We start from the raw sequence: 55741 nt of genomic DNA on the forward strand, positions 1-55741 counted from the left end.
GGGCCACGGACGGGCCGCGCTCCCCGGGCGGGCCCCGACCCCCCCCCCCCACCGCCCCGGGGCCGGGGGTTCTCCCCCGTGCCCGGGGCCGTTTTTCCTGCGGCTGCTTCTCGAACGGCTACCGGGCGCCCCAGGCCTGGTCGGTGGGGACGACCTCGCGGCCGAGCGGCATGAGGGAGATCGGGATCATCTTGAGGTTCGCCCAGCCGAACGGGATGCCGATGATCGACAGGAACAGCGGGATGCTGGTCACCAGGTGCGCGATCGCCAGCCACCAGCCCGCGAAGATCAGCCAGATGACGTTCCCGACGCAGGACGCCGCCCCGGCCCCCGGCTTCTCCACGGTCGTCCGCCCGAACGGCCACAGTATGAAGCCGGCAATTCGGAAGGACGCGACGCCGAACGGGATGGTCACGATCAGCACGCAGCAGATAATTCCGGCGACGGTATAGGCAATAGCCATCCAGATACCGCAGAAGATCAGCCAAATGACATTGAGGACGAACTCGATCACCTTCATGGCCGACACCTTCTCACGGCTGCTGCTCGGGGTTCCACGATTCAGCCATGCCCGCGCCCGGGCGCGTCTACGCCCTTAGGGGACGTTCCTCGGGGTTTGTTCCGGGGCCGGCGCGGGCGGACGTGCAGGGGCCGCACCCTGCGGAGGGTGCGGCGCCGGTGCGGCGGCTCGGATCAGGCCGGTGGCGTGCCGTCGGGCCAGACGCAGGGGGAGCTGACGGTCAGCTTGAGAAGGCGGCTCGAATCCGTGGCGCCGTCCAGGACGGCGAGGAAGTTGTCCTTGGGGTTCTTCAGCTTCACCCAGCCGGGATGGAAGTCGGGCGGGTCCTCGACCGGCTGAAAGCCTTGTCCCGTCAGGTAGACGCGGAAGGCGTCCGCGACCTCCGTCCTGCCGGACAGGGGGAGGTCCTCGAAGTCGTATCCCCGATGGGTCTGCGTCCTGCCGTGCGGGCCGATGTCGTTGGCGTCGCATTCCATGTCGAAGAAATCGCCCGAGCTCGCCGTCGGCTTGACCGGCAGCTTGGCCAGGGTGTCGGCGAGGTAGGTGTCGATCTGCTTCTTGGCCTGGTTCAGGGTGATCGTGGGCTTCGACCGCTCGTTCAAGGTCTGCACGCCGCAGCCGTTCAGGGCCAGTACGGTGACCGCGAGTGCAGCGGCGGCGGTGACCCGCTTGATCAGTGGGGCGTGCTCGGTGGTGCTCATGAGGCCCGCTTTCCGGCGATGATCTCCCCCATGGAGGTCAGGGTGGGCGAATTCTCGTTCCAGTAGTCCGAGTGCCCCGCCTTGGGGTCGGTGGGCAGGATCTGTGCGCCGAACTGGGGGACGGTGGTCTGTCGGCCGTGGATCAGGTGGTGGTCACCGTCGCCGAGGCCCCACGAGCTGGCGACGTTGTCGACGATGTTGTCCGTCATCCCGCCGGGGTCGGTGGCGGCGGCCCAGCCGATCGCGTCGGCCGGGCTCTGCGCCACGTACACGCGGGACGGGTCGATGTTCAGGTCCTTGGCGTTTTCGACGCCGCAGCCGGGGCTGGCGATGAGGACGACGTTGTCGACGGGAAGGCCCTTGTCCCGCATCGTGTAGCCCACGGTCGTCGTGCCGTAGCTGTGGGCGAGGACGGTGTTGTTCGACAGCTTCCCCTCGTGCGTGGCGTGCAGCCCGGTCTCGAAGGCGTGCAGCTTGTCCTCCGCGTTCTTCGCGTACTTGTCGTCCGCGGCCTCGGGGATGATCGTCTGCGGAGCGTCGTAGCCGACCCAGGTGATCGACGAGGTGGTCTTCGAGTTCTTGTTGGCGGTGTTGGCCGACTGGACCATCAGGTCGGAGCGGTTGATGTCGCTGCCGATGCTGCCGAGCCGGGCGCCGGTGCCGGGTACGTACGTGGAGACGTTGTCGGCGGTGTCGGGGTTGTTGGCCGCGATGATCGCGTGGCCCTTGCCGTTGGTGTCGAAGCCCAGCAGGAAGGTGGGCGGGTGTTCGGCGTTGACCGGGGTGTTCAGCCGGTTCTCGATGGCCGTCACGCCCTTCAGCTTGTCTTCGAGGTCGTCGCGTTTCTGTTTCCACGCCGTGTAGTCGGGGTTCTGGACGGGCCCGCCGTTGGTCTCGGCGACGGACAGGTAGTGCTTGGGCTCCGGGCCGAGGCCGTCGAGCTGGTGTTGGAGGTCCTGCTTGCCGCGCTGGAGGTTGATCCGGTTGGCCTGGTCCCGGGCGAGCGCGGGGACGCCGTCGAGGGCGCCGACCTGGTCGGGGTGGTTGAGGATCATCCGGTGCTGCTGTTCGTCGGTCAGCCCGTTCCACCAGCCCTTGACGCTGTTCGGGTCGGTGCCGGCGGCGGGGACCTGTTCGAGCGCGTTCGCGGCGGCCAGGTCGGTCTTCGCCGTGGCGGCGTCGAGCCCGGTGCCGTCGCTCGCGTTGCCGGCCAGGTGGGCGAGCCGGGCGCTGATCGTCTGGTCCGCGTGGTCGGCCTCGGCGAGCGCGGCCGTGATCCGGCTGCTGATCTGCCGGGCCTGCGACTCGGCGTCGGTGCCGGCGAAGGTGGCGGAGCCGGGGTCGTTGTCCCAGGTGATCCCGCCGTCGGCGGCGACGGTCAGCTTGTGGGTCCTGGCGTCGTCGAGGGCGTTGATCAGGTGCGCCTGGGCGGCGGCGAAGCCCTCGGCCGCGTCGTACAGGGCTCTGCTGACGAGGCCGATCTCCTGTTGGGCGGCTTGGAGTTCGTTCTCCAGGAGCTGGATCCGGGCTTGGGCGTGACCGGCGGCGTTCCCGGTCCACTGGGAGTGGTTCAGCCGGTCGACGACCTCGTGCTGCCAGTTCTCGACGTGCTGGCCGAAGGCGGTGGCCAGGGTGTCGAAGGCGGTCTTCGCGGTGGTGAGGTTGATGAGGTCGGCGTCGTGGAGGGTCTTGATGTCCATCGCTTACGCGGCCGCCTTCGCGTCGGCGGGCTTCACGGGGCCCGGGACGAAGGTCGTGTTGAAGGGGTCGGGTTCGTCGGGGACCGGTGCGGCCGGGTTCCGCATGCTCCCGTGGATGTCCTTCTCGACCTGGCGGTAGTAGGCGGCCGACGTGGCGAGCTTGGTGCCGACGTCGCCCATGTCGCCGCCGAGCTTGTCCAGCAGCGTCTTCCAGTTCGTGCCGCAGTTCTGGATGGCGGCGGCGGTGAGCCAGCCCTTCAGGCCTCCGGCGGCCTGGCTGCACGGGTCGGTGATCTTCGCGGTCTCGCCCGGTATGAGTCCGCCGATGTGCTGAGCGCTCTGCCCGCAGCCGTCCAGTTCGGCTGGGTTGACCTTGAACTCCAAGGCCAGATCAGGATCTGCCATGTCTTTCCCCCGTTGATGAGCCCCGGACCGGCGTGCCGCCCGGGTCCGTGTCGACAAACTGCTGACGGATGCTAACGGATCGATCTTCGGCGGCGGGGAGGGCGTGGGCCGGGCGACCTGCCCCGGCGCGGCCGGGGGCTGTGACTCGGGATACCCTGCGGGGGTAACTGGTGGCGGGATCGGTCGGGAGGTGGACGATGGCGGAGCCGCGGCCGGCCGTCCCCCGGGCCCTGCGCCTGCTGCTCCTCGCGGCGCTCCTGCTCGGCATCGTGGCGATGCACACGCTCGGCCATCCGACCGCCGGCGGGCACGGGGTGGAGCACGGGGCAGACCACGGGCCGGCGCGGCACGCCGTGAGCGCCGGTCACCCGGCGGGCGCCGAGGAGACGGTGCACACCGCAGCGGCCGACGGCATGGATCCGATGACGGTGTGTCTGGCCGTCCTCGCCGGCTGGACGTTGCTGCTCCTCATCGCCGGCCCCCTGCTGCGGTACAGCGGTGACGTCGCCGCCGAGGTGAGGGCCCGGCTGCTGCGGGCCGTTCGCGCGCTGCCGCCGCCCGGAGGCGGGCGGATCCTCCTCGCCCGGTTGTCGGTGCTGCGTCAGTAGGCGTGCGCCGGCCGCCCCGTGTCCGCGCTCCGGCGCGGGCGGGACGGCCGTCGCGACGTCCTGCTCACCCACACCCACCGCACGAGGTGCACTCCGTCATGCGCACACCCACCCGTCGTACCGTGCTCGGCGCGGCGCTCGCCGCCGCCGGCACCGGTCTGCTCGCCGCCTGTTCCGCCGATCCGATGAAGGGCATGGACCATGGGGGCGCCGCCGCCCCCACCACCCCGGGCGGCTTCGTCGCCCCCGGCGGCCCCGAGGTCGCCGCCGCCGAGGCGCGGCGGGGGCCCGGGCCGGAGCGCAAGGTCGCGCTCACCGCCACCGAGACGACGCTCGACCTGGGCGGCCGCACCGTCCGCAGCTGGGCGTACGGGGACCGCCTGCCCGGCCAGGAGGTGCGCGCCACGGTCGGCGAGACGCTCGCCGTCAGTCTCGCCAACCACCTGCCGCAGCCCACCTCGTTGCACTGGCACGGCCTCGCGCTGCGCAACGACATGGACGGCGTGCCCGGGCTCACCCAGGACGCGGTGCGGGCGGGCGCCGGCTTCGAGTACCGCTTCGCGCTCGCCCACCCGGGGACGTACTGGTTCCACCCGCACTCCGGTGTCCAGCAGGACCGCGGCCTGTACGCGCCGCTGATCGTCGAGGACCCGAGGGAGCCGCTGCGCTACGACAAGGAGTGGGTCGTCGTCCTGGACGACTGGGTGGACGGGGTCGACGGCAGCACCCCGGACGCCGTGCTCGCCGAACTCGCCCGGGGCATGGGCGGGATGGACCATGCGGGGATGGACCATGCGGGGATGGACCACTCGGCGATGGGCGGCCACGACATGGCGGCCATGGGTGGCACCCCGATTGCCGCGCCGAGCGCCGCCCCGCCCACCGCCGCCGACCCGTCCCGGATGCTGATGGGCGCCCGCAGCGCGCTGCTCGGCGGCGACGCGGGCGACGTCGGCTACCCGTTCCACCTGGTCAACGGCCGGCTCGCCACCGCGCCCGAGACCTTCACCGCCAAGCCCGGCGACCGGGTCCGGATCCGGCTGATCAACGCGGGCGGCGACACCGCCTACCGGGTCGCGCTGGGCGGCCACGAGCTGACCGTCACCCACACCGACGGCTTCCCGGTCGAGCCGGCCACCACCCAGGCGCTGCTGCTCGGCATGGGCGAGCGCTACGACGTGCTGGTGACCGTCCAGGACGGCGTGTTCCCGCTGACCGCGCTCGCCGAGGGCAAGAACGCCGCCGCACTCGCCCTGCTGCGCACCGGCGGCGGCGCCGCGCCGGACGCCTCGGTGCGCCCGGCGGAGCTGGACGGCAGGCTGCTCGGCGCGTCGCAGCTCAAGGCCGACCCGAGCGTGCGACTGCCCGCCAGGGCGCCGGACCGGACGGTGCGGCTGGAGCTCACCGGCGGCATGGCGAAGGCCGACTGGGCGTTCAACGGCCGCCGGTACGACCCGGCGCAGCGCTACCCGGTGGCGGCGGGGGAGCGGGTCCGGCTGGAGTTCCGCAACACCACGAGCATGTGGCACCCCGTCCACCTGCACGGCCACACCTTCGCGCTGCCCGGTGACGGGCCCCGCAAGGACACCGCGATCGTGCTGCCGGGCGCGACGCTCGCCGTCGACTTCGACGCCGACAATCCGGGCCTGTGGATGGTGCACTGCCACAACGTCTACCACGCGGAGACGGGCATGATGACCGTCCTCGGCTACCGGGCCTGACCTTCGCGGCACGCGGCGTCGGGGCGGGGGAGCGGCCCTGTCCCGGCGCCGCGCGGCCGGCCCGTCGGCGCCCGGCCGCGGGCGTGCTGCCACCGGGCGCACCACCCGCCGCGACCTGCGGAGCAATGACGTTTTCTTAACGCGGGGCGATGACGCGTCCTTAACGCCGGTCGCATAGCCTGTCGCACTGCCGTCGCCCGACGGCGCTTTTACGGGGTCTTTAACAAGAGGTGCAAGGTGGTTTCGTCGGGTTCGACGGAGGCGGCGACGGCGGAACCGTCGTCGGCGCGAATACGGTTGCGCGGCTGGCTGCTGGAGGGCGTGTCGGCGGACAAGCCGGCCACCGGGGAGGCCGGCCAGGACGGTTCGCAGGGCGGCGCGCAGGCGGGGGACTCCGGCGCGCACAAGGGCCAGCGCTGGTGGCGGGTGATGTGCCTGACCGGCCTGGACTACTTCTCCACGCTCGGCTACCAGCCGGGCATCGCCGCGCTGGCCGCGGGCGTGCTGTCGCCGATCGCGACGATCGTGCTGGTGATCGTCACCCTGCTGGGCGCGCTGCCGGTCTACCGGCGGGTCGCGCAGGAGAGCCCGCGCGGTGAGGGCTCGATCGCCATGCTGGAGCGGCTGTTGTCGTTCTGGAAGGGCAAGCTGTTCGTCCTGGCGCTGCTCGGCTTCGCGGCGACGGACTTCCTCATCACGATCACCCTGTCGGCCGCCGACGCGAGCGCGCACCTGGTGGAGAACCCGCACCTGACCAGCGTCCTCGGCGGCAAGCAGGTGCTGATCACGCTGATCCTGGTCGCGCTGCTCGGCGCGGTGTTCCTGAAGGGCTTCAGCGAGGCGATCGGCCTGGCGGTGGCCCTGGTCGCGGTCTATTTGGTGCTGAACGTGGTCGTGGTGGCCGTCGGCATCTGGAAGATCATCGAGGCGCCGCACGTGGTCACGGACTGGACCAGTGCGCTGACCGCCCAGCACGGCAACCCGGTGATCATGGTGGGCGTGGCGCTGGTGGTCTTCCCGAAGCTGGCGCTCGGCCTGTCCGGCTTCGAGACCGGCGTCGCCGTGATGCCGCACATCGAGGGGGACCCGGACGACACCGAGGAGAAGCCCACCGGCCGGATCCGCGGCACCCGCAAGCTGCTCACCACGGCCGCCGTGATCATGAGCTGCTTCCTGATCACCACCAGCTTCATCACCACCCTGCTGATCCCGGCCGACCAGTTCAAGCCCGGCGGCGACGCGAACGGCCGCGCCCTCGCCTACCTGGCCCACGAGTACCTGGGCGGCACCTTCGGCAGCGTCTACGACCTGTCCACGATCGCCATCCTCTGGTTCGCCGGCGCCTCCGCCATGGCGGGCATGCTCAACCTGCTGCCGCGCTACCTGCCCCGCTACGGCATGGCCCCGCACTGGGCCCGCGCGGTGCGGCCGATGGTGATCGTGCTGACCCTGATCGGCTTCCTGGTCACCTGGCTGTTCGACGCCAACGTGGACGCCCAGGGCGGCGCGTACGCGACCGGTGTGCTGGTGCTGATCAGTTCGGCGGCCATCGCCGTCACCATCGCCGCGTACAAGGCGAAGCAGCGGGGCTGGACCACCGCCTTCGCGATCATCGCGGCGATCTTCCTGTACACCACCGTGCTGAACTGCCTGGAGCGGCCGGACGGTCTGAAGATCGGTGCCTGCTTCATCGCCGGCATCATCCTGGTCTCGCTGCTCTCCCGGCTGCGCCGCGCCTTCGAGCTGCGCGTCACCGACGTGGTGCTGGACGACGTGGCGGAACGTTTCGTCAGGGACTACGCGCACCGCCCGCTGCGGCTGATCGCCAACGAGCCGACCCACCGCGACGTCGCCGAGTACCGCGACAAGATCCGCCAGATCCGCGCCGACAACGACATCCCCGGTGAGGACGACCTGGTCTTCGTCGAGGTGACCGTCCGGGACGCCTCCGACTTCGAGACCGAGCTGACCGTGCGCGGCGAGGTGCTGCACGGCCGCTACCGGGTGCTGACGCTGGAGAGCTCCAGCATCCCGAACGCGATCGCCGCGCTGGCCCTCACCATCCGGGACCGCACCGGGCAGCAGCCGCACCTCTACTTCGAGTGGACCGAGGGCAACCCCTTCGCCCAGTTCCTGCGGTTCTTCCTGTTCGGCCAGGGCGAGGTGGCCCCGGTCACCCGCGAGGTGCTGCGCGAGGCCGAACCCGACCGCAGCCGCCGCCCGCGCGTCCACGTCGGCTGACGCTCCGCCGCACAACGTCGTCGGCCCGCCCGGTCCTGTGCGACCGGGCGGGCCGACTGCTGTGCGGGAGCCGGGTTCAGGACGGCAGGCGCAGCACCGTGCCCGGCTGGATGAGGTCCGGGTCGTCGCCGATGGCGGCGCGGTTGAGCGCGTAGAGGGCGGGCCAGCCGCCGGGCACGCGCAGGCTTTCGGCGAGGTCGCCCAGGGTGTCGCCCTCGCGGACCGTCCACCCGCCGTCGCCGGCCTCGGCGCCGGCACTGTCGCTGTCAGCTGCGGGCGCGGGTGCGGGTGCGGGCGCGGGCGGCGGGGGAAGGGCGGCGCCCCGCTCGCGCTCGTGGTCGCGGGTGGCGCGGGCGCCGCAGGCGGGCCAGGGGGCGAGGCCGCGCCGCCCGGCGAGGTGCTGGGCCACCGCGATCTGTTCCTCGCGGCTGGCGAGGTCGGCGCGCGGGGCGTAGGCGAGGCCGCCGTTGTCGCGCCAGGTGGGGGTGTCGAACTGGAGGCCGCCGAAGTATCCGTTGCCGGTGTTGACGTGCCAGTCGCCGCTGCTCTCGCAGGCCGCCACGCTCTCCCAGTCGTACCTCCCTCCGTCGTACCCCCGGCCGGGGTCGGTGCCCGGGCCGCGGCCCGGGGGAGCGGCCTGGGCCGCGGGAGCGGTGAGGGCCACGGCGAGCGCGCACAGGGCGGCGGGGACGAGGCGGCGAAGACGAACGGTGGGAGGCATCGGCGGCTCTCAACTTCGGGAACAGGGCGCGCACCGCCCGGAGGCGGCGCACACCCACCGACGCACGCCGGGTGGGGCGCGCCACCGCCGACACGTCCGGCAAGTCACCCGCTCGGCCGCCCCGGACCACCCCGACGGCCCGCGGCCATCCGGCCCCGCCCGCCGTCCCGGAACCGTAAGGACCGGCGGCGCCGCGCGGACCCTAGAGTGGCCGGGACGCCTCCCCGAGGAAGGGTACGAACGATGACGATCGATCAGGGAACCGGTGCTCCGCGCGCCGAACTGGGCGTGATCGGCGGCTCAGGGCTCTACGCGCTGCTCGACGACGTGACCGAACTGCGCGTCGACACGCCGTACGGGCCGCCCAGCGACGCGCTGTTCCTGGGCGAGGTGGCCGGCCGCCGGGTCGCCTTCCTCCCCCGGCACGGGCGCGGCCACGGCCTGCCGCCACACCGGATCAACTACCGGGCCAACCTGTGGGCGCTGCACTCCCTGGGCGTGCGCCAGGTGCTCGGACCGTGCGCCGTCGGCGGGCTGCGCCCGGAGTACGGGCCCGGCACGCTGCTGGTGCCCGACCAGTTCGTCGACCGCACCTCCGGCCGGGTGCAGACCTACTACGACGGTCTGCCGCTGCCCGGCGGGGCGGTGCCCGAGGTGGTGCACGTCTCGATGGCCGACCCGTACTGCCCGGACGGGCGGCGCGCCGCCCTGGACGCCGCCCGGGGCGCGGCCTGGGAGCCGGTGGACGGCGGCACCCTGGTGGTGATCGAGGGCCCGCGCTTCTCCACCCGCGCCGAGTCCCGCTGGTTCACCGCGAACGGCTGGTCCGTGGTCGGCATGACCGGCCACCCGGAGGCCGTCCTCGCCCGCGAACTCGGCCTCTGCTACACCTCGTTGGCGCTGGTCACCGACCTCGACGCGGGCGTGGAGAGCGGCGAGGGCGTCACCCACGCCGAGGTGCTGGAGGTCTTCGCCGGAAACGTCGACCGGCTGCGCACGGTGCTGTTCAAGGCGCTGGAGAGCCTGCCCGCCGCCCGGGACTGCGTCTGCTCGCACGCCCTGGACGGGCTCACGACGGGTCTGCCGGGCGTCTGACCCGCGGGCGCCGCCGCCACCACCGGACGAGTGCGAACAGCAGCACCGGCCCGGCGGTGGCGGCCAGCACCAGCAGCCAGTTGCGCAGGTACGGCAGCGGCAGCAGGGAGGAGTTGCCGTGGTTCTCGCCGTCCCGCAGCACCGCCGGCAGCCCGATCGCGCTCACCGCCGCCGCGACGACCAGCCAGCCGCGCAGCGCCCAGTCGCGCGCCAGTCGCGCGCCGACCAGGCAGAGCAGCGGCACCCACAGCCCGTCGTGCAGCAGCACCCCGCCCACCGCCCAGACCGCTACGTCGAGCGGGTCGGTGATGTAGGAGTCGGTGAGCAGGCCCGACAGGCCGAAGCCGATCAGGGCGAGCCCGCCGAGCAGCAGTACCGCGCGCAGCCACCGGGGCATCAGATCACCTCCAGGCGCGCGACCCACTTGGTCTGCAGGACCCCTGGCCGGTTGGGCGCGATGATCCGCGCCGGGAAGCCGTGGTCCGCCGTCAGCACCTCGCCGTTGATCCGCAGGGCGAGCAGGGTGAGCGGGTCGACGGCGTACTCGGCGGGCATCCGCATCTCCCGGTACGGGCCGTCCGCCTCCAGCGAGGTGATCAGCAGGCCCGAGCCGGCCGGGGCGCCCGCCCGGACCAGCAGATCGGCCACCCGCACCCCGGTCCAGCGCGCCGAGAAGCTCCACCCCTCCACACAGGAGATCGGCAAGTGCACCTCGTACTGCGGAAGTTGGTTCAGCTCGGCGAGGGAGAGCCGGTACGGCTGCGGGCCGTCCACCCGGAGCCGCCAGTCGGCCGGCACGGTGACCGTCCCGGCCTGCGCGGCGGTCCGGTTGACCGGCAGCCCCTGCGGGCCCAGGTCGGGGCGGCGCGGGGCCAGCAGGACCAGCCGGCGCAGGAAGGGGACGGTCTGCCCGGCCGTGGTGAGCGTGACCACACCCACCGCGGCCGTCACGGCGGCGAGGAACGCCCGCCGCTGCGGCAGCCCGGCCGCCGAGCGGCGCCAGTGCAGCGCGATCAGCGGGCCCTTGGCCGCGAGGTGGACGAACAGGCCGCCGGCGGCCAGCCAGGCCAGCCAGAAGTGCGTCTGGCGGAACGGGAACGGCCACGGATACCACTGCAGGGTGTCGAACAGCCCGGTGAACAGCTCCAGCAGCATCGCCGCGACCAGCACGAAGATCCCCAGCCGTTCCAGCGCGTGTGCCACGCCGCGCACCGGCGGCCACGCGAACAGCTGCGGGTAGACCGTCCACAGCTTCGCCCCCAGCAACGGGACGGCCGCCAGGCCGCTGATCACGTGCAGCCCCTGGGTCACCCGGTAGCCGTTCACCGGGCGGCTCAGCAGATACGGCGTCAGCCAGCCGGGCGGGTCCTGGAGGGCGTGGCTGACCAGCCCGGTCAGAAAGCACACCAGCAGCGCGGCGCCCAGCCAGCGGCCGAGCACCACGGCGGTGCGCGGCTCGTGCAGCGCCGAGCGGAATCGCGGAAGGAGGTTCGGAGTCACCCGTCCATGGAACAGCCGGGCCCCGGTTTCGCGGCGGCACGACGTGCTTACGGAATCCGAACGGCGCCACGCCGCTGCGGTCGCGCGCCGCCGCCCGGTGGCAGGGTGGGCGCGTGCCCACCCGCCCCCGGCCCACTCGCCTCCCGCTCACCTGCCCCCGGCCCGCCCGCGTGCTGCCCTGTCTGCTCGCGCCGGCCGCCCTGACCGCCCTGACCGCCGCGCTCGCCCTCACCGTCACCGGCGGCGGCACGCTCGGCCACCGCGCACCGCTGTACGCCTGGTACACCGTCGACGCCGCCCTGTACGCGCTCGCCCTGCTGGCGCTGCGCCGGGTGGGCGGCCGTCAGGTCGTGCCCCTGGTCCTGGCCGGGAGCGTCGCCGTCGCCGCCGTCGGCCTGCTCGCCCCGCCGCGCACCAGCGACGACGCCTACCGCTACGTCTGGGACGGCCGCGTCCAGGCCGCCGGCACCTCCCCGTACGCGCACACCCCGGACGACCCGGCGCTCGCCCGGCTGCGCACCCCCGACCTGTGGCCGGTCGGCGGCGCCTGCGACGGCTGGGACGAGCGGCGCACCGCCGCCGGCGACTGCACCCGCATCAACCGGCCCGCCGTGCACACCATCTACCCGCCGGTCGCGGAGGCCTGGTTCCTCGCCCTGCACCCCTTCGGGGGAGGGGTGCGCGGGATGCAGGCCGCCGGCGCCCTGCTCGCGGTGGCGACCACGGGGGCGCTGCTCGTGATCGGGCGGGGCAGCCGGCGGGCCGCGCTGTGGGGGTGGTGCCCCGGCGTGACGGTGTGGTCGGTCAACGACGCGCACGTGGACACCCTCGGGGCGCTGCTGCTGGTCGTGGGCCTCGGGTACGCGGCCCGGCGGAAGGCGACGCGGGCCGGCGCGCTGCTCGGCGCGGCGGTGGCGGTCAAGCTGATCCCCGCACTGGCCCTGCCGGGCGCGCTGGCCCGCCGGCGCCCGCGCGAGAGCGCCCTGCTGCTGGGCGCCTCGCTCGGCGCGTTCGCCCTGGCCTACCTGCCCTACCTCGCCGCCTCCGGCACCGGTGTGCTCGGCTACCTGCCCGGCTACCTGAAGGAGGAGGGGTACGAGCAGGGGCACCTCGACCGCTTCGGCCTGCTCGCCCTCCTCCTGCCGGACGCCCTGCTGCCGTGGGCCGCCGGGGCGGTCCTGGCCACCGTCGCCCTGTGGGTGCTCCGGCGCGGCGACCCCGCCCGCCCCTGGGACGGCGCCCTGTTCGTCACCGGCACCGCCCTGCTCCTCGCCGCGCCCGCCTACCCCTGGTACGGCCTGCTGGTGGTGGCCCTGGTGGGCCTCAGCGGCCGCGGGGAGTGGCTCGCCGTCCCCGCCGCCGGGCAGTACCTCTATCTGACGGGCGGGGTCGAGGCCCAACGGGCCGCCTACGGTGCCGCGTTGGCGTGCGTCGCGGTCGGCACCCTGGTGCGCGGGAGAGCGACCGCCGTCCTCAGCGGGGCTCCAGGCCCTGCAGCATCTCCGGCAGGTCCCGGCTGTGCAGCACCCCGAGGGACTTCGTCGCGCGGGTGAGGGCGACGTAGAGGTCGTTCACGCCGTGGGCGTGCGCCGCGAGGATCTCGGCGGGCTCCACGACCAGGACGGCGTCGAACTCAAGTCCCTTGGACTGGGCGGCCGTCAGCAGGACGGCCGGCGAATCCAGCGACGCCGGGCCATCGTTGACGCAGACGCCTTCCAACTCGGCGATCCCGTCGAGCAGTTCGGTCGGGGCGTCAGGCGCGTGGATGACCGCCAGCCGGCCGCCGTCCAGCGCCGCGAGCTCCCGCTCGACGGCGCCGCGCAGCGCCGCCGCCCGGCCGTCCGCGGGGATCCGCAGACTCCACGGGCGGGTTCCGCCGCTGCGCACCGCGGTGGGGGCGGCGAGCGAGGGGTCGAGCGCCCGCAGGACGCCTTCGGTGACCTGCATGATCTCGGCCGGGGTGCGGTAGTTGATGGTGAGTTCCACCGTGCGCCAGCGCCCCGCCGTGTACGTGTCGAGGGCCTGGCCCCAGGAGCTCAGCCCGGCCGGCGCGCCGGTCTGCGCCAGGTCGCCGACGATCGTCATGGAACGGCCGGGGCAGCGGCGGGCCAGCATCCGCCAGGCCATCGGGGACAGCTCCTGGGCCTCGTCCACGATCACGTGCCCGTAGCCCCAGGTCCGGTCCTCGGCCGCGCGCTCGGCCAGCGGCCGGAGCGACTCCTCGCCGCGGTACTGGCGGGCCAGCATCTTCGCGTCCATCTCGACCAGGCCCACGCCGAAGTCGTCGAGGACGATCTTCGCGAACTCCAGCTCCGCCGCCTCGGCGGCGGCCTCGGCCCGGCGGGCGACGGCGGCGCCCGGAAGCGGGCCGAGCAGTTCGGCGGCCTCGTCGAGCAGCGGCACGTCGTCGGTGGTCCAGGCGGTCCAGGTGCTCCGGGTGGTCGCGGCGGTCACGGGCTCCTCGGCGGCCTCCTCGGCCTCCTCGGCGGCGGACTCCCGGTCCGGGCCCGGCAGTTCGCGCAGCAGTGCGGCGCGTTCGGCCTCGGTGAAGTCCGGCATCGCGCTCGCCAGCAGCTCCGGGGAGCCGAACAGGCTCGTGAGCACCTGCTCCGGGTTCAGCAGCGGCCACAGCTTCTGGGCCACGGCCTGGAACTCGGGCTCGTCGACGAGCGCGTCGGCGAGGTCCGCCACGGCGTCCAGGTCCATCTTCCCGCCCTGGTCCCGGGCGATCCGCAGGGCCAGCTCCGAGGAGAGCCGCTCCACCAGGTCGGCCCGGGCCGCGTTGTGCGGCCTGCCGCTCCGGTGCGCGGCGGCATGGGCCCGCTCGCAGAGCGCCCGGCCGATCCGGAGCTCCTGGTGGTAGGGCGAGGTCTTGCCCACGGTGATGGTCCACGACTCCTCCGGCAGCTGCCGCAGGCCCTCCAGCGCGGCGGCGAGGACCTGGGCCATCCGGGCGTCGCCCTTGACGGCGGCCGCCTCGGGCGTCTCGGCGCCGGTCCCCGTCACCCCCGGGTAGAGCGTGCCGATGCTGCTCAGCACGACCTCGCTCTCGCCGAGCGCGGGAAGCACCTGGTCGATGTAGCGCAGGAACGTCGTGTTCGGCCCGATGACCAGCACACCGTGCTTGGCCAGCCGGTCGCGGTGGGTGTAGAGCAGGTACGCGGCGCGGTGCAGGGCGACGACGGTCTTGCCGGTGCCCGGGCCGCCCTGCACGACCAGGACGCCGCCGAGCGCGTCGCGGATGACGCGGTCCTGCTCGGCCTGGATGGTGGAGACGATGTCGCCCATCCGCCCCGTCCGGGCCGCCGTCAGCGAGGCGAGCAGGGCGCCCTCCCCGCTGAGCTCGGCGTCGCCGCGGCCCGCGTGGGCGCCCACGCCGAAGGCGTCGTCGTCGAAGTCGACGACGGTCCGGCCCTTGGTCCGCAGGTGCCGTCGCGCCACCACGCCGCCCGGTGCGGCGGGCGTCGCCCGGTAGAACGGCTCCGCGGCCGCCGCCCGCCAGTCGGTGAGCAGCGGCTCGTGGTCGTCGTCCGACAGGGCGATCCGGCCGATGTACTGCCGCTCGCCGTCGGCGTCGTCGATCCGGCCGAAGCACAGCCCGTACTCGGCGGCGTGCAGCGCCGCCAGCCGGCGGGTGTGGTGGATCTCCATGGTGTCGCGCTCCAGGAGGGCCTGGATCGTCCCGCCCTTCTCCTGGAGGTGGACCTGGCGCAGCCGGGCGGCCGCGAGTGCGCGCTGCGCTTCGAGGCGCTCGTACAGCCTGCCGACGTACGCGTTCTCCGCCCGCAGTTCGCCGGACCGCCAGTCGTCGGCGGGCGAATTCGGTTCGGACGAGGAGGACGAGGAGGACGAAGAGGACTCGGACGAGGAGGACGAGATGGGGGACAAACCTGGCTCCAGGTGCTTTGAGCTTTTCGATTCCTCGGGCGGTCGGCCGAGAAATCGGGGGTGGCGGAGGGTGGAATTATCCGACATGTCTCAGCGGCCGGCCGCATCGAGCAGCAGTTGTGCGGCCAGTGCCGCGCCGTCGGTGCGGATCATGGTGGCCACGGCGGTCGCCCACACCCGGGTCTCGGGGGCGAGGGCCGTCCTGAGCGCGGCCGACAGGGACTCGGTGGTCGCGGTCGGCCCGTCGAGTGCCACGCCGATGCCCAGCTCGGCCACCCGGCTGGCCCAGTACGGCTGGTCCGCGGTCTGCGGGACGACGACCTGGGGCGCGCCGGCCCGGGTGGCCGTCGTCGTGGTGCCCGCCCCGCCGTGGTGCACGACGGCGGCCACCCGGCCGAACAGCGCCTGCTGGTTGACCTCGCCGACGACGAAGCAGTCGCCCCGGTCGTCGATCGGGGCCCGGACACGCCCCGGGCCGGCCCAGCCGTGGGCCACGACCACGCGACGGCCCTGCGCGCGGACCGCCTCGACGGCGAGCTGGGCGGCGTCCTGGGAGGTGGGCATCGGCATGCTGCCGAAGCCCACGTACACCGGCGGTGCGCCGGCGGCCAGGAAGGCCTCCAACCCGGCCGGCAGCGGGCGTCGGTCCGGCAGGATCCACGCGCCGGTCTGCACGACGTCCAGGTCCGCCGGTTCCTGCCACGGGTCGAGGACCGGGTCGGTCGCCAGCCACGGCCGGTCGCCGATGACGTAGTCGCGGACGTCGTCCACCGGCGGCAGGCCGATCGACGCCCGGTTGGTGTTGAGCGCCGCGCCGAACAGCGCGTTGATGCTCTCGGCGTCCAGGCCCCACAGCACCCGGTTGTCGGTCACCTCCGGCGGGAACGGCCGGCCCGGGTACGCCAGCGGCGGGCGGCCCGGCGAGGGCAGGGTGAGCTGCTGGAAGGTCACCGACACGGAGCGGATGCCCAGCTTCTCGGCCACCGACAGCGCGCCCGCCGCAGCCGGCAGCATGCCGGTGGCCACCAGCACGTCGCAGCCCTCGGCCGCCGCCGTGACCGCCTCCAGCTGCCCGGCGATCACCGCGGCCGCACGCTCCGGCAGGGACGACGGCGGCGCCGCCGCCACCGTCAGCGCCCGCGCCGACGGGCCGACCGGCACCAGCGGCACGTCGATGTGGGCCAACCGCTGCGCGAAGTCCTCGTCCGGCGGCGCACACACCCGCACCTGCGAGCCGGACTCCCGCAGCCGCGCCGCGAGCCCCACCAGCGGTTCGACATCCCCGCGGGACCCGTACGTCGACAACAGCACACGCATTTTCGCGACCCCAAATTTCCGCGGATTCCGGTTCAGGTCGACGATTGTGCGGCACGACCGGGGCCTTGCCGCAAGGCCCCCCGTACGCTATAAGTTAGAAGTGGCCGGGAGTGGTTTTTCCTCCTGTGCCTTTTTTCTCGTCCGCTGCGGGTGGACTTCTTTTCTGCTGGTGAAACGGTGTGTGCGGCGCGTGCTGCCTGTGCTGCGTGTGCGGAGTGTTCAGCCCGGAATGGCGACCTGACGACGTGGCGACCTGGCGACGCGGACGGGGCCCGACCGGAGTTCCGGTCGGGCCCCGCCGGGTGTGGGTCAGGCCTTGATGGTGAGCCAGGCGCCGAGGCCGTTGCAGCCGCGGGCGTCGTAGCTGGTGCTGCGGTAGCCGGCCGGGATCGGCGAGTAGGGGCAGGTCCAGATGCCGTTGCGGACCAGTTCGTGGAACCAGGCGCCGACGCCGCTGCACCCCTGGGGGTTGTAGTTGGTCAGGACGTAGCCGGAGACGATCGGCGAGCCGGAGCAGGTCCACAGGCGGTTCTGGGCGGGTGCCTGGAACCAGGCGCCGTGGTTGTTGCAGCCGCTGGAGTTGAACATGGTGATGACGTAGCCGTCCGGGACGGGCGTTCCGGGGCAGGTCCAGCCGCCCACCGAGGCGGTTGCCGCGGGGGCGGCCGGGGTGGCGGCGGTGGCGGTTCCGGCCGCCGTGCCGGTGAGGGCGGCGGCGAGGAGCGCGACGACGGCCGCCGCTCTTCCCGCGTGGGTCCACAGCTGACGGAGGATTCTGGTCACGGCGCACCGGTCCGATCGGTAGCCCCGGCGGTTGCGGCCGGCCGGGGAGGGGGGAACAACGGGGATGCGTGGCACCGTAGTGGCGCGGTCGGACCTGGGGGAATACGGGATTCGAAAGATCGTCGAACTTGACCGGAAAACGATCTCCCGCCGCTCGGCTGCCCCGCCGCTCGGCCGTGGGGCCCTGCTGGCGGAGATGACGAAAGGCTGACGGACCGGTGCCGGGCCTCGCGCCGGCCGGGCTCGGGCTGGTGCAATCGGGGCGTGGACAGAACAGGCGAAGAAGGCAGGGGCACCCCGGTGGGGCGGCGGGTGGTGCTCGGGCTGCTCGGGCTCGGGGCCGTCGGGGTGGCGGCGGGGCCGTACCTGCAACGGGCCGAGTCGGGGTTGGCCGAACGGGACCCGAGCGGACTGAGCGGGCTGCTGCCGGGCAACAACGGATTCCGGTACTACTCGGTGGTGTCGTCCGTCCCGGAGCGGAGCGTGGCGGACTACACGCTCAGCGTCGACGGGATGGTGGAGCGGCCCGCGACGTTCCGCCTGCCGGACCTGCGGGCGATGCCGCAGCGGCGGCTCGTGCGGGACGTGCAGTGCGTGACCGGGTGGCGGGTGCCGGACACCCCGTTCGAGGGGGTGCCGCTCGCGCACCTGCTGGACGCCGCGGGCGTGCGGCCGGGGGCCGGGGCCGTCCGGTTCAGCTGCTTCGACGGCGCGTACACCGAGAGCCTGACGCTGGCGCAGGCCCGACGGGACGACGTGCTGGTCGCGCTGCGGATGCAGGACAACCCCATCTCCCACACCCACGGCGGCCCGGTGCGGCTGTACGTCGCGCCGATGTACTTCTACAAGTCCGCCAAGTGGCTCTCCGGGATCACCGTGACCGGCTCGGTGGAGCCGGGCTACTGGGAGCGCAACGGGTACGACGTCGACGCCTGGGTCGGCCGGTCGAACGGACGTGACGATGCGCCCACCGGCTGAACTCCTGCTGCGCTTCACCCGGGCCGAGCGCTGGGTGCACCGGACGACCGCCGCGCTGACCGGCGTCTGCCTGGCCGCGGCGGCCTGCCTCTACCTCGCCCCGCTCGCCGAACTGGTCGGCAACCGGCGGCTGGTGGTGACGGTGCACGTGTGGTGCGGCCTCGCGCTGCCCGTGCCGCTGCTGCTCGGGCTCGCCTCGCGGGCGCTGCGCGCGGACGCCGCCCGACTGAGTCGCTTCACCCCGGCGGACTGGGACTGGCTGCGCGCCGTCCGGCGCCGCGCCCCGCACCGGCCGGCGGGCAAGTTCAACGCCGGGCAGAAGCTCTACGCGCAGTGGACGCTCGGCTCGATGCTGGTGATCGTCGGCACCGGGCTGCTGATGTGGCTGCCCCGTCTCGCCCCGCCCTCGTGGCGGACCGGGGCGACCTTCGTCCACGACTGGCTGGCCGCCGCCATCGCCGTCGTGGTGGTCGGGCACGTCCGGATGGCCTGGCGGGATCCGCAGGCGCGGCTCGGGATGCGGACCGGGCTGGTGGAGCGCCGGTGGGCCGAGCGCGAGCACCCGCAGTGGCGGCCGGTGGGCCGGGAGTAGGCGGCCGGTCGGACGTCTTGTCGCGGCCCGGGGCATGTGGCAGGCTCGGCCGGGACGCCTCGAAGGGTGCCGCCGGGGCACCCCTGACCGTGGGGCCAAGAGGCGGTTGGGCGACAGCCGCACGCGTGGTGCACGACCGGCATCCTGCAAGGCTCCTTGGACCCCGGCGCCAATCTTTCTCCTCGCCGCCCTGTCGATCGCGGGCGGCGTTCCGGCCTCCCTGACGTCCGAGCGGCATGACAGCTGCACCGCCGTCCCGGGGATCACGCCGGGGGCGGTGCGGCCGTGGCCGTCCGGAGCAGCGGTCTTGTGCGCCTCACCGCTTGTGCAGGGCGAGGAAGCGGCGGCCGTGTGAGGTCCAGCGTTCCGCTTCGACCAGTCCGGCGGCGGTGTGGGCCCGCCTGAGGGCGGCGGCCGTGCCGAGCCGGGCCCAGGGGAAGGCCGGCCCGAGTCGGCCGTCCGGGCCCTCGACCTGGACGGTGACCTGCTCGTCCACCTCCACGGGCTCCACCTCGACCAGCAGCAGCCCGTCCGGCGCGATGAGTTCGGCGCCCCGCTGGAGCAGGGCGTCCGGGTCGCCGCCGATGCCGAGGTTGCCGTCGGCGAGGAGCGCGGCGCCCCAGCGGCCCTCGGCAGGCAGCCGGTCGAAGACCGAGCGGCAGAGCGCCGGGCCGCCCAGTCCGACCGTGCGGGCGACGGCCGCCCTGGTCACGTCGACGCCGAGGGCCGGGACGCCGAGGGCGAGCAGCGCGGCGACCAGCCGCCCGGGCCCGCAGCCGAGGTCGAGGACGGGCGCGGACCGGCGGGCGCAGCGCCGGAGCAGGCTGTGGTCGGCGCCGGCCGCCGGGGCGCACCAGCGTTCGATGTCCAGCCGGAGGCGGTGGCCGTCCTCGCGGCGCAGCCAGAGCGGGCCGCGCCCGGTGCGGACGGCTTCGGCGAACGGGTCGTCCACCCAGGCGGTGGTGGTCGTCAACTCGCCACCTCCGGCTTCAGGTCGACCGTCACCAGCTGGGCGGCGAAACGGCTGTTCGGGGCCTCGGCGGCGACGCGGAGGGCATCCTCGACGGTGTCCACATCGGTGAGCGACGGAAGCTGATGGATCGTCAAGTCGGCTGCGGCTAGGCGTTCCAGGAGTGCCGCGCCGGTCCTCGCGGTGGACATCGGCACGCCGTGCAGCAGGCGCGCGGCCAGTTCGGCGGTCGGCCGGGCCAGGCCCAGCGCCCAGAAGCCGCCGTCCGCCGCCGGGCCGTACCAGGCGTCCGTGCCCGCCCGCCGTGCGGCCGACAGCGGCTCGGCCAGCGCGGCGGCGCTCAGCTGCGGGGTGTCCATCCCGACCAGCAGCGCCGGGGCGTGCGGGGCCACCCGGGCGGCGTGCGCGAAGGCGGCGGCCAGCCGTTCGTCCAGCCCGCCGCCGGTCTGCGCGACGACCTCCCAGCCGGGCGGCAGCCAGCCGCCCGGTTCGCCGTCCAGGACGAGCACGCGCCGCCCGGCCGGCATCGTGCCCAGGGTGTGCAGGGTGTCGGCGAGGGCGGCAGCGGCCAGGGCGGCGGCCTGTTCGGGGGTGCAAGGCGGGGTGAGCCGGGTCTTCACCCGGCCGGGGACGGGTGACTTGGCGATCACCAGCAGCGTCGGCGGGGGCGCGGCCAGCACGGCCCGCATGTCGCGGACGGCCTGGCGGGTGCCGCGCAGGGTGCCGGTGACCTTGGAACGGCCCGCGCGCGGCAGGTAGTCGACGGGGGTCTCGGTGATCCGCAGCCCGGCGGCCGAGGCGGCGAGCACCATCTCCAGCGGGTAGCCGGACCGGCGGTCGCCGAGCCCCAGGGCCAGCAGCTGTTCCCGGCGGGCGGCCCGCATCGGGCCGAGGTCGTGCAGCGGCGCGCCGGTGCGGGCGCGCAGCCGTCGGGCCAGGACGGTGTTGGCCAGGCGGGCGTGCAGCGGCCACGCCCCGGCGGTGGCCGGGCGGCGGCGGCCCAGCACCAGGTCGGCGGAGCCGGCCAGCACCGGGCCGGTGACCAGAGGGAGCTGGGCGGGATCGAGGGAGCCGTCGCAGTCCAGGAAGCAGACCAGGTCGGCGGTGGCGGCGCGCAGCCCGGCGTGGCAGGCGGCGCCGAACCCGCGCCGGGGCTCCTCGACCACCGTCGCGCCGAGCGAGCGGGCGAGGTCGGCGGAGCCGTCCCGGGAGCCGTTGTCGACGACGACGGCCCGCCAGCCGTCCGGGATCCGCCCCAGCACCCAGGGCAGCGCGGCGGCCTCGTCGAGGCAGGGCAGCACGACGTCGACGGGGGAGACGGGGGAGGTGGGTGAGGTCACCCGGCCACGCTAAGTGCGGGACGGCGGGGTGCGGCGGCGGCGCAGCCTTACGGAAGTCGGACGCCTCGGCGGCTGACCCGTCCGGCGGATCGGGCCGGGCCGCATCGGGCTGGGCCGCATCGGGCTGGGCCGCATCGGGCTGGGCTGGGCTGGTCCGGGTCGGGCGAGGTGCGGGCGGCGGATCTTACGGAACGCGAACGCGGGCCCGCTTCCGTCCGCGTCCACCGCCGAGGCCTCCTATCCTCGGCGAGGTGAACGACACCTCGCACATCCTGGTGATCGACGACGACCCGACCGTGGCCGAGGTCGTCGCCGGCTACCTCACCCGCGCCGGGCACCACGTGGACCGGGCCGCCGACGGTGCGCTGGGCCTGGACCTCGCCGAGCGCACCCGCCCCGACCTGCTGGTGCTGGACCTCATGCTGCCCGGCCTCGACGGGCTGGAGGTGCTGCGCCGGCTGCGGGCCTCCGCCGGGGGCGCCGCGCTGCCGGTGGTGCTGCTCACCGCCAAGGGCGACGAGGCGGACCGCATCCTCGGCCTGGAGCTGGGCGCGGACGACTACGTCACCAAGCCGTTCAGCCCGCGCGAACTGGTGCTGCGGGTGCAGTCGGTGCTGCGCCGCGCCCGGGCGGGGAGCGGGACCGCCGACGGGCCGGGTGACGGGACGGCCGACGGGACGGTCGGCGGGGTGCTGCGCTCGGGGGACGTCACGCTCGACCCGAAGGCCCGCCGCGCCCACCGGGGCGCGCGCGAACTCGCCCTCACCCTACGGGAGTTCGACCTGCTGGCGTTCCTGCTCCGGCACCCCGGCACGGTGTTCTCCCGGCAGAGCCTGATGCGGCGGGTCTGGGGCTGGGACTTCGGCGACCTCTCCACCGTCACCGTCCACGTCCGGCGGCTGCGCGAGAAGATCGAGGACGACCCGGCCGCGCCCGCCCTGATCAGCACCGTCTGGGGCGTCGGCTACCGCTACGATCCGGCGCCCCGCGATCCGGCTCCCCGCGACCGGGCCTGCCCGCAGGGCGGTGCGGAGTGAAGGACCTGCTGCTGATCGCCCTGTTCGCCGCCCTCGGCGCGGGCGGAGCCGGCCTGCTCGGCTGGGCGGCGATCCGGCTGCTGCGCCGCCGCTCCGTCGCCCTGTCCCTGTTCTGCGTGGCGGTCGTGACCGTCCTCGCGGTGACCTCCGGGACGTTCGCCGTGGCGCAGGCGATGTTCCTGTCCACCCACGACCTCGGCGTGGTCATCACGGTGCTCGGCATGGCCGCCGTCGTCTCGCTGCTCACCGCCGCGCTGCTCGGCCGCCAGGTGGTGGCCGGCAGCCGGGCGCTGACCGAGGCCGTCCGAACGGTCGGCAGCGACGCCGGGTTCACCGCGCCCGACCATCCGCTCGGCGCGGAACTCGCCGCACTGAGCGAGGAGTTGGCCGCCACCAGTGCCCGGCTGGCGGAGTCCCGGGCGCGCGAGCAGGCCCTGGAGCACTCCCGCCGGGAGCTGGTCGCGTGGATCTCGCACGACCTGCGCACCCCGCTGGCCGGCCTGCGGGCGATGGCCGAGGCGCTGGAGGACGGCGTCGCCGAGGACCCCGACCGCTACCTGGTGCGGATCGGCACCGAGGTCGAACGGCTCACCGGCATGGTGGACGACCTGTTCGAGCTCTCCCGGATCCAGGCGGGCGCGCTCGCCCTCTCGCTCACCCGGGTCTCGGTGTACGACCTGGTGGACGACGCGCTCGCCGGGGCGTACCCGCTGGCCCGGCGGCGCGGCGTCCGGCTGGAGGGGCGGCAGGTGGCCGACGAGCCGGCGGCTGCCGAGCCGGTCGAGGTGGACAGCGGGGAGATCACCCGGGTGCTCGGCAACCTGCTGGTCAACGCGATCCGCTCGACCCCGGCGGACGGCGTGGTGGCCGTCGCCGCCCGGCGGGAGGCCGACGAGGTGGTGCTGTCGGTGACCGACGGCTGCGGCGGCATCCCGGAACAGGACCTGCCCCGGGTGTTCGAGACGGGCTGGCGCGGCGGCTCCGCCCGCACGCCGCGCCGCGACGACGGCCGGGCCGCCGGCGAGCCCGGCGAGAGCGGTGCCGGGCTCGGGCTCGCCATCGTGCGCGGCATCGTCGAGGCGCACGCCGGGCGGGCGGAGGTGCGCAACGTCGCCGGGGGCTGCTGCTTCGAGATCGCCCTGCCCGCGCCGCGCGCCCGGAGGGAATGACGAGGCAGGTCCCGGGGTCCGCCTTTCGAGCGCGCGGCCTACTCGGCCACGGCCTGGCGCAGCCGCTTCTTGTCCGGCTTGCCGACCGACGTCAGCGGGATCTCGTCCACGAGGTGCAGGGCCTCCGGCGCGTAGATCCGCCCCTTGCGGGCCGTGACGAACGCCTGGACGTCCGCCAACTCGGGCTGCTGCCCCGGAGCGGGAACGACGGCGACGTGGACGTGCTCCGCCTCCTGCGTGTCGCGCACGCCGAAGACCGCGCAGCGGGCGATCGCCGGGTGGGTGAGGAGGAGGTCCTCCACCTCGGACGGGTAGACGTGCCCGCCGACCACGATGATCAGGTCCTTGACCCGGTCGGCCAGGTAGAGGTAGCCGTCCGCGTCGAAGTAGCCGACGTCGCCGGAGTTCAGCCAGCCGTCGCGCAGCACCTCGGCGGTCAGGTCGGGCCGCTTCCAGTACCCGGCCATGAGTCCGGCCGATCGGATGTGGACCTCGCCCTGCTCTCCGGTCGGCAGCCCGGTGCCGTCCTCGGCGCGGATCTCCACGTCGACGCCCGGGAGGGGCCGTCCGACCGAGACCTGGCCGCCCTGCGCGATCCGGTCGTGCCCCTCCGGGGTGAGGAAGGAGATCAGCTGCGCCTCGGACATCCCGTAGATGCCCACCAGGACCGGCCCGAACACCTTGAGCGCCTCGCGGATCCGGGTCGGCGAGGCGGCGCAGCCCCCGTACATGATCTGCCGGAGGCTGGACAGGTCGGTGCGGCCGATCGCCGGGTGGTCGAGCAGCTGGTAGAGCAGCGGCGGCAGCGTCCAGAGGCTGGTGATGCGCTCGCGCTCGACGGCGGCCAGGACCTCGCCGGGGTCGAAGGTGCGCTGGAGGACCACCGTGCCGCCGTGGTGGAGCGTCAGGTCGGAGAAGATCCCGGCGAGGTGGGCGAGCGAGGTGGCGGCGAGGAAGCGGGGCGCCTCGTCGGCCGTGCCGGCGGAGCCGAACGAGGTGTCGAAGACGCCGCGGTAGGGGCCGTGCAGGCTGACGATGCCCTTCGGGATCCCGGTGGTACCGCCGGTGTGGCGGATGCCGAGGTCGTCGTCCGGGCCGATCCGGACGGCGGGCGGCTCGGCGGGGCGGTTCGCGGCGGCGGCGATCACGTCCTCGCCGACGGCCGCCGGTCCGGCGCCGAGGCGCAGGACCGTCGGCACGTCGATCAGGGGCAGCAACTCGGCGGCCTCCGTGTACCGTTCGGCGTCCACGAGGAGGACGGCGGCGTCGACGCTCGCCGCGACCTCGGCCAGGACCGGGGTGCTCATGCCGTCGTACAGGGTGACCACCCGCGCACCTGCGAGGCCCGCGGCGTAGCGGGCGCCGAGCGCCTCGGCGGTGTTGCCGGTGAGGAGGGTGACGGTGTCCCCGCGGGTGACGCCCCGGGCGATGAGCTCGTGGGCGAGGCGGTAGGTGGCGGCGGCGAAGTCGCCGGCGGTGATCTCGACGCCGTCGGCGGTGACGATGGCCCGCCGGCCGGGGTCGGCGGAGAGGGACCGGAGGATCAGGGCGGGTGCGCTGACGAATTCCTGGTCGTTCACGGCCACATCTCCCTTGTAGTTTGCAACCATGCCGCCAGGCTAGCCCCATCCTCCGCTCTTCACCGGCGAGTTCCGGCCGACATCGGACGGGCAGTCAGGTGCGGCGCCGGGCCGCGGCGCCGCCGCGAACTCGGCCATCCCGGCGGAGAACGGCACCTGCGGGCGCCAGCCGAGTTCGGCGCGCAGCCGGGAGGAGTCGGCGGTGATGTGCCGGACGTCGCCCAGGCGGTACTCGCCGGTCACCAGCGGTGCCGGGCCGCCGTACGCCGCCGCCAGCGCCCCGGCCGTCTCGCCGATCGTGCGGACCTCGCCGCTGCCCACGTTGTAGGCGCGGGAGCTGCCCGGCGCGCGGGCGGCAAGGGCCTCCAGCGCGGCGAGGTTGGCCGCGGCGACGTCCTCGACGTGGACGAAGTCGCGGCGCTGGCCGCCGTCCTCGAACACCCGGGGGGCCTCGCCCCGGGCCAGCGCCGAGCGGAACAGCGAGGCGACCCCCGCGTACGGGGTGTCGCGCGGCATGTCCGGCCCGTACACGTTGTGGTAGCGGAGCGTCAGGACGGCGCCCTGGCAGGCCCGGGCCCACACGGAGGCCAGGTGCTCCTGGGCGAGTTTGGTGGCCGCGTACACGCTGCGCGGGTCGGCCGGGGCGTCCTCGGCGACCAGGCCGGGGCTCAGGGCGCGGCCGCAGGCCGGGCAGGGCGGCTCGAAGCGCCCGGCCTCCAGGTCGGCCGGGCGGCGCGGGCCCGGGGCGACGTCGCCGTGCGCGGGGCAGCGGTAGCGGCCCTCCCCGTACACCACCATCGAGCCGGCCAGGACGAGGCGGCGGATACCGGCGCGGGCCATCGCGGCGAGCAGGACGGCCGTGCCGAGGTCGTTGCAGCCCGCGTAGGCGGGGGCGTCGTCGAGGTCCAGCCCGAGGCCGACCATCGCCGCCTGGTGGCAGACCGCGTCCACCCCGGCCAGCGCCCGCTGCACGGCGGCGGCGTCCCGGACGTCCCCCTGCTCGAAGGCCACGCCCCCGGGCAGTTCGGGGGCCCGCCCCGAGCGGTGGACGGCGGGCAGCAGCGCGTCCAGCACCCGCACCCCGTGCCCGGCCGCGACCAGCGCGCGGACCACGGCCGACCCGATGAACCCGGCTCCGCCGGTGACCAGAATCTCCATGCCGCCGACGCTAGCCGCGCGGGGCGGCGGATCGGGCGTGGACGGACCGGCCGTCAGGGATCGGTAATCCTCCCGGCGTAACCGGTGTGACAGGCGTAACCGGTGTAACCGGCGTAACTGGTGTGACCGGCCTGACCGGTGTCACGGTTGATCGCCGCCCGATCCGATCCGGCGTTCAACTGACGTTCGCCGGAAGAACCTTCGCCGGTGGCCCGGGCGCCCGGTTCGGCTGGGACTCTCCTGGGCGTTTCCCGGAGCCTTGGAGGCGACAGTGTCACATCCCTCGCGCAGAACGGTCCTTCGGACGGGTACCGCGGTTGGTGCGCTGGCCGCGCTGCCCGCGTCCACCCTCCTCTGGACGCAGCCGGCCCTGGCGGGCACCCCCGGACCGGAGCAGATCCACCTCCAGTGGGGCAACGAGCCGTCCCGCGAGATGACCGTCTCCTGGGCGACGGCCGCCACCGTGCGCCGCCCCCGGGTGCGGATCGGCACCCCGCGCGGCGGCGCCGGCCACACGGTGGACGCCGAGACCCGCACCTACGTCGACGGGCTCAACAAGGTCGAGACGTACACCCACCACGTCCGCCTGGACGGCCTGCGGCCCGACACCACGTACGTCTACGAGGTGCTGCACGACGGCTCCGGCCCGGTGCGCGGCACCTTCCGCACCGCGCCCGCGCGCGGCCGGGCCGCGTTCCGCTTCACCAGCTTCGGCGATCTCGGCACCGGCGACAACGTGTTCAGCAAGTCCTCGATCCACGGCGCCGCCGCCGTCCGCCAGGTCGAGCAGTTCGCGCCGCTGTTCCACCTGCTCAACGGCGACCTCGCGTACGCCAACAACAACCCGCAGCGCCAGCCGCAGTGCTGGAACGCGTTCATGAACAACCTCGCCAAGTCGGCCGCCGGCCGGCCCTGGATGCCCGCGCCCGGCAACCACGAGGTCGAGGCCGGCGGCGGGGACCTCGGCTACGCCTCCTACCTGACGCGCTTCGAACTGCCCGACAACGGCACTCGCGACTACTGCGGCAACTGGTACAGCTTCCAGGTCGGTTCGGTGCTGTTCGTGAGCCTCGACGGCAACGAGATCGCCGTCGAGGACGACGCCAGCCTCGACCCGGCCACCGGCCAGTCCATCTACATCAGCGACTACAGCGAGGGCGCCCAACTCCGCTGGCTGGAACGCACCCTGGCGCGCTCCCGGCGCGGCCGCGCGGTGGACTGGGTCGTCGTCAACCTGCACCAGTTCGCGATGTCCTCCTCGGCCGCCAGCCACGGCGGCGACATGGGCATCCGCGAGAAGCTGCTGCCGCTGCTCGACCGTTACTCCGTCGACCTCGTCCTGGCCGGGCACGACCACGACTACGAGCGCACCCACCCCGTCCGCGGCACCGAGCCGGGCGGCCTGCTCACCCCGGCCGTCGCCGACGACGACCTGCGCCGGATCGACACCTCGCAGGGCACCGTCCACCTGATCCTCGGCGGCGGCGGCACCGCCGGCCATGACGACGTCTACCTGCCCGCCGACGCGGACGGTGTCCGCCAGGCCTCCGTGCGCACCCAGCGGCTCACCTTCAAGGCCGACCCGGACGCGAAGGAGAAGGCCCACTGGTCCGCGGTCACCGACCCGGACACCGCCTTCCCGTACGGCGTCGCAGTCTTCGACGTCGACCCCGGGCCGGTGCCGGGCGGCCGCACCACCATCACCGTCAGCTACTACCACTCCCCGTCCGCCACCGCGGCCAACCCGTTCCCGACGCCGGTGCTCTTCGACCGCTTCACCCTGTACCGCGACCGCAGCGACGGCTGGGGCGACCGGGACCGGAACGACGACCGGAGCGACGTCCAGGGCGAGGACCAGGGCGAGGGCGAGCGCACCGGCTCCGAGGTCGGCGCCGGGCGCCGGTGACGCCTCGCGTCCTTGAGGGGCCCGCCGCGTGGAGGGCGCGGCGGCCCGGGGCGCCTTGTACCGCACCCGGGTGCGGCGGACAATCCGCAGTTCGTCGTAGGACAGGCCGTGGAGCAGTAGGCAAGACTGGCGTATGGCATGTCCATGTCTATTGTAGGCAGTTCGGATCAGCCGCTCGGATCAACAGCACGTGCCACTCGCACTCCCAAACCATCAGAAGGTCGGAAGCGATGCACCTCCGTGCCACGACCCGCAAACTCCTCCTCACCGGCCTTGCGCTCGCCTTCGGAGCCGCCCCGCTGCTGGCGGTCCCGGCCCAGGCCACCACCGCGTCCGCCGTCGCACTCGCACCGGTGAGCGCGGCCGCGTCCGTCGCGCGGCCGAGTGCCCCGATCGCGGTCTCGACCGCCCTCTTCGCGCTCGCCCCCGATCGCGGCGCCGTCTTCAACTGGAACGGCGCCACCTGGACCCAGGTCGGCGGCCCGGCCGCCACCATCGTCTCCGGCGGTGGCGGTCTGGTCGCCACCAGCCCGGCCACCGGCGACCTCTACGCGTACAACTGGAGCCCCGACAATTAGACGAGGATCGGCGGTCCGGGTGCCCAGTTCGCCGTGGACGGCGGCGGACACGTCTTCGGGCTCAGCCCGGACCGCAGCGTCGTGTACCAGTGGCAGGGCGGTACCAACTGGACCCAGATCGGGGGTCCGGCCGGCAGCATCGTGGCCGGCGGCAACACCCTGATCGCCACCGACCCGACCAGCGGTGACGTCTTCCGCTACGGCGGGGCGCCCAACAGCTGGTCGCGGATCGGCGGCCCCGGCGCCCAGTTCGCCGTCGACGACGCGGGCGGTGTGTACGGGCTCACCCCGGACCGCGGCGGCGTCTTCCAGTGGCAGGGCGGCGCCAACTGGGCCCAGGTCGGCGGTCCGGCCGGCAGCATCGTGGCCGGCGGCGGCCGCACTCTGCTGGCCACCGACCCGACCAGTGGCGACGTCTTCCGCTACGGCGGGGCGCCCAACAGCTGGTCGCGGATCGGCGGCCCCGGTGCGGAGTTCAGCATCGACGGCGCCGGCACCGTGTACGGGCTCAGCCCGGACCGCGGCGGCGTCTTCAAGTGGCTGGGCGGCGCCAACTGGGCCCAGGTCGGCGGCCCGGCCGCCTGGCTCGCCGCGTCCTGAGCCTGCGGTGCTGTGAGCCTGCGGTGCCGTGAGCCAGCGGTGTCGTGAGCTCGCCGCGGCCTGAACCCCGAACACTGCGCCGCCCCGGGCCCGTCGCGCGTACCGCGCGGCGGGCCCTTCGTCCGTTCAGGCGGCCCTGGGGCGGGCGGCCGAGGGGCGCTGGTCCATGCAGGGCGGGTGGTGACGGAGGGTCGTCGCGGCGGGCCGGTCCGGTGTGACGGTCGGTCGGGCGACGGGTTGGGCCGTTGGTGACGGCGGGTCGCCGTTGTGGCTGGGCTGTCCGTGCGACGGGTGCCTGCCTCGGCGCGCGGGCCACTGGCGGGGCGGTTAGCGTCGGCCGCAACACGGTTTCAGTTATGGGAGGTTGGCAGTGCAGCGGTGGATCATTGTGACGGCCCTCACCACGGCCCTCGGCGGGCTCACGGCACCCGCCCTGGCCGCCGATCCGGCGCCGGCCGCAGCTTCGGTGGCCGCCCCGGCCCGGGTGCGGGACGGGGACTCGGCCCCCACGGGCGTCACTCTCGGTGAGGCCCGGATCGACCCGAAGGTCCCCGGCCGGGTCCGGGTCGACGTCGAGTACGTCTGCGGGGTCGCGGAGGAGGCCCGGTCGCTCACTGTCTCGGTCGAGCAGCGGGACCCGGAGGACACCTCCTCGATGGCCTTCGGCTCCAGCCGGACGGCCGAGGCGGACGTGATCTGCGACGGGACGGCGCGGCAGCGGCAGCTCGTCGTCCAGTCCAAGACGGTCAACTGGATCCCGGGCGCGGACGCCGTCCTGATCGCCACGGTCTCCGACCTCGGCGCCACCCCGCCCGCGTCCTCCGACGCCCGGCGGGTCTCGCTCTTCAGCTCCTGATGCGTCCGCGGGCCCGGGCCGTGGCCGCCGTGCTCCTCGGCGCCGCCCTCGCCGCCTGCTCCGTCAGCGTGGGCGGCCCGGATTCAGGCCCGGATTCAGGCCAGGACGCAGGCCCGGATTCGGGCTCGGCTTCAGGCCCGGGGCCGACCGGGTCCGTTTCGGCGACCCCGGCGACTCCGGCTGCCCCGGCCGCCTCGCCGTCCTCGGCCACCGCTCCCGCCCCGGGGGCGGTGGCCATCAGGGACTTCGTGTTCGAGCCGGCGAACTTCACCGTCCGCCCGGGCGCCGTCGTCACGGTCCGCAACGCCGACACCGTCGACCACACCCTCACCGCCCAGGACCGCAGTTTCGACACCGGCACCATCGCCCCGGGCGCGTCCGCGACCTTCACCGCGCCGGCCCGGCCGGGCGCCTCCTCGTACCTGTGCACCCTCCACCACTTCATGCGGGGGATCCTGACGGTGTCCTGAGTCGACCGGTCCGTCGGCCGCGTGGGCGCCGGGTGCCGGCCGCTCCTGAATCGCAAGCCCACAGGTGAACGGGGCTGCTGCTATCCGCTGCCATGTTCTACAGTTCTGTAGAACATGGAGAACAGCGAACGGGGGCACGGCATGGACAGGCCGCTTCGACTGCCGCAGCAGGATCGGGCCGATTTCGAGACGGAGCTGGGGAGGGCGCTGGCCGGGTCGCAGGTGCGGGCGGCCCTGCGTGCGGTGGGGGACGAGGGGCCGGGGGTGGAGCGGTTGCGGCGGTGCGCCCGGGAGAACGCGGAGTTCGTGCTGGCGGCGGCGGCGCCCGAGTACGAGCGGTACGCGGCGCTGCGGGCGGACCAGGACGCGGTGGCGCGGCTGCCGGTGGACGAGCCGGGGCGGCAGCGGGTGTCCGGGTGGTGGGGGGTGCTGGGGGTGATCGTGCCGATCATCGCCGGGGTCGCGGCCGCGATCCTCCTGCTGCTCGGGTACGCGCTGGGGCTGGCGGACGACGCCGAGGTGCTGGGGCACGCGCTGGTGGGCGCCGGGTGGGTGGCGGCCGGGGTGGCCACGGTGAGCCTGCTGGTGGGCGGACTGGGGCTGTTGGGCGCGGCCTCGCGGTCGAGGTCGGCGGAGTCCGGCGGGGAGGCCGGCGTCCTGGGGGAGCTGGGGCTGGCGCGGGACGCCTGGCGGTCGGCGCTGGCGGAGCGCGGCCTGGTGCCGTTCCTGCTGGCGCAGGCGGGCGCGGGGGCGCCCGGCCGGCGCCGCTGACGCCGCCGGCTCAGTCGTGGCGGGTGCGGGCGGCGTCGACGAGGAGGTGGGCGGCGTCGAGCGGGATGGCGAGTCGGCGGGCGATCCACGGGGCCGGGCGGCCGGCCCGGGCGAGCATCCAGGCGGAGTACAACTGGCCCAGCTGCGGGGCCTGGTGGGCGAGCAGGAGCGGGCGCACGGCGTCCATCGGGAAGTCTTCGAGGGCGCGGGCGCTGTACTCGCGGCCGTTGGGGCCGGGCGGGGGTAACGGGAGCGGGCGGCGGGTGTCGAGCCAGCGCCCGAGCAGCACCGCGCCGACCGCCAGGAGGCCGGAGCCTGAGGCGCCGATCAGGATGGCGTTGATGACCGGGCGGTCCTCCTCCTCTGCCAGGCCGAGGGCGAGTTCCTCGGCGACGAGGAGGGCGAGGACGGTGAGCAGCACCGCGGCTTCGGCGGGGCGCGGGTAGGGCCGGGACGTCGTCATGGGATACCTCTCCTCGGCGGGGAAGACCGGGGCGGGTGAAGGGGCCGTGGACGGCGGTGGCGGCAGGGCCGACGTGTGGGACGTGGCGTCAGGAGAACTTGACGTTGCGTCAGAAAGCGTGCGCGACGGGTGTGTTCACCGTCTCGACCGTGCTCACCGTCTGCCGGAGGCGGACCGGGGCATGCGGGGGTGGGGGCGGGTGGTGCGGCCCGGACTGCTGCTGTCCATGCGTCTCGCCTCCTTCCGGTCGGGCGCGCCATGCTGGTGCGTTCGTCGACGGGGCAAGGGGGGTCATCCTCGGACTTCGGGACAGCATAGCCCGGCCCTCACGCCAACTTCGACACCCTTGTCGAAGTTGATGCGGGTGGGAGGGCCCGCCGTTGGACGATCGACCAGGTGGGGCCGGGTGCGGCTGGTGTGCGGGCCCACTCGTGCCCGACCGGTCGCCGCGGCTTCAATCGCCGTACCGAAGGAACGGGACCGGCCAGGGGCGATGGAGCGACATGGATCTGAACACGGTGGCCGAGCTGTGCGACGCCCGCCGGGGCGGCACCTGGCGGCCCGGGGACGCCTGGCTCGGCGGCGGGACGTACCTGTTCTCCGAGCCGCAGCCGCACATCCGCCGGCTGATCGACCTCGGCCGGATGGGCTGGGAGCCGCTCACCCCGACCCCGGACGGCGGCCTGGAGATCGCCGCGACCTGCACGGTCGCCCAGCTCTCCCGCCACCCCAAGCCCGCCGCCTGGACGGCGGCGCCGCTGTTCGAGCAGTGCTGCCGGGCGTTCCTGGCCTCCTGGAAGATCTGGAACATGGCCACCGTCGGCGGCAACCTGTGCAACGGCCTGCCCGCCGGTCCGATGATCTCGCTGACCGCCGCCCTGGACGGGCTCTGCCTGCTGCGGGCCCCGTCGGGGGAGCAACGCCGCGTCCCGGTGGCGGAGTTCGTCACCGGCGCCGGCGTCAAGGACCTGCGGCAGGGTGAGCTGCTGCGCTCGATCACCCTGCCGGGCCGGGCGCTGGCCGCCCGGACGGTGTTCCGCCAGGCCTCGCTGTACGGGTTGGGCCGCTCCGGCGCGCTGCTGATCGGCACCCTCGACCCGGTGGACGGTTCGCTGACCATCACCGTCACCGCCGCCACCGTCCGCCCGATCCGGCTCTGGTTCCCGCCGGGGCCGAACGCGGCCGCCGTCGAGGAGGCGGTCCGGGACGGCATCCGGCCCGAGGAGTACGTCGACGACATCCACGGACTGCCCGCCTGGCGGCGGCACCTGACCTTCCGGTTCGCCGAGCAGATCCGCCGCGAACTGGACCCCGCCCGGCCGGCCCCGCCGAGTACAACCGGACCGGGCACGGCCGGACCGAACCTGGTTGGACCGGACCTGGCCGAGGAGGCCGCCGCATGAGCTTCTCGATCCGCGTCAACGAACGGGACTTCGACGCCGAGCCCCGCCCGGGCCAGTGCCTGCGCACCTACCTGCGCGAGCGCGGCTGGTTCGGGGTGAAGAAGGGCTGCGACGCCGGCGACTGCGGCGCCTGCACCGTGCAGGTGGACGGCGCCCCGGTGCACAGCTGCCTCTACCCGGCGGCGCGCGCCGAGGGGCGGTGCGTCACCACGGTGGAGGGCCTGGCCAAGGACGGCGAACTGCACCCGATGCAGCAGCGGTTCCTGGACGCCCAGGGCTTCCAGTGCGGCTTCTGCACGGCCGGCTTCCTGATGACCGCCAGTGCCCTCGACGAGGAGCAACTCGCCGACCTCCCCAGGTCGTTGAAGGGCAATCTGTGCCGCTGCACCGGCTACCGGGCGATCGAGGACGCGATCCGCGGCGTCCGGCACACCGAGGAGCCCGAGGCCGGCCGGGCCGTCGGCCGCAGCCTCGGCGCGCCCGCCGGTCCGCAGGTCGTCACCGGCGCCGCCCGCTACACCTTCGACGTGGAGGTGCCGGGGCTGCTGCACCTGAAGCTGCTGCGCTCCCCGCACCCGCACGCCCGGATCGTCGCCATCGACACCGCGGCCGCCCTGCGCGTGCCCGGCGTGCACGCGGTGTTCACCCACCACGACGCGCCCGAGCGGCTGTACTCCTCGGCCCGGCACGAGCACCCGACCGAGGACCCGGACGACACCCGGCTGCTGGACGACGTCGTCCGCTTCGTCGGCCAGCGGGTCGCCGCGGTGGTCGCCGACAGCGAGGCCGCCGCCGAGGAGGGCTGCCGCCGGATCGCCGTCGAGTACGAGCAACTCCCGTACGTGCTGGACCCGGAGGAGGCGATGGCGCCCGGCGCGCCGGTGCTGCACGCCAAGGGGCCGCAGACCCGGATCGCCCGGCCGGAGAACAACGTGTGCGGCGAGGTGCACGGCGAGATCGGCAGCGTGGAGCAGGGCTTCGCCGAGGCCGACGCGGTCTACCAGGAGACCTTCCGCACCCAGCGGGTGCAGCACGCCAGCCTGGAGACGCACGGCTGCGTGGTCTCCTTCGAGGAGCGGGAGGACGGCGCCGGCGAGCGGCTGGTGGTGCGCTCCAGCACCCAGGTGCCGTTCCTCACCCGGCGCGCGATCTGCGCCCTGTTCGACCTGCCGGAGGAGGAGGTCCGGGTGGTGGCGGGCCGGGTCGGCGGCGGCTTCGGAGGCAAGCAGGAGATGCTGACCGAGGACATCGCGGTGCTGGCGGCGCTGCGGCTGCGCCGGCCGGTGAAGCTGGAGTTCACCCGGGCCGAGCAGTTCCACGGCGCCACCACCCGGCACCCGTTCACGATCACCGTCAAGGCGGGCGCGAAGGCGGACGGCACGCTCACGGCGCTCAGCTTCCGGGTGGTGTCCAACACCGGCGCGTACGGCAACCACGGCCCGGCGGTGATGTTCCACAGCGTCGGCGAGTCGATGGGCGTCTACCGGGTGCCGCACAAGAAGGTCGAGGCGTACTCGGTGTACACCAACTGCGTGCCGGCCGGCGCCTTCCGGGGCTACGGGCTCGGGCAGGTGACCTTCGCGGTGGAGTCGGCGATGGACGAACTGGCCCGCCGGCTGGGCATCGACCCGCTGGAGTTCCGCGAGCGCAACGTCATCGGCCCCGGCGAGCACCTGCTCAGCCCCGGCGGCGAGGAGGAGGACCTGCACATCGCCAGCTACGGCCTCGACCAGTGCCTGCAAGTCGTCCGCGACGCGCTCGCGAACGACCGCAGCGCGGCGGACGCCCCCGAGGGCTGGCTGGTCGGGCAGGGCTTCGCCATGGCGATGATCGCCACCGGCCCGCCCGGCGGGCACTTCGCCGACGCCGCCGTCGCCCTGCTGGAGGACGGCGGTTACGACGTCGCCGTGGGGACCGCCGAGTTCGGAAACGGCACGACCACCGTGCACCAGCAGATCACCGCGGGCGCGCTCGGCACCACCGTCGACCGGATCGCGATCCGGCAGTCCGACACCGACGTCGTCCGGCACGACACCGGGGCCTTCGGCTCGGCGGGGACGGTGGTCGCGGGCAAGGCGGTGATGCGGGCCGCGAACGCGCTCGCCGAACGGCTGACCGACTTCGCCGCCGAGTACGCGCGGACCCCGCGCAGCCTGGTCCGGCTCGGCGCCGAGGCCGTCGACTGCGACGGGCGCGGCATCCCGTTGAAGGAACTGCACGCGGCGGCGCGCGAACGCGGCGTCGACCTCGTCGGCACCGGGCACTGGGGCGGCTCGCCGCGCTCGGTGGCGTTCAACTCGCAGTGGTTCCGCCTCGCCGTCGACCCGGACACCGGGGAGATCCGGATCCTGCGCAGCGTGCACGGCGCCGACGCCGGGCGGGTGATGAACCCGATGCAGTGCCGCGGGCAGGTCGAGGGCGGGGTCGCCCAGGCGCTCGGCGCGACGCTGTTCGAACGGGTGCTGCTGGACGACCGGGGCGAGGTCACCACGGCCGCGTTCCGCCGCTACCGCCTGCCCGCGTACGCCGACGTGCCGCGCACCGAGGTGCACTTCTCGACCACCTCGGACGCGATCGGCCCGCTCGGCGCCAAGTCGATGAGCGAGAGCCCGTTCAACCCGGTCGCCCCCGCCTTCGCCAACGCCCTGCGCGACGCCACCGGCATCCGCTTCACCGACCCGCCGTTGGGGGGAGGGCCCGGCGTGGGAGGGGGGGGCGGCCGGGGGGGGCGCGGAAGGCCGGGGGGTGCGAGCCGAGGGGGGGGGGTGGACAGGGGGCGCCCCTCGGTCGGGCGGGCGCCCCCCGACCTGGTCGCGCAGGAACGGCGGGAGTGACGTCCCGTTCCGTGCTGGTTACCCTGGGTCGCGCTGTCGGACGCGCCCCAGGGAGGCCGGATGGGACTCACCAGTCACAAGCTGCTGGCGCTGGCGGCGCTGCTCGCCGTGTTCACGGTGCTCGGCACGCTCTGGGTCTGGCCCCGGCTGGCCGTCCGCAGTTGGCCCGCGGTGTTCCTGCGGCTCGGGACGATCGCCGTCACCCAGTTCGCCCTGCTGGCCACCCTCGGGCTCGCCGTCAACGACGACTTCGTGTTCTACAGCAGCTGGTCCGACCTGTTCGGGCGCGACCGCGGGACGGGCGTCATCCAGGCGACCAGCCCGACCGGCGGCCCGTCCGTCAGCCCGCCTGTCGTTCCGTCCGGAAGCCCGACCGGCACCCCCAGCGGCACCCCGGCCGAAGTGCCCGCCGGGGTGCAGGTGCTCGGCACCGCCGAGATCACCGGCGCGGACGGGGCCGACCGCGACCCGGCCACCATCGGGCGGCTCGACCGGGTCCGGCTGCCCGGCACCACCACCGGGCTCAGCACCGACGGGTACGTCTACCTGCCGCCGCAGTACTTCCGGCCCGGCGCCGAGGCCCGGCACTTCCCGGCCGCCCTGGTGATGACCGGCTTCCCGGGGGACGCCGCCAACCTGGTCACCAAGCTGCGCTACCCGGCGTACGAACTCGACCTGCTGCGCCGGGGGGCGATGAAGCCGACCGTCCTGGTGCTGGTGCGCCCCTCGCCGTCGATGCCGCGCGACAGCGAGTGCGAGGACGTCCCGAACGGCCCGCAGGCCCAGCGCTACTTCACCACCGACGTGCCGGCCGGCCTGCGCGCCTCCTACCGGGTGCTCGACGGCACCGGCAGCCTCGGCGTGATCGGCGACTCCACCGGGGGCTACTGCGCCGTCAAGCTCGGCATGGTCCACCCGGAGACCTTCGCGGTGGCGGTCTCGCTGTCCGGCTACTTCAAGGCCGCCGAGGACGCGACCACCGGCGACCTCTTCGGCGGCAGCCAGCAGCGGCGCGACGAGGCCGACCTGAACTGGCGCCTCGCCCACCTGCCGATGCCCGCCCTCGCCGTCCTCCTCGCCGACAGCAAGGAGGAAGGCCACGGCTACGCCGACTCCGTGGCCTTCGCCGCGGCCGCCCGCCCGCCGCTGGTGGTCGCCCAGGCCACCGTGGAGACCGGCGGGCACAACTTCACCACCTGGACCAGGCTGCTCCCGCCGTCGCTGACCTGGTTGAGCGACCACCTGCGCGACCCGCAGTGACGCCGGCCGTGCGCCGGGCACGTCTTGGCGCCGACGGCCGGACGGCGGCCGAGAACGTCGGCGGGGTGGTCACTCCTGAGCCATTGTGTGGCAGGAGGGTTGTCTGGGGGCTCAACTTCAGGGTAGGCAAACCTAAGTGATTTCGGTTCGGGGGGAGGACGCGCGGAATGACTGTGACCGAGAACCCGACCGCCCGGGTCGACCGGCTCGCCATCGCCCTCGCGGACGGCACCCCGCTGCTCGCCCCGGTCAGCCTCGACCTGCGCCCCGGGCGCGTGCACGCCGTCACCGGCCCCTCCGGCGCGGGCAAGACCACCCTGCTGCACGCCCTCGCCGGCGCCCTGCCACCGGGCGCCCGCGCCACCGGGCTGGTCACCGTCCTCGGTCAGGACGTCCTCGCCCTCGCCCCCGAACCACTGCGCCGGTTGCGCCGCCACCGGCTCGCCTTCCCCGGCGCCCTGTCCGGCGGCCGGCAGCGTCGCGTCGCCCTCGCACGGGCCCTCGCCCGCCGCCCTGACCTGCTGCTCCTCGACGAACCCGGCGCCGGCCTCGACCCCGCGCTGCGGGACGAGATCGCCGACCTGCTGCGCGAACTCGCCCGCCGGCACGGCATCGCCGTCGCGCTCGCCAGCCACGACGCCGCCTTCGTCGCCCGCTGCGCCGACGAGGTGCTCGTCCTCGCCCCGGCCCGGCCCGGGGTGGGCGGCGGCGCCATCCGGGCCGGGGCCATCCGGGCCGGGGCGAGCCGCACGTCCGGACCGGTCGCGGCGCGCACCGCCGTCGGGCTGGCCGCGCTCGGCGTCGAAGCCCACGTCGGGTACGGGCGCGGGCGGCGCCGGATCCTCACCGGGGTCGACCTGCACCTCGCGCCCGGCAGCTGCACCGGCATCATCGGCCCCTCCGGCGCGGGCAAGACCACCCTCGCCCGGGTCCTCGCCGGGCTCCACCCGCCCACCGGCGGCACCCTCACCCTGGACGGCGCCCCGCTGGCCGGCTCGCACCACGCCCGCACCCGCGAGCAGCGCCGCCGCGTCCAACTCGTCCCGCAGAACCCGCTCGGCGCGCTCAACCCGGCCCGGACCGTCGGCGCCACCCTCACCCGGCCGCTGCGGCTGCACCACACCACCCCGCACGAGCAGTGCCCCGGCCGGGTCGCCGAACTGCTGGCCGCCGTCGGCCTCCCCGCCGACCTGGCCGCCCGGCACCCGCACGAGCTGTCCGACGGCCAGCGTCAACGCGTCGCCATCGCCCGGGCGTTGGCGGCCGAACCGGACGTCCTGCTGTGCGACGAGGTGACCTCCGGGCTGGACACCGACACGGCCGCGGGCATCATGACCCTGCTGGGCCGGCTGCGCGCCGAGCGCGGGGTGGCGCTGGCACTCATCGGCCACGACCTGTCGCTGGTGCGTGAACACGCGGACGCGGTGGTGCAGTTGGGGGCGCCGACGGGTCGGGCCTGGGCCAGGGGCCCCGGACCGGCGCGCCCGGGCGCGATGGCGCCCGCCGGCTCGGCGTGGGTGAGGTGACGCGTCGAGCCGGCGGGCGGGTTCGGGGGAACTGCTGTCAGGGTCTGTCCGGCGGGATCCGCGGGATCTAGGCACGTCCCAGCAGCGGGAGCGGTGCCCCGGTGCGGGCGGGGAGTTCGAGCCGGGTCAGCAGCGCGGAGGGCGACACCTCGACCACCCGGCAGCCCGCGCGGTGGCGGCAGTGCCGGGCCACCGAGCCGTGCCGCAGCCGGTCGAACCGGCGGCGGGTGGCGGCGCCGAGGACCAGCAGGTCCTCCGGCCCGGTGACGGCGCCGACCAGGGCGGGCCCGGGCTCTGCCTTGACCACCAGCGGGTGGATGACCAGGCCGGCCGGGTAGCCGCCGTAGGCCTGCTCGAAGGCGATGTCCAGCCGCCGCCGGGCGGCGTGCTCCAGTTCGGACAGCGGGCGCAGGCCGTCGCGTTCGCCCGCGTTCCACGCGGCCACCGGCACCAGCACGGCCTCGCTGCGGGCCGCCTCGCCGACGGCGTGGTAGAGGGCGGCCAGACTGCTCAGTGATCCGCTCAGGCCGACGATCACTCGGGTGGTCCCGGTCATGGCCGTTCGCCTCCGTTTCTCCGGTCGGGTGTTCCCGGTTCCGTACTCCTTGGTTCGGATGATTCCAGTGAACCCCGGAACCGGTCCGTCCGTACCGCCGCTGATGGCTCCATGACGCCGGTCGCACACTTCTTGACGTCCTTCTGACAGCTCCGGCGCGCGGCGCGCGGTGCGCCGTGCGTCTCAGCCGAGGCCCGGCACGAACTGGATCAGCAGGTCGATCGCCTTGATGCCGAGGAACGGCAGGATCAGCCCGCCCAGCCCGTACACCCGCAGGTTGCGGCGGAGCAGGTCGGTGGCGGAGGCGGGCTGGTAGCGGACGCCGCGCAGGGCCAGCGGGATCAGCGCGACGATGATCAGCGCGTTGAAGATGATCGCGGAGGCGATCGCCGAGGTCGGGCTGTGCAGTTCCATGATGTTGAGGTGGTGCAGCCCGGGGTAGGCGTTCGCGAACATCGCGGGGATGATCGCGAAGAACTTGGCCACGTCGTTGGTGATCGAGAAGGTGGTCAACGCGCCACGGGTGATGAGGAGTTGCTTGCCGACCCGGATGATGTCGATCAGCTTCGCCGGGTTGGAGTCGAGGTCGACCATGTTGCCGGCCTCCTTGGCGGCCGGGGTGCCGGAGTTCATCGCGACCCCGACGTCGGCCTGGGCGAGGGCGGGGGCGTCGTTGGTGCCGTCGCCGGTCATCGCGACCATGTTCCCGGCGGCCTGCTCGCGGCGCAGGTGGGCGAGCTTGTCCTCGGGGGTGGCCTCGGCGAGGAAGTCGTCCACCCCGGCCTCGGCGGCGATGGCGCGGGCGGTGAGCGGGTTGTCGCCGGTGACCATGACGGTGCGGATGCCCATCCTGCGCAGTTCGGCGAAGCGCTCGGCGATGCCCTCCTTCACCACGTCCTTGAGTTCGACCACGCCCAGCGCGCGGGCGCCGTGCCGGTCGTGGACGGCGACCAGCAGCGGGGTGCCGCCGGCCTCGGCGATCCGGTCCACCAGCGGCTTGGCCTCCATCGGCATCCGCCCGCCGGAGTCCACCACCCAGCGGGCGACGGCGCCGGCGGCGCCCTTGCGGATCAGGCAGTTCGTCCCGTCGGGCCAGGTCAGGTCGACGCCGCTCATCCGGCTGTGCGCGGTGAACGGGACGGGCCGCTGCTCGCCGAGTTCGCCGGGGGCGCGGGGCGGCACCCAGTACTGACGGTTCGTCAGTTCGACGAGTGAGCGGCCTTCCGGGGTCTCGTCCGCGACGGAGGCCAACTGGGCTGCCTCGGCGAGCTGTTCGGTGCTCGCGCCGGGCAACGGGTGCAGTGCGACGGCCCGGCGGTTGCCGTGGGTGATGGTGCCGGTCTTGTCGAGCAGCAGCACGTCGACGTCCCCGGCGGCCTCGACGGCCCGGCCGGACAGGGCGACGACGTTGCGCTGGACCAGCCGGTCCATCCCGGCGATGCCGATCGCGGACAGCAGCGCGCCGATGGTGGTCGGGATGAGCGCGACCATCAGGGCGACCAGCACCACGGTGGTCTGCGGCGCGTGCGCGTAGATCGCCATCGGCTGGAGCGAGACCACCGAGAGCAGGAAGACGATGGTGAGCGAGGCGAGCAGGATGTTGAGCGCGATCTCGTTCGGGGTCTTCTGCCGGTTGGCGCCCTCCACCAGGGCGATCATGCGGTCGACGAAGCTCTGCCCGGGCCGGGAGGTGACCCGGACGACCAGGTGGTCGGAGAGCACCCTGGTGCCGCCGGTGACGCCGGTGCGGTCGCCGCCGGACTCGCGGATCACCGGCGCGGACTCCCCGGTGATCGCCGACTCGTCGACGGAGGCCACCCCCTCGACCACCTCGCCGTCCTGTGGCACGACCTCGCCGGCCGGCACCAGCACCACGTCGTGCAGCATCAACTGCTCGGCGGGGATCACCTCGTGGCGGTGGTCGCGGGTGCCGACCCGCCAGTGCAGCAGCCGCCGGGCGGTGGTCCCGGCCTGGGTGCGGCGCAGCGACTCGGCCTGCGCCTTGCCCCGGCTCTCGGCGACGGCCTCGGCGAGGTTGGCGAACAGCACGGTCAGCCAGAGCCAGAAGCCGATCACCCAGGCGAACACGCTCGGGTGGATCACCGCGCTGAGCGTGGTGAGCGCGGAGCCGGTCTCCACCACGAGCATCACCGGGTTGCGCATCATGGTGCGCGGGTGGAGCTTGCGGACGGCGGCCGGCAGGGCCTCGGTGAGCTGGCGGCGGGTGATGAGCCGGCGGCGGCCGCCGTCCGGGCCGGTCGGCCGGTGGCTCGGGTGGTGCTGCGGTTGGTGCGGCCGGTCGTTCGGCCGGTCGTGCGGGGGTTGCTCGCGGACGCCCTCCGGGCGGCGGAACCAGTCGGTTCGGGGCGTGGTGGTGTCCGGGGGAGTGAGGGCCGAACGGCGCATCGTCTCGGAAGACCTTCCGGGCCGCCCCGGGCTGCGGGGCAACGGGGCGGCGGGCTCGGTGGCGGCGGGGACGGCGGCCAGCCCACCACCGGATCCGCGCCCGCCACACGCCTCTTGACGCGGGTTTGGCGTGTGGGCGGCCGTCCTTGACGGCTCCCTGACATCCGGACCGGGTGGGCGTTCGGTGGCTCGTACGGACGTTCGGGGGCGCGTGCGGCCGTACGGGTGACGGTCGTGGCGGCGGATGTCAGGAAGGCGTCAAGGACGCCCGGCGGAGCGTAGGCCACGCGTCAAGGCCCGGTGCGATCGGCCTCCGGTGGGCATCCACTGGAACCGAGGGCCGCACACAGCGGCCCGCCCGTCCGAGCCCGAGGAGCCTCCCGTGAGCAGCACGATCGCCACCGCCGTCGACCAGTCGCCGCGCCGCCTGGTCCGCCTGGTGCCCGCCGGTGTCCGGCAGGACCGACAGGAGCGGCATGAGCTTCAGGACAGCCCCGAGCCGCCCGAACCGGCGCCCGCGCCCACGGTCGGCCACGACCGCGGCCGCCCGGCGCACTGCCGGATCGCGATGCAGTTCGAGGACTGACCCCGCCCACCGCGTGCCGCAACCCCGCCCCGCCCCGTAGGAGTACCGCCATGACGCAGCTGACCGCCCCGTCCGTCCCCTCCACCGTCCCCGCCCCCTCCACCGGCACCTCCACCGCCCGCCCCGACGCCCCGGCCGTCGACGCGCTCGGCGGCCCCTGGCCGGCCTCGGCGCGGCCCGGCCCCGGCGGCGACGTGCTGGTCGGCGGGGTGGGGCTGGCGGAGGCGGCCGAGCGCTTCGGCACCCCGCTGTACGTCCTGGACGAGGCCGAGGTGCGCAACCGCGCCCGGGCCTACCGGCGGGCGCTGCCGCACGCCGAGGTGCTGTACGCCGCCAAGGCGTTCCTGTGCAGCGCGATGGCCGACTGGGTGGCCGAGGAGGGCCTGGGCCTGGACGTCTGCTCCTCCGGCGAGCTGTGGCTGGCCGCCTCGGCAGGCTTCCCGGCGCAGCGGATCCTGTTGCACGGCAACGCCAAGTCCCCGGAGGAACTGCGGCTGGCCCGGCGGCTGCGGGTCGGGCGGATCGTGATCGACGGCCCGGTGGAGATCGCCCGGCTCGCCGCCCTGGTGGCCGCCGACACCCCGCAGCGGGTACTCGTCCGGGTCGTCCCGGGGATCGCCGCCGGGCACCACACGGCGGTCCGGACGGGGGTGGGCGGGCAGAAGTTCGGCTTCCCGATCGAGGGCGGCGACGCGGCCGACGCGATCGCCCGGGTGCTCGACCAGCCCGGGCTCGAACTGGCCGGCCTGCACTGCCACCTGGGCTCGCAGATCACCGAGGTCGAGCCCTACCTCCAGGCGGTGGACGCGCTGGTGCGGCTGCTCGCGGAGATCCGGGAGCGGCACGGCGTGGAACTGCCCGAACTGGACCTCGGCGGCGGCCACGGCATCCGCTACCTGCCGGGGGACGCCGAGTTCGACGTCGCCGACTTCGCCGTCCGGGTGACCGACCGGCTGGCGGTGCGCTGCGCCGAGGCGGGCCTGGAGGTGCCGCGGCTGATCGTCGAGCCCGGCCGCGCGCTGGCCGGCCCGGCCGCCGTCGCCGTGTACCGGGTGCTGTCGGTGAAGCACACCGCGGACGGCCACTGCTTCGCCGCCGTGGACGGCGGGATGAGCGACAACCCGCGCCCGGCGCTGTACGGATCGCCGTACAGCGTCCGCCTGGTGGGCCGCCGCTCGGAGGCGGGCGCGGCCCGGGTGGACGTGGTCGGCCGGCACTGCGAGGCCGGCGACGTGCTGGTGCGCGACGCCGTGCTCCCCGCCGACCTGCGCGCGGGGGACCTGCTGGCCGTCCCGGCGGCCGGGGCGTACCAGCTGTCGATGGCCTCCGGCTACAACCTGGTCGGCCGCCCGGCGGTGGCCGCCGTCAAGGACGGCCGGGCCCGCCTGCTGATCCGCCGGGAGACGGTCGAGGACTTCCGCCTCCGCGAGGTCGGCCGGTAGCCGAACGCCGTCGCGCGAGAAGTCGGGCCGGCCGACTTCTCGCGCAACTCTGGCAGCTAGAAGGCCGTGTGGGTCAGCCAGTGGTCCAGCAACGTGCGGTCGCCCGTCACCGCCACCCGGTCGTCCTGCGGCGGGAGGCGGCGGGAGAGCACCAGCATGAGGTCCGCCACCGCGCCCGACACCACCACGTCGGCCTCGACCGGCCCGCGCTCCCACCGCAGTGCCTCGGGTGCCCTGGTGATCACCCAGCCCTCCCCGGACCTCGGCCGGAACCCGACCCGCTCGCCCCGGCCGCGCAGCCCGGCCGCCGCCGGCCTGACCGACTCGAAGGCCGGCGTGCACAGCAGGTCGAGGTTCTCGCTGATCACGTCGGCCGCGAGGTCGTCGGCGATCTCGAACGCGGTGCCCGTCGCCGACGCCGCGTCGTAGTGATGGACGCAGGTGTCGCTCAGCTGCCTGCGGAGCCAGAACGCCGCCGGCCGTGGCCCGAAGAACGTGGGCAACTCGGTGTCCGCGCCGGTCTCCTGGACCGCGCGGACCAGGTCCTCCGCGCCCTCGCGCAGCCACCGGGCCCACCCGTCCGGGGCGCCGGGGTCGGCCTGCCACGGGTCGGGGACGGGCAACTGCTCGCGCGTACGGACGAGTTCGGCCGCCCAGCGGTGCTCCTGGCCGAGGTGCCCGACGAGGGTGCGCAGTGGCCACTGCGGGCAGGTGGGCACCCGGGTGCCCGGGTCCCTTCCGGCGACCGCGCGGGCGAACTGCCGGGTCTGCTCCCGCAGTCCCTCCACGAGCCGTGCGGTGTCCAGCGTCGACGTCATCGCCATCGCGATGCTCCTCTCTCGGGGTTACCTGGGTACGGTAGGAACTCCAGTCCGGTGGAGGTTCAAGTGCCTTTGCTCGATGAGACGTTGGGGATCGGCGAGCTGGCCCGGCTGACCGGCGTGCCGGTGCGCACCATCCGCTACTACTGCGATGAGGGCGTCATCGACTCGGTGCGCAGCACGGGCGGGCACCGCAGGTTCGACCAGGTGGCCGTGGAGCGGCTCGGCCTGGTCCGACGGCTGCGCAGGCTCGGGCTCGGGCTGCCCTCGATCAGGCAGGTGCTCGCCGGCGAACGCTCCGTGGCCGAGGTCGTCGCCGCCGAGCGGGCCGCGCTCGACGTGCGGCTCGCGGACCTGGCCTGGCGGCGGGCCTCGCTGCGCGCGGTCGAGGAGGCCGGACCGGCCGACCGGGCCGCCAGGCTGGAGCTGCTGGCCGCCATGGAGGGTGGGGGAGCCGCCCGTGACGCGCTGATCGACTTCTGGAGGCGCGCGATGGCCGCCCCGGTGTCGGAGGCGATGCTCACCGCGTTCGTGGCGATCGCCGTACCCGAGCCGCCCGCCGACCCGACCCCGCCGCAGGTGGTCGCGTTCGCCGAGCTGTTCGCCCTGGCCGGGGACCGGGAACTGAGCCGAGACCTGCTGGCCAGGGCGCGGGCCGGCGCCGCACTGATCGCCGACGAGGACGAGCTGGTGAGCGGGATCGGCGAGGCGTGCGCGCTGGCCCAGCCCCTGGTACGGGCGGGTGAGCCGCCCCGGGTGGGCCCCGCACTCGACCGGTTCGTCGCGGCCCACGCCTCCGTCCGCGGCGACCGCGACACCCCGAAGTTCCGAGGCCGCCTGCTGGCTTACGTGGCTGTGGACCGGGACCGGCGGATGCGCCGCTACTGGCGGCTCGTGGCCGAGGCGAGCGGGGATCCGGTCACGGTCGGCCTGTCCTACCTGTGGCTGACCGACTCCCTCGAACGCTCCGCTGCGGGCCTTGGTGGTGCTGCCGGGGTGTGCTGATCGCCGCGCCAGGCCCGTCCGGGTGAACGCCAGCCCGGGTTGCTTCGTCCACGCACCTCGAAGGCGTCAAGCTGGCCGCGAAATCCCGTACCCCCGAGGAAAGGCCGGTCGATGGCTCGCGCGCTGATCGTGGTGGATGTGCAGAAGGACTTCTGTGAGGGAGGGAGCGTCCCGGTCGGCGGGGGCGCCGACCGGGCCCGGGCGATCGCCGAGCTGGTCCAGGGCCCGGAGCGGGAGGGCTGGGCGCGGGTGGTCGCGACCCGGGACCACCACATCGACCCGGGCCCGCACTTCTCGGCGCGGCCGGACTTCCGGGAGTCCTTCCCGGTGCACTGCGTGGTCGGCAGCGAGGGCGGCGAGTTCCACCCGTCCTTCGCGCCCGCCGTCGACGCGGGCGCGGTGGACGAGGTGTTCTTCAAGGGCGCGCACTCGGCGTCCAAGAGCGGGTTCGAGGGCTTCGCGGCGGACGGCACCCGGCTCGCCGACTGGCTGCGCGGCCAGGGCGTGGACGCGGTGGACGTGGTCGGGATCGCCACCGACCACTGCGTGAAGGCGACGGCGCTGGACGCCGTGAAGGCCGGGTTCGCGACCAGGGTGCTGCTGGACTACACGGCGGGCGTGGCCACCGACACCACGGTCACCGCCCTCGGCGAACTCCGCCAGGCAGGCGTGGACCTGACGGGCACGCCGGTCGTGCTGACCTGATGAGGTTTGCGCGAGAAGTCGGCCCGGCCGACTTCTCGCGCAAGTGTGTTCAGACGTTCGGGATTTCGCCGCCCTTGAGGGCGGTGACGAACGCCGTCCAGGCGTCGGCCGGGAAGACGAGCGCCGGGCCGCTGGGGTCCTTGGAGTCTCGAACGGGGACGATGCCGTCGTTGAGGATCGCGACCTCAACGCAAGCGGATTGTGCGTTGCTGCGGGTGGACTTGAACCACACCGCTCCTGTCAGATCAACCGTGTCCATAACTTCCTGCCACTTCGGAGATCAGCTGCTTCGACGCCTGCTCACTGAGCGCTGTCTCCCAGATGTTCGTGAACGCGGCGTCGTAGCGTTCCACTTCGTTGGGCTTGTCCAGATACAGGTCGCCGGTGAATCCGTCCGCATAGACGGTCGGCGGCTCCGTCTCGGAGCCGTCGCCGTTGAGCGGGAAGCGCAGAATTCCGAACGGGCCTGACAAGACGCCCAGGTGCAGACCCGCGTCGAACGGGACCACCTTGATGGTGACGTTGGGAAGCTCGCTCACCTCCAGCAGGTGGGCGAGCTGTCCCGCCATGACTTTGCCGCCACCGATGGGTCGTCGCAGTATCGCCTCGTTGAGTGCGACGTCGAAGACCGGCGGATCGGTGAACCTGGTGAGAAGCACCTGGCGAGCCGAACGGAGGTGGACTCGTCGTTCGATCTCGTCGTCGTCTTCGTGAGGCTTGCCCGCTCGCATGATCGTGCGTGAGTAGTCCTCGGTCTGCAGCAGACCGGGAACCAACTCGCTCTCATACCAAGCGATCTTCGAAGCCGCTTCTTCGAGCCCGATGAAGAGGTCGAACCCCTCCGGGATCACATCCCCGTAGGCGTGCCACCAACCCCGGGCTTTGGTCTCCTTCGCCAGTCCCATCAGGGCTTCGGTCAGTTCGGCCGGTGCGCCGTAGACCTTGCACATGGCCTCGACATCGAGGCTCCGCAAGGACGTGTGACCGCTCTCGATGCGCCACATCTTCGCTTCCGACCATTCCAGGCTGCGAGCCGCTGCCCGCACCGTGAGTCGCGATCGGTTGCGCAAATCACGCAGGTACCGCCCGAGTTGCCTGCGCGGCACCGTTGATCCAGTGGGCCCTTCCGGCATGGCCTTCCCCTTCCTGGCTTCCAGTATGAAGCACCGTCAGCGCTCGAAATGAAAGCACCCGTGCGCCCGCTTCGCAATGAAAGTCAACCGAACGAGTTACGCCGTTCGAATGCCCCAAAATGAAGTCTTGCAGATTGCGGAGCGTCTTGGGCAGACTACGGGCAGTAGTCCGACTGCTCGCTCACGGCGATCCGACGGGCGGCCACCCGGGCATTTCCATGCCCCTCCCCGGCCGACGCCGCCTGCTGCGAGCCACACCCGGAGGAGGTCCTACCATGCCCGGAACGTTGGAGAAGTGCTCGTGCCGGCTGCACCGGCACCGCAAATCCGCCCCCGCCGCCCGGCGGCTGGTCAGTGACTGCCTCGCCGACCGGCCGGCTGGCATCGGCGAGACCGTCCGGGCGCAGATCGGGGGCGTGCGGTGAGCGACGGGCTCCCCTTCTCCGTGACTGTCGAGATCGTGGGCTTCACCGAGCCCACCACCTTCGCGAGTCTCTTCGATGCCCTTGACATCCTCCGGGTCGGCCTCGCCGTGCTCCCGCTGGACGCCGAACAGGCCGCTTGCCTGGCCGGCCGGTTCGGGCCCTGGGCCGCCGGGGAGATCGCTCACCGGCTGTACCACTTCGGCGCGGTGGGGGCGGTGGCGTTCGTCGGGCTGGATGCCCACCCGATCTACGTGCGGCGGGCGGCGCTTGAGTGACCGGTTGAGACCGCTTGTGTCGGTCCGTCAGCTGTGGTGTGTGAGATTTGTGGTGCAAACGCGACCATTTGTGGCGGGTCGCTGTTAGGGTGCCCATCTGAACGCCAACTCTCCATGATGTGAGCAGTCTTGGAAGAGATGGCGTCGACTCCACCTCCGTAGCCGACACCCGAGGAAGCGCGTGAGACCCGAAGACGTCCCCCGGCTGTTCCAGGAGCTGGCCCGCGAGTTCGCGGACGTGACCGGCATGTCAGTGGCGGCGACCGGTTCGTTGGCCCGTGGCGACCACCGCACCGGTCCCACCGGTGACATCGTCTCCAACCTCGACCTGATCCACGTCGTGGCCGACGGGGCCGACGTGCCGGAGGTCCGGGCCGTGGTGGGGCGGACGATGCGGCGGATCTCCGACACCTTCCGGATCGAGACGACGTCCGTCATAGCCATGCTCCCGGCGTTCCGACTGGCCGGTCACGCCCACTACCGGATCAGCATGCGGCCCGAGTGGTTCTGCGACGGCCTCGGGCTCGGGTCGGAGGCCTTCGACCGTTCCGGCCGCGACGAGGACGACCCGCGCGCGGCGCTGGCCTGGATGATGCAGCCCGTCCCCTACTACCTGGCCAAGGCGACCGTCCTGGACCCGACGACCAACCTCGCCAAGGCCCGCAGGGCGGCGATGCGGCTGGCCGACCGGTTCGACCTGGAGGACATGCGCGAGGGCCTCGACGACCTGCCGGGTTCGCTGCGCACCTTGATCGCCGAGCATGACATCACCCCGCTCGACTCCACCGCCCGCTACCTCGCCGCCCCCACCCACCCCGCCATCGCGCAGCTCGTCCGCGACGCCGTCTTCGTCGAGGGCATGGGCCTGTCGTCCGCCGACTCGATGGTCATCATGCTGCCGTCCGCCCCGAACTGACCCGTACCGGAGAACACCGAATGCCTACCCGGCAGCACGTGGAGATCCTGCCCCCGCACCCGTTGCGGGCCGGCTACGACCGGGCCCTGGAACGAGGCTCGATAGCCGACGCGTTCCAACGGCGCCTGGAGCCCGCCAACTTCACCCCCGGCTACCTCGGGGCCCTGACCGAGCGGGTCGAACAGGCCCTGGGCCAGGACCGGGGGGACGAGACCATGCGGTGGCGCCTGGCCTTCCTCCTGCTCCAGAACAACGCCACCGCGGCCGCCGTCGAACGGGCCGAGGAACTGCTCGCCGGCGCCACCCTCCCGCAGGCCGTCCGCCTGGCCCGGCTGGTGGCCGGGATCCGCAGCAGGGCCGACCGGCCGCGTACCGGCCGCCGCGTCCGGCGGGTCAACTGGTCGATCAACAACCGCTGTCCGATGTCCTGCCAGGGCTGCTACAACCCGTTCGCGGCGGAGCAGATCGACCTCGACCAGGCCAGGCGGATCGTCGGGAAGCTGGCCGCGCACGGGACCACCGACCTGGTCCTGGCCGGCGGCGACCCGCTGCTGTGGCCGCCGGTCTTCGACGTGGTCGACGACGCCATCGCCAGCGGTCTCAAGGTCGGCCTCGACACCACCGGCTACACGCTCACCGCCGAGAAGCTCTCCCGGCTCCACGGCCTGTCCTCGCTGCGGCTGCCACTGGACGCCGTCACGCCGGAGGTGCAACGCGCCTTCCGCCGGAGCCCGGACGACAGGCTCCTCGACGCGCTGCTGGAGTCGCTCGCCCTGTGCGACGCCGAGGGCTTCGACCGGGTGCGGGTGCACACGGTGGCGAGTGCCGAGAACCTCCACCAACTGCCGGAGCTCGCCGCGGAGGTGCTGTCCCACCCGTCGGTCGCCCAGTGGGTGATCTTCCAGTGGTGGGGCCGGCGGGCCTCGCCGGCCACGGTGCGCAGGCTCGGCGTGGCGGTGGAGGAGGTCCGCGCGGTCGTCGACGGGATCCGGCGCGACCACCCCGGCCGGGAGATCCACCTCGCGGAGAGCAGCGAGCGGGAGCTGCTGAACTGGATGATCCAGTCGAGCGGGCAGGTGGTCACCTTCGGGTCGGGTGCGGAGGAGGAGTTCATCCTGGGCAACCTCCTGACCGACGAGGTCGAGGAGATCCTGACCCATCCGATCCTGGACTTCGAGGCCATGGCGCGGGGGATCCCGGTCACCCCGGGGACCGTGTTCGGCGCTCCGGACGCCGCGCGGGGATAACAGAACGGTTTCGGAGCCCACCCTCCCCACGCCCAGGTCTTGACGGCGCGGGGAGGGTGGGCGTTTGCTGTGACCCGCCCGTTCGAACCTGTTTGGTTCTGGTCTGTTTTGTGTATTTGAACGTTCAAAACCCCCTCCTCCTTGCCTCGCCACACCCTTCCTGTCTCAACCCTTCCTCGCCACCCCTCAGAGAGGAATGCAATGTCACACCTTTCCCGTCGTGATCTGCTCCGAGCCTCAGGAGCGGGCCTGCTGGCCCTGACCGCCGGCGGCACGCTCGCAGCCTGCGGCGACTCCGGCTCCGGGGGCGCCTCGGGCGGGGACGCCGACAGCGGCAACATCACCGTCTGGTCCTGGGCCACGGCCGCCGAAGCCCTGCGCGGGATCGTCCCGGCCTTCGAGAAGGACAACCCGGGGATCAAGGTCGACGTCCAGGACATCGGCGAACCGGCCATCTGGGACAAGATCACCGTCGGCCTGGCGGCCGGCGGCCAGGGCCTCGGCGACGTGCTGCACATCGGCTGCGACTACCTGCCCGGATACCTGGAGAAGTTCCCCGGCGGCCTGGCCGACCTCTCCGCGCTCGGCGCCGACGCGCACAAGGACAAGTTCGCCAAGGGCCTGTGGCCCGTCGTCAGCGGCAAGGACGGCCACGCCTACGCGCTGCCCTGGGAGGTCAACCCGCTCGGCTTCTTCTACCGCAAGGACTACTTCGACAAGGCGGGCATCGACCCCGAGTCCCTCGCCACCTGGGACGACCTGCTCGCCGTGGCCGACCGCTTCAAGGCCGCCAACCCCGGCGTCGCCCTGATCGGCATCAACAGGGCCGCCAACCCCACCCCCGACCTGGACTTCGTCCAGGGCCTGATGCAGTTGCAGGGCGCCTTCTACTTCGACCTCCAGGGCAAGATCACCGTCGGCTCGGAGCCGGCCGTGCGCGCCCTGACCATCGTCAAGCGGCTGGACGAGGCCGGGCTGATCGGCGACACCCCCGGCGTCCAGAGCTGGCCGCCCGTGATGAAGGCCGGCAAGCTCGGGGTGGCCGCGATGCCCGCCTGGGTCGCGCACTACCTGGAGAAGAAGATCCCCGACCAGAGCGGCAACTGGCGTCTCGCCAAGCCCCCGGCGGTCACCCCCGGCGGCAAGCGCACCGCCCTGGTCAACTCCACCCACCTGGCCGTCGCCGCCTCCAGCCCACGCCGCCGCGCCGCCTGGAAGTTCGTCGAGTACACGGTCACCCGCCCGGCCTCGGTGAACGCCATGTTCAACGCGGGCGGCGTCTTCCCGGCCCTCACCGAGGCCTACACCGACCCGCTGTACGCCGCGCCGAGCGCCTACTACGGCGGGCAGCCGGTGCTCAGGACCTTCGCCGACCTCGCCATCGAGGGCGGCTACCCCACCAACTACTCCGGTGACTACGCCCGCGCCCTCAAGCTCGTCAGCGACGCCCAGGTCAAGGTCCTCCTCAAGGGCGCCGACCCGGCCGCCGTCCTCCAGGACGCCGCCAAGCAGCTCGCCCAGCAGACCGGGCGCGGTATCGCATGAGTGCCGCCAGCCCGCCCGCCGCCCTCACCAGGAGGTCCGCAGCGCCGCGCCGGTCCCGCCGGCGGCGCGCCGCCGTACCGTACCTGCTGCTCGCCCCCGCCCTGCTGACCTTCGGCGTGTTCAAGGCCTACCCGGTCGTCGAGTCGCTGCTGCTGTCCTTCACCACCGGCTCCGGCGCGGCCACCCGCGACGCCGGCCTCGCCAACTACCGGCGCCTGCTGGACGACCCGCTGTTCTGGACGGCCCTGTCCAACACCGGCGAGATCCTCGTCATGCAGGTCCCGCTGATGCTCGGACTGGCCCTGCTGATGGCCGTCGGCATCAACTCCGCGCTGGTGCGCTGGCGCACGGTGTGGCGGCTCGGCGTCTTCATGCCCTCCGTCACCGGTCTGGTCGCCACCGGCGTGATCTTCGCCTACCTGCTCAAGACCGACGACGGCGCGGTCAACTGGGTGCTGAACGCCGTCGGCCTGCCCTCCGTCGACTGGATGGGCCAGCCCGTCTGGGCCCGGACGGCCGTCGTCGTGGTGCTCACCTGGCACTACACCGGATACAACGCCGTCATCTACCTCGCCGGACTCCAGTCCATTCCACGGGAGTTGTACGAGGCCGCGATGGTCGACGGCGCCGGACCGATCCGCCGCTTCACCTCCGTCACCGTCCCCGCGCTGCGCCCGGTGCTGCTGTTCACGGTCGTGCTCTCGACCATCGGCACGCTCCAACTCTTCGACGAGCCGTACGTGCTGACCGGTGGCGGGCCGGACAACGCCACCCTGACCGTCTCCATGTACCTGTACCAGAACGGCTTCCGGTACTACGACTTCGGCTATGCCTCCGCCATCGCCTACGCGCTCACCCTGCTCGTGACGGTGCTCGGCGCCGTCCAGATGCGCCTGATGGGAGACCGCGACAAGTGACCTCCAAGAGTGAGACCTCCAAGAGTGAGACCGCCAAGCGCGAGACTCCGGAGCGCGAGACCTCCAAGAGTCAGGCCTCCGAGCGCGTGAACCCCCTCAAGAGGCTGCGCGGCTGGCCGCTGACCTTCCTCCTCGCCGGCATCACCGGGCTGTCGATCGCCCCCTTCTACTGGCTGGTGGTCGCCTCCACCCGCAAGGACACCGAGGTCTTCGACTGGCCGCCCAAGCTGCTGCCCGGCGGGAGCCTCGGCGAGAACCTGAGCCACCTGGAGCAGAAGATCGGCCTGCTCAGGGTGGTCGGGAACTCCCTGCTGGTGGCGGGGGTCCAGACGCTGGGCGCCCTCGTCGTGGCGCTGCTCGCGGGCTACGCCTTCGCCAAGTTCCGCTTCCGCGGCCGGACCCTGCTGTTCGCCCTGCTGTTCTCCACCCTCGTGGTGCCCGAACAGGTCACGCTGGTGCCGCTGTTCAAGATGATGACGAACTTCGGCCTGCTGGACACCTACCAGGCGCTGATCCTGCCCGGCCTGTGCGTGCCCTTCGCGATCTTCCTGATGCGGCAGTCGCTGAGCAGCCTGCCGGACGAACTCCTGGACGCAGCCCGGGTCGACGGCGCGGGCGAGTTCCGGGTGCTGTTCAGCGTGGTGGTGCCGGTCATGAGGCCCGTGCTGGCCGCCCTCTCGATCTTCCTCTTCCTCGGCTCCTGGAACCAGTTCGTCTGGCCGCTGATCGCTCTGCGCAGCCCCGCGATGCACACCCTGCCCGTCGCCCTCGCGACCCTGCACGGCAACAAGAGCAACACCGACTACGGCGCGATCCTCTCCGGCACCGCGCTGTCCACCCTGCCGATGATGGTCCTCTTCCTGGTCCTCCAGCGGCAGTTCATCTCCGGCCTGCTGGCCGGCGCCACGAAGGGCTGAACATGACCGAGATCTGGGAACCGCACGCCCCCGCCGTCGCCGGCGGCCTGCGTCCGCTCTACGCCGAGGGTCTGGACCTGCGGGTCAGCGGGAACGCGAGCGCCCGCGGGGCGGGCGACGGAATCGTCGAGGTGACCGCCGAGGGGGAGGGCGACGTCCGGATCGAGTGGCGGGTGCCGTGCGTGGACGCCACCGCGTTCTGGACGCCCGAGCCGCGCGGCACCGGCCGGCTGCCCGCCGCGTGGAGCGCCCCGCGCCGCACCGGACTGGCCGACGGCGCCCCGATCGCCGCCCTGATCGGCACCGGCGACCTCGCGATCTGCGCCTTCGCCGCCGAGCGCGCCGACGTCCTGGCCGGCGCCGGAGTGCTGGAGGAGACCGGCGAGTTCCGCTTCTGGGCCCAGGCCGCCGGCCGGCTGACCGTCCGCATCGACACCTCCCGCCGGCACTTCGCCCGCTGCCTGGCCGACCTCGCCGCCTGGTGGTGGGCCGGCCGCGCGGCCGACATCCCTGCCATCCCCGAGGCCGCCCGCCGCCCCGCCTACTCCACCTGGTACTCGATGCACCAGGACGTCTCGCCGAAGGCCGTCGAGACCCAGGCCGCGCTCGGCAAGGAGCTCGGCATGGACGTCATCATCGTCGACGACGGCTGGATGACCGCCGACCGCACCCGCGGCTACGCGCACTGCGGCGACTGGGAGCCGGTCTCGCTGCCCGACACCGCCGCCCACGTGCAGCGCGTCCACGACCTCGGCGTGCAGTACCTGCTCTGGTACGCGCTGCCGTTCATCGGCAAGGACAGCGCCGCCTTCGAGGCGATCGGCCGTTACGCGCTCGCCGACGCCGCCCACCTGGGCGCGATCGTCGCCGACCCGCGCTACCCCGAGGTCCGCGCGTTCCTGGCCGGCCGGCTCGCCCGCGCCGTCGAGGAGTGGGGCATGGACGGGCTGAAGGTCGACTTCGTCGACTGGTTCGCCCGCGCCGACGCGCCGGAGGCCGGGCCCGAGGCCGACTGCGCCACCGTGGACGAGGGCGTCGAGCGGCTGCTCGCCGCGATCCGCGGCCGGATCACCGCGGTCAAGCCGGGGGCGATGATCGAGCACCGCCAGCCGTACGTCAGCCCCGGCCTGTGGCCGTACGTCACCATGGTCCGCGCCACCGACTGCCCGCTCAGCCCGCAGGAGAACCGGCAGCGCACCATCGACGTGCGGCTCGCCGCCGGGCCCGTCCCGGTCCACGCCGACATGCTGATGTGGCACCCGGCCGAGCCGCCCGAGCAGATCGCCTGCCACCTGATCAACGTGCTGTTCTCGGTGCCGCAGGTCTCCGTCGACCTCGCCGCGCAGAGCCCCGGGCAGCGCGAGGCGATCGCCTTCTGGCTCGGCGTCTTCCGCGAGCACGTCGCCACCCTGCAGCTCGGCGAGCTGCGCCCGGCCCGGCCTGACCTCGGCTACCCGATGGTGACGGCCGTCGGCGGCGGCACCGTCGCGGTGGCCCGCTACGCCGCGCTGCCGGTGGACGTCTCCGGTGCGCACTGGCGCACCCTGCTGGTCGCCAACGCCGACGCCGACCCGGACGTCCGGCTCACCGGCGGCGACGGGACGGCCGAGGCCACCGTGCAGGACGCCCGAGGGCGTATCGTCCGGCAGGGCGAGGTCGAGCTCGACCGGGCGGGCGGCATCACCGTGCCGCGCGGTGGGCTGCTGACCCTGCGCCGTCCGTAGAGCCGAGCGGTAGAACCGAGCACCCGTCAGACCCGAGCAGCCGTCCTGGAGCCTCCGATGCCCGAGGGAACACCCCGACCGCGCCGCGGCGCCACCACCATCGAGGAGGTGGCCCGCGCGGCCGGGGTGTCCCGGCAGACCATCTCCAACGCGCTCAACGCCCCCCAGCGGGTCCGCCCGGACACGCTGGCCCGGGTGACCGCGGCGATCCGCGAACTCGGCTACCAGCCCGACCAGTCGGCGCGCTCGCTGCGCAGCGGCGCCCGGCGCACCCTCGGCTACCTCGCACCGGTGGACGACCCGTTCGACCCGAACCCGCTGATGGCCGGCTTCCTGGAGGCGCTGGTCGACGCGGCGGGGGCGCAGGGGCAGCGGGTGCTGCTCTTCCGTCCGGGGCAGGGCTTGGCTCAGGACGCGGCCCAGGGTGGGG

General features: G+C 73.8%; 52 protein-coding genes and 1 pseudogene (1 of these 53 cut by a window edge). 32 read left to right on the plus strand and 21 right to left on the minus strand.

Annotation, left to right across the window (positions count from 1 at the left end):
- Positions 1 to 118: 118 nt before the first annotated feature.
- From ACFWPT_RS30550 to ACFWPT_RS30565, 4 genes are all read right to left on the minus strand, one after another.
- Positions 119 to 520 carry a YccF domain-containing protein gene (locus ACFWPT_RS30550; protein ID WP_063346584.1) on the minus strand — a complete coding sequence of 134 codons (402 nt, stop codon included), beginning with the start codon at positions 518 to 520 and terminating at the stop codon, positions 119 to 121.
- A gap of 173 nt (positions 521 to 693) precedes the next feature.
- A complete protein-coding gene (locus ACFWPT_RS30555; RefSeq protein ID WP_380485686.1) occupies positions 694 to 1221 on the minus strand; it encodes a hypothetical protein in 528 nt (175 codons plus the stop codon).
- Positions 1218 to 2921, minus strand: coding sequence for an alpha/beta hydrolase (locus tag ACFWPT_RS30560; RefSeq protein WP_380485688.1), 1704 nt, complete (start codon positions 2919 to 2921; stop codon positions 1218 to 1220). The genes ACFWPT_RS30555 and ACFWPT_RS30560 overlap by 4 nt, the downstream gene beginning before the upstream one ends.
- 3 nt (positions 2922 to 2924) lie before the next feature.
- Positions 2925 to 3326, minus strand: a complete 402-nt coding sequence (locus ACFWPT_RS30565; protein WP_380485691.1) for a hypothetical protein — start codon at positions 3324 to 3326, stop codon at positions 2925 to 2927.
- A gap of 197 nt (positions 3327 to 3523) precedes the next feature.
- On the opposite strand from ACFWPT_RS30565, the gene ACFWPT_RS30570 reads away from it, so the two are divergent.
- The 3 genes from ACFWPT_RS30570 to ACFWPT_RS30580 all read left to right on the plus strand — a co-directional run bounded on the left by ACFWPT_RS30570 (position 3524) and on the right by ACFWPT_RS30580 (position 7896).
- On the plus strand, positions 3524 to 3934 hold the full coding sequence (locus ACFWPT_RS30570) for a DUF6153 family protein (RefSeq protein ID WP_380485693.1): 411 nt from the start codon (positions 3524 to 3526) through the stop codon (positions 3932 to 3934).
- A gap of 98 nt (positions 3935 to 4032) precedes the next feature.
- Positions 4033 to 5655: a multicopper oxidase family protein gene (locus ACFWPT_RS30575; RefSeq protein WP_380485695.1), complete on the plus strand. Its 1623-nt coding sequence runs from the start codon at positions 4033 to 4035 to the stop codon at positions 5653 to 5655.
- Between the two features lie 237 nt (positions 5656 to 5892).
- Positions 5893 to 7896, plus strand: a complete 2004-nt coding sequence (locus ACFWPT_RS30580; RefSeq protein ID WP_380485701.1) for an amino acid transporter — start codon at positions 5893 to 5895, stop codon at positions 7894 to 7896.
- A 76-nt stretch (positions 7897 to 7972) separates the two neighbouring features.
- Here the strand turns inward: ACFWPT_RS30580 and ACFWPT_RS30585 are convergent, their stop codons facing one another.
- Entirely contained in the window at positions 7973 to 8617 is a 645-nt protein-coding gene (locus tag ACFWPT_RS30585) for a transglycosylase family protein (RefSeq protein WP_380485706.1), read from the minus strand.
- A gap of 243 nt (positions 8618 to 8860) precedes the next feature.
- Here ACFWPT_RS30585 and ACFWPT_RS30590 point away from each other — a divergent pair, with 243 nt between their 5' ends.
- Positions 8861 to 9712: an S-methyl-5'-thioadenosine phosphorylase gene (locus ACFWPT_RS30590; protein WP_380377990.1), complete on the plus strand. Its 852-nt coding sequence runs from the start codon at positions 8861 to 8863 to the stop codon at positions 9710 to 9712.
- On the opposite strand, the gene ACFWPT_RS30595 is transcribed toward ACFWPT_RS30590, so the two are convergent.
- Together ACFWPT_RS30595 and ACFWPT_RS30600 are read right to left on the minus strand one after the other, a co-directional pair.
- A complete protein-coding gene (locus ACFWPT_RS30595; protein WP_380428271.1) occupies positions 9687 to 10109 on the minus strand; it encodes a hypothetical protein in 423 nt (140 codons plus the stop codon). The genes ACFWPT_RS30590 and ACFWPT_RS30595 overlap by 26 nt on opposite strands.
- Positions 10109 to 11212: a molybdopterin-dependent oxidoreductase gene (locus tag ACFWPT_RS30600; protein WP_380485709.1), complete on the minus strand. Its 1104-nt coding sequence runs from the start codon at positions 11210 to 11212 to the stop codon at positions 10109 to 10111. The genes ACFWPT_RS30595 and ACFWPT_RS30600 overlap by 1 nt, the downstream gene beginning before the upstream one ends.
- 113 nt (positions 11213 to 11325) lie before the next feature.
- Between ACFWPT_RS30600 and ACFWPT_RS30605 the strand changes: the two genes are divergently transcribed.
- Positions 11326 to 12765, plus strand: a complete 1440-nt coding sequence (locus ACFWPT_RS30605; protein ID WP_380485711.1) for a glycosyltransferase 87 family protein — start codon at positions 11326 to 11328, stop codon at positions 12763 to 12765.
- Here ACFWPT_RS30605 and ACFWPT_RS30610 read toward each other — a convergent pair.
- The 3 genes from ACFWPT_RS30610 to ACFWPT_RS30620 all read right to left on the minus strand — a co-directional run bounded on the left by ACFWPT_RS30610 (position 12686) and on the right by ACFWPT_RS30620 (position 17200).
- The gene (locus ACFWPT_RS30610) at positions 12686 to 15100 is read right to left on the minus strand and encodes a HelD family protein (protein WP_380485714.1); all 2415 of its coding nucleotides are present in this window, start codon (positions 15098 to 15100) and stop codon (positions 12686 to 12688) included. The two genes, ACFWPT_RS30605 and ACFWPT_RS30610, sit on opposite strands and share 80 nt — an antisense overlap.
- Before the next feature lie 90 nt (positions 15101 to 15190).
- Positions 15191 to 16417 carry a glycosyltransferase gene (locus ACFWPT_RS30615; RefSeq protein WP_380485716.1) on the minus strand — a complete coding sequence of 409 codons (1227 nt, stop codon included), beginning with the start codon at positions 16415 to 16417 and terminating at the stop codon, positions 15191 to 15193.
- 309 nt (positions 16418 to 16726) lie between these two features.
- Complete coding sequence (locus ACFWPT_RS30620; protein ID WP_244293291.1) at positions 16727 to 17200, minus strand: hypothetical protein; 474 nt, start codon at positions 17198 to 17200, stop codon at positions 16727 to 16729.
- Between the two features lie 264 nt (positions 17201 to 17464).
- On the opposite strand from ACFWPT_RS30620, the gene ACFWPT_RS30625 reads away from it, so the two are divergent.
- Positions 17465 to 18178 carry a molybdopterin-dependent oxidoreductase gene (locus tag ACFWPT_RS30625; RefSeq protein WP_063346573.1) on the plus strand — a complete coding sequence of 238 codons (714 nt, stop codon included), beginning with the start codon at positions 17465 to 17467 and terminating at the stop codon, positions 18176 to 18178.
- Complete coding sequence (locus ACFWPT_RS30630; protein WP_380485719.1) at positions 18162 to 18770, plus strand: cytochrome b/b6 domain-containing protein; 609 nt, start codon at positions 18162 to 18164, stop codon at positions 18768 to 18770. Before ACFWPT_RS30625 ends, ACFWPT_RS30630 begins: the two co-directional genes overlap by 17 nt.
- A 316-nt stretch (positions 18771 to 19086) precedes the next feature.
- On the opposite strand, the gene ACFWPT_RS30635 is transcribed toward ACFWPT_RS30630, so the two are convergent.
- The 3 genes and pseudogenes from ACFWPT_RS30635 to ACFWPT_RS30645 form a co-directional block, all read right to left on the minus strand.
- On the minus strand, positions 19087 to 19743 hold the full coding sequence (locus ACFWPT_RS30635) for a methyltransferase domain-containing protein (protein ID WP_380485721.1): 657 nt from the start codon (positions 19741 to 19743) through the stop codon (positions 19087 to 19089).
- Complete coding sequence (locus ACFWPT_RS30640; RefSeq protein WP_380485774.1) at positions 19740 to 20267, minus strand: DUF2064 domain-containing protein; 528 nt, start codon at positions 20265 to 20267, stop codon at positions 19740 to 19742. Before ACFWPT_RS30640 ends, ACFWPT_RS30635 begins: the two co-directional genes overlap by 4 nt.
- A 132-nt stretch (positions 20268 to 20399) precedes the next feature.
- A pseudogene (locus ACFWPT_RS30645) lies at positions 20400 to 21080 on the minus strand (glycosyltransferase family 2 protein); the annotation flags it as partial.
- A gap of 251 nt (positions 21081 to 21331) precedes the next feature.
- Between ACFWPT_RS30645 and ACFWPT_RS30650 the strand changes: the two are divergent.
- Positions 21332 to 22117, plus strand: a complete 786-nt coding sequence (locus ACFWPT_RS30650) for a response regulator transcription factor (protein WP_380485723.1) — start codon at positions 21332 to 21334, stop codon at positions 22115 to 22117.
- Positions 22114 to 23286, plus strand: a complete 1173-nt coding sequence (locus ACFWPT_RS30655) for a HAMP domain-containing sensor histidine kinase (RefSeq protein WP_363376610.1) — start codon at positions 22114 to 22116, stop codon at positions 23284 to 23286. Before ACFWPT_RS30650 ends, ACFWPT_RS30655 begins: the two co-directional genes overlap by 4 nt.
- 38 nt (positions 23287 to 23324) lie before the next feature.
- Here ACFWPT_RS30655 and ACFWPT_RS30660 read toward each other — a convergent pair whose 3' ends face one another.
- Positions 23325 to 24866, minus strand: a complete 1542-nt coding sequence (locus ACFWPT_RS30660; RefSeq protein ID WP_380485725.1) for an AMP-binding protein — start codon at positions 24864 to 24866, stop codon at positions 23325 to 23327.
- Positions 24867 to 24905: 39 nt separating this feature from the next.
- Positions 24906 to 26024 carry an NAD-dependent epimerase/dehydratase family protein gene (locus tag ACFWPT_RS30665; RefSeq protein WP_380485727.1) on the minus strand — a complete coding sequence of 373 codons (1119 nt, stop codon included), beginning with the start codon at positions 26022 to 26024 and terminating at the stop codon, positions 24906 to 24908.
- 271 nt (positions 26025 to 26295) lie between these two features.
- Between ACFWPT_RS30665 and ACFWPT_RS30670 the strand changes: the two genes are divergently transcribed.
- From ACFWPT_RS30670 to ACFWPT_RS30695, 6 genes are all read left to right on the plus strand, one after another.
- Positions 26296 to 27930, plus strand: coding sequence for a purple acid phosphatase family protein (locus tag ACFWPT_RS30670; RefSeq protein ID WP_380485729.1), 1635 nt, complete (start codon positions 26296 to 26298; stop codon positions 27928 to 27930).
- A gap of 230 nt (positions 27931 to 28160) precedes the next feature.
- Positions 28161 to 28508: a hypothetical protein gene (locus ACFWPT_RS30675; protein WP_380485731.1), complete on the plus strand. Its 348-nt coding sequence runs from the start codon at positions 28161 to 28163 to the stop codon at positions 28506 to 28508.
- 33 nt (positions 28509 to 28541) lie between these two features.
- Positions 28542 to 29108 (plus strand): hypothetical protein, encoded by a 567-nt coding sequence (locus ACFWPT_RS30680; protein ID WP_380485733.1) that lies wholly within the window; start codon positions 28542 to 28544, stop codon positions 29106 to 29108.
- Between the two features lie 370 nt (positions 29109 to 29478).
- Positions 29479 to 29964 carry a hypothetical protein gene (locus tag ACFWPT_RS30685; RefSeq protein ID WP_380485735.1) on the plus strand — a complete coding sequence of 162 codons (486 nt, stop codon included), beginning with the start codon at positions 29479 to 29481 and terminating at the stop codon, positions 29962 to 29964.
- Positions 29964 to 30434 carry a cupredoxin domain-containing protein gene (locus ACFWPT_RS30690; protein ID WP_380378014.1) on the plus strand — a complete coding sequence of 157 codons (471 nt, stop codon included), beginning with the start codon at positions 29964 to 29966 and terminating at the stop codon, positions 30432 to 30434. Before ACFWPT_RS30685 ends, ACFWPT_RS30690 begins: the two co-directional genes overlap by 1 nt.
- Before the next feature lie 114 nt (positions 30435 to 30548).
- Positions 30549 to 31205: a hypothetical protein gene (locus tag ACFWPT_RS30695; RefSeq protein ID WP_380485737.1), complete on the plus strand. Its 657-nt coding sequence runs from the start codon at positions 30549 to 30551 to the stop codon at positions 31203 to 31205.
- 10 nt (positions 31206 to 31215) lie between these two features.
- On the opposite strand, the gene ACFWPT_RS30700 is transcribed toward ACFWPT_RS30695, so the two are convergent.
- Entirely contained in the window at positions 31216 to 31668 is a 453-nt protein-coding gene (locus ACFWPT_RS30700; protein ID WP_380485739.1) for a hypothetical protein, read from the minus strand.
- A 503-nt stretch (positions 31669 to 32171) separates the two neighbouring features.
- Here ACFWPT_RS30700 and ACFWPT_RS30705 point away from each other — a divergent pair.
- The 4 genes from ACFWPT_RS30705 to ACFWPT_RS30720 all read left to right on the plus strand — a co-directional run bounded on the left by ACFWPT_RS30705 (position 32172) and on the right by ACFWPT_RS30720 (position 38691).
- Complete coding sequence (locus ACFWPT_RS30705) at positions 32172 to 33071, plus strand: FAD binding domain-containing protein (protein WP_380485741.1); 900 nt, start codon at positions 32172 to 32174, stop codon at positions 33069 to 33071.
- Positions 33068 to 35905 (plus strand): molybdopterin-dependent oxidoreductase, encoded by a 2838-nt coding sequence (locus ACFWPT_RS30710; RefSeq protein ID WP_380485743.1) that lies wholly within the window; start codon positions 33068 to 33070, stop codon positions 35903 to 35905. Before ACFWPT_RS30705 ends, ACFWPT_RS30710 begins: the two co-directional genes overlap by 4 nt.
- Before the next feature lie 60 nt (positions 35906 to 35965).
- Positions 35966 to 37165 carry an alpha/beta hydrolase gene (locus ACFWPT_RS30715; RefSeq protein ID WP_380485745.1) on the plus strand — a complete coding sequence of 400 codons (1200 nt, stop codon included), beginning with the start codon at positions 35966 to 35968 and terminating at the stop codon, positions 37163 to 37165.
- 167 nt (positions 37166 to 37332) lie between these two features.
- On the plus strand, positions 37333 to 38691 hold the full coding sequence (locus ACFWPT_RS30720) for an ABC transporter ATP-binding protein (protein WP_380485747.1): 1359 nt from the start codon (positions 37333 to 37335) through the stop codon (positions 38689 to 38691).
- Positions 38692 to 38758: 67 nt separating this feature from the next.
- Here the strand turns inward: ACFWPT_RS30720 and ACFWPT_RS30725 are convergent, their stop codons facing one another.
- Both ACFWPT_RS30725 and kdpB read right to left on the minus strand, forming a co-directional pair.
- A complete protein-coding gene (locus ACFWPT_RS30725; protein WP_063346559.1) occupies positions 38759 to 39247 on the minus strand; it encodes a universal stress protein in 489 nt (162 codons plus the stop codon).
- Positions 39248 to 39430: 183 nt separating this feature from the next.
- Positions 39431 to 41653: a potassium-transporting ATPase subunit KdpB gene (kdpB, locus tag ACFWPT_RS30730; protein WP_380485749.1), complete on the minus strand. Its 2223-nt coding sequence runs from the start codon at positions 41651 to 41653 to the stop codon at positions 39431 to 39433.
- Positions 41654 to 42035: 382 nt separating this feature from the next.
- Between kdpB and ACFWPT_RS30735 the strand changes: the two genes are divergently transcribed.
- Together ACFWPT_RS30735 and lysA are read left to right on the plus strand one after the other, a co-directional pair.
- Positions 42036 to 42239, plus strand: coding sequence for a hypothetical protein (locus ACFWPT_RS30735; protein WP_063346558.1), 204 nt, complete (start codon positions 42036 to 42038; stop codon positions 42237 to 42239).
- Positions 42240 to 42289: 50 nt separating this feature from the next.
- Positions 42290 to 43681, plus strand: coding sequence for a diaminopimelate decarboxylase (lysA, locus tag ACFWPT_RS30740; protein ID WP_380485751.1), 1392 nt, complete (start codon positions 42290 to 42292; stop codon positions 43679 to 43681).
- Between the two features lie 56 nt (positions 43682 to 43737).
- Here lysA and ACFWPT_RS30745 read toward each other — a convergent pair whose 3' ends face one another.
- Positions 43738 to 44505: a maleylpyruvate isomerase family mycothiol-dependent enzyme gene (locus ACFWPT_RS30745; protein ID WP_380485753.1), complete on the minus strand. Its 768-nt coding sequence runs from the start codon at positions 44503 to 44505 to the stop codon at positions 43738 to 43740.
- 63 nt (positions 44506 to 44568) lie between these two features.
- Here ACFWPT_RS30745 and ACFWPT_RS30750 point away from each other — a divergent pair, with 63 nt between their 5' ends.
- Both ACFWPT_RS30750 and ACFWPT_RS30755 read left to right on the plus strand, forming a co-directional pair.
- Positions 44569 to 45507, plus strand: coding sequence for a MerR family transcriptional regulator (locus ACFWPT_RS30750; RefSeq protein ID WP_380485755.1), 939 nt, complete (start codon positions 44569 to 44571; stop codon positions 45505 to 45507).
- Between the two features lie 111 nt (positions 45508 to 45618).
- Positions 45619 to 46212 (plus strand): isochorismatase family protein, encoded by a 594-nt coding sequence (locus ACFWPT_RS30755; protein ID WP_380485757.1) that lies wholly within the window; start codon positions 45619 to 45621, stop codon positions 46210 to 46212.
- Positions 46213 to 46261: 49 nt separating this feature from the next.
- Here ACFWPT_RS30755 and ACFWPT_RS30760 read toward each other — a convergent pair whose 3' ends face one another.
- Together ACFWPT_RS30760 and ACFWPT_RS30765 are read right to left on the minus strand one after the other, a co-directional pair.
- Complete coding sequence (locus ACFWPT_RS30760; protein ID WP_380379660.1) at positions 46262 to 46471, minus strand: DUF397 domain-containing protein; 210 nt, start codon at positions 46469 to 46471, stop codon at positions 46262 to 46264.
- Positions 46458 to 47345: a helix-turn-helix domain-containing protein gene (locus tag ACFWPT_RS30765; RefSeq protein ID WP_380379657.1), complete on the minus strand. Its 888-nt coding sequence runs from the start codon at positions 47343 to 47345 to the stop codon at positions 46458 to 46460. Before ACFWPT_RS30765 ends, ACFWPT_RS30760 begins: the two co-directional genes overlap by 14 nt.
- A 275-nt stretch (positions 47346 to 47620) precedes the next feature.
- On the opposite strand from ACFWPT_RS30765, the gene ACFWPT_RS30770 reads away from it, so the two are divergent.
- The 9 genes from ACFWPT_RS30770 to ACFWPT_RS30810 form a co-directional block, all read left to right on the plus strand.
- Positions 47621 to 47770: a hypothetical protein gene (locus ACFWPT_RS30770; RefSeq protein WP_380379654.1), complete on the plus strand. Its 150-nt coding sequence runs from the start codon at positions 47621 to 47623 to the stop codon at positions 47768 to 47770.
- On the plus strand, positions 47767 to 48045 hold the full coding sequence (locus ACFWPT_RS30775; protein WP_380485759.1) for a hypothetical protein: 279 nt from the start codon (positions 47767 to 47769) through the stop codon (positions 48043 to 48045). The genes ACFWPT_RS30770 and ACFWPT_RS30775 overlap by 4 nt, the downstream gene beginning before the upstream one ends.
- Positions 48046 to 48226: 181 nt before the next feature.
- Complete coding sequence (locus ACFWPT_RS30780) at positions 48227 to 48961, plus strand: hypothetical protein (RefSeq protein WP_380379649.1); 735 nt, start codon at positions 48227 to 48229, stop codon at positions 48959 to 48961.
- Between the two features lie 20 nt (positions 48962 to 48981).
- On the plus strand, positions 48982 to 50208 hold the full coding sequence (locus ACFWPT_RS30785) for a radical SAM protein (RefSeq protein ID WP_380485761.1): 1227 nt from the start codon (positions 48982 to 48984) through the stop codon (positions 50206 to 50208).
- Between the two features lie 201 nt (positions 50209 to 50409).
- Positions 50410 to 51753: an extracellular solute-binding protein gene (locus ACFWPT_RS30790; RefSeq protein WP_063346554.1), complete on the plus strand. Its 1344-nt coding sequence runs from the start codon at positions 50410 to 50412 to the stop codon at positions 51751 to 51753.
- Positions 51750 to 52670, plus strand: a complete 921-nt coding sequence (locus tag ACFWPT_RS30795) for a carbohydrate ABC transporter permease (RefSeq protein WP_380340488.1) — start codon at positions 51750 to 51752, stop codon at positions 52668 to 52670. Before ACFWPT_RS30790 ends, ACFWPT_RS30795 begins: the two co-directional genes overlap by 4 nt.
- Complete coding sequence (locus ACFWPT_RS30800; protein ID WP_380485764.1) at positions 52667 to 53587, plus strand: carbohydrate ABC transporter permease; 921 nt, start codon at positions 52667 to 52669, stop codon at positions 53585 to 53587. Before ACFWPT_RS30795 ends, ACFWPT_RS30800 begins: the two co-directional genes overlap by 4 nt.
- Before the next feature lie 2 nt (positions 53588 to 53589).
- Positions 53590 to 55311: a glycoside hydrolase family 36 protein gene (locus tag ACFWPT_RS30805; RefSeq protein ID WP_380485766.1), complete on the plus strand. Its 1722-nt coding sequence runs from the start codon at positions 53590 to 53592 to the stop codon at positions 55309 to 55311.
- A gap of 57 nt (positions 55312 to 55368) precedes the next feature.
- Positions 55369 to 55741: the start of a LacI family DNA-binding transcriptional regulator gene (locus ACFWPT_RS30810; protein WP_380485768.1), read on the plus strand. It continues 692 nt past the right edge of the window; 373 of the gene's 1065 nt are visible here — the first part of the coding sequence; its start codon is at positions 55369 to 55371; its stop codon lies off the right edge, out of view.

This window comes from Kitasatospora sp. NPDC058478 (assembly GCF_042720345.1).
Taxonomy (GTDB): domain Bacteria; phylum Actinomycetota; class Actinomycetes; order Streptomycetales; family Streptomycetaceae; genus Kitasatospora.

Excerpts from the sequence above, each read along its gene's own strand:
- ACFWPT_RS30665 (WP_380485727.1), bottom strand. The coding sequence starts at position 26,024 with ATGGAGATTCTGGTCACCGGCGGAGCCGGGTTCATCGGGTCGGCCGTG.
- ACFWPT_RS30690 (WP_380378014.1), top strand. The coding sequence starts at position 29,964 with ATGCGTCCGCGGGCCCGGGCCGTGGCCGCCGTGCTCCTCGGCGCCGCC.
- ACFWPT_RS30755 (WP_380485757.1), top strand. The coding sequence starts at position 45,619 with ATGGCTCGCGCGCTGATCGTGGTGGATGTGCAGAAGGACTTCTGTGAG.
- ACFWPT_RS30745 (WP_380485753.1), bottom strand. The coding sequence starts at position 44,505 with ATGGCGATGACGTCGACGCTGGACACCGCACGGCTCGTGGAGGGACTG.
- ACFWPT_RS30550 (WP_063346584.1), bottom strand. The coding sequence starts at position 520 with ATGAAGGTGATCGAGTTCGTCCTCAATGTCATTTGGCTGATCTTCTGC.
- kdpB (WP_380485749.1), bottom strand. The coding sequence starts at position 41,653 with ATGCGCCGTTCGGCCCTCACTCCCCCGGACACCACCACGCCCCGAACC.
- ACFWPT_RS30700 (WP_380485739.1), bottom strand. The coding sequence starts at position 31,668 with ATGACGACGTCCCGGCCCTACCCGCGCCCCGCCGAAGCCGCGGTGCTG.
- ACFWPT_RS30590 (WP_380377990.1), top strand. The coding sequence starts at position 8,861 with ATGACGATCGATCAGGGAACCGGTGCTCCGCGCGCCGAACTGGGCGTG.
- ACFWPT_RS30565 (WP_380485691.1), bottom strand. The coding sequence starts at position 3,326 with ATGGCAGATCCTGATCTGGCCTTGGAGTTCAAGGTCAACCCAGCCGAA.
- ACFWPT_RS30710 (WP_380485743.1), top strand. The coding sequence starts at position 33,068 with ATGAGCTTCTCGATCCGCGTCAACGAACGGGACTTCGACGCCGAGCCC.
- lysA (WP_380485751.1), top strand. The coding sequence starts at position 42,290 with ATGACGCAGCTGACCGCCCCGTCCGTCCCCTCCACCGTCCCCGCCCCC.
- ACFWPT_RS30640 (WP_380485774.1), bottom strand. The coding sequence starts at position 20,267 with ATGCCGGCCGGGCGGCGCGTGCTCGTCCTGGACGGCGAACCGGGCGGC.
- ACFWPT_RS30720 (WP_380485747.1), top strand. The coding sequence starts at position 37,333 with ATGACTGTGACCGAGAACCCGACCGCCCGGGTCGACCGGCTCGCCATC.
- ACFWPT_RS30785 (WP_380485761.1), top strand. The coding sequence starts at position 48,982 with ATGCCTACCCGGCAGCACGTGGAGATCCTGCCCCCGCACCCGTTGCGG.
- ACFWPT_RS30805 (WP_380485766.1), top strand. The coding sequence starts at position 53,590 with ATGACCGAGATCTGGGAACCGCACGCCCCCGCCGTCGCCGGCGGCCTG.
- ACFWPT_RS30585 (WP_380485706.1), bottom strand. The coding sequence starts at position 8,617 with ATGCCTCCCACCGTTCGTCTTCGCCGCCTCGTCCCCGCCGCCCTGTGC.
- ACFWPT_RS30555 (WP_380485686.1), bottom strand. The coding sequence starts at position 1,221 with ATGAGCACCACCGAGCACGCCCCACTGATCAAGCGGGTCACCGCCGCC.
- ACFWPT_RS30695 (WP_380485737.1), top strand. The coding sequence starts at position 30,549 with ATGGAGAACAGCGAACGGGGGCACGGCATGGACAGGCCGCTTCGACTG.
- ACFWPT_RS30765 (WP_380379657.1), bottom strand. The coding sequence starts at position 47,345 with ATGCCGGAAGGGCCCACTGGATCAACGGTGCCGCGCAGGCAACTCGGG.
- ACFWPT_RS30795 (WP_380340488.1), top strand. The coding sequence starts at position 51,750 with ATGAGTGCCGCCAGCCCGCCCGCCGCCCTCACCAGGAGGTCCGCAGCG.
- ACFWPT_RS30725 (WP_063346559.1), bottom strand. The coding sequence starts at position 39,247 with ATGACCGGGACCACCCGAGTGATCGTCGGCCTGAGCGGATCACTGAGC.
- ACFWPT_RS30790 (WP_063346554.1), top strand. The coding sequence starts at position 50,410 with ATGTCACACCTTTCCCGTCGTGATCTGCTCCGAGCCTCAGGAGCGGGC.
- ACFWPT_RS30675 (WP_380485731.1), top strand. The coding sequence starts at position 28,161 with ATGCACCTCCGTGCCACGACCCGCAAACTCCTCCTCACCGGCCTTGCG.
- ACFWPT_RS30595 (WP_380428271.1), bottom strand. The coding sequence starts at position 10,109 with ATGCCCCGGTGGCTGCGCGCGGTACTGCTGCTCGGCGGGCTCGCCCTG.
- ACFWPT_RS30575 (WP_380485695.1), top strand. The coding sequence starts at position 4,033 with ATGCGCACACCCACCCGTCGTACCGTGCTCGGCGCGGCGCTCGCCGCC.
- ACFWPT_RS30560 (WP_380485688.1), bottom strand. The coding sequence starts at position 2,921 with ATGGACATCAAGACCCTCCACGACGCCGACCTCATCAACCTCACCACC.
- ACFWPT_RS30570 (WP_380485693.1), top strand. The coding sequence starts at position 3,524 with ATGGCGGAGCCGCGGCCGGCCGTCCCCCGGGCCCTGCGCCTGCTGCTC.
- ACFWPT_RS30630 (WP_380485719.1), top strand. The coding sequence starts at position 18,162 with ATGCGCCCACCGGCTGAACTCCTGCTGCGCTTCACCCGGGCCGAGCGC.
- ACFWPT_RS30770 (WP_380379654.1), top strand. The coding sequence starts at position 47,621 with ATGCCCGGAACGTTGGAGAAGTGCTCGTGCCGGCTGCACCGGCACCGC.
- ACFWPT_RS30715 (WP_380485745.1), top strand. The coding sequence starts at position 35,966 with ATGGGACTCACCAGTCACAAGCTGCTGGCGCTGGCGGCGCTGCTCGCC.
- ACFWPT_RS30705 (WP_380485741.1), top strand. The coding sequence starts at position 32,172 with ATGGATCTGAACACGGTGGCCGAGCTGTGCGACGCCCGCCGGGGCGGC.
- ACFWPT_RS30760 (WP_380379660.1), bottom strand. The coding sequence starts at position 46,471 with ATGGACACGGTTGATCTGACAGGAGCGGTGTGGTTCAAGTCCACCCGC.
- ACFWPT_RS30615 (WP_380485716.1), bottom strand. The coding sequence starts at position 16,417 with ATGCGTGTGCTGTTGTCGACGTACGGGTCCCGCGGGGATGTCGAACCG.